Origin of the sequence: Candidatus Pantoea edessiphila (genome assembly GCF_002933355.1) — a bacterium.
GTDB lineage: Bacteria > Pseudomonadota > Gammaproteobacteria > Enterobacterales > Enterobacteriaceae > Pantoea_C > Pantoea_C edessiphila.
On the sequence record NZ_PDKU01000002.1, the window covers coordinates 1 to 57,671 of the forward strand.

46 protein-coding genes, 5 tRNA genes, 1 rRNA gene and 4 pseudogenes (1 of these 56 running past the window's edge) are annotated in these 57,671 nt (G+C 27.3%); 41 read left to right on the forward strand and 15 right to left on the reverse strand.

Features of this window, described 5'->3' with window-relative positions:
• From CRV10_RS01690 to CRV10_RS01700, 3 genes and pseudogenes are all read left to right on the forward strand, one after another.
• A 16S ribosomal RNA gene (locus CRV10_RS01690) occupies positions 1-69 on the forward strand; the annotation flags it as partial.
• A gap of 129 nt (positions 70-198) precedes the next feature.
• Positions 199-275 (forward strand) — tRNA-Asp (locus CRV10_RS01695).
• Between the two features lie 161 nt (positions 276-436).
• Positions 437-1,370: pseudogene (locus CRV10_RS01700) on the forward strand (homoserine O-succinyltransferase).
• Positions 1,371-1,436: 66 nt separating this feature from the next.
• On the opposite strand, the gene pgi reads toward CRV10_RS01700, so the two are convergent.
• Positions 1,437-3,089, reverse strand: coding sequence for a glucose-6-phosphate isomerase (gene pgi / locus CRV10_RS01705; RefSeq protein ID WP_136130099.1), 1,653 nt, complete (start codon positions 3,087-3,089; stop codon positions 1,437-1,439).
• Between the two features lie 350 nt (positions 3,090-3,439).
• Here pgi and lysC point away from each other — a divergent pair, with 350 nt between their 5' ends.
• The 5 genes from lysC to CRV10_RS01730 all read left to right on the forward strand — a co-directional run bounded on the left by lysC (position 3,440) and on the right by CRV10_RS01730 (position 10,653).
• Positions 3,440-4,789 (forward strand): lysine-sensitive aspartokinase 3, encoded by a 1,350-nt coding sequence (gene lysC, locus CRV10_RS01710; RefSeq protein ID WP_136130100.1) that lies wholly within the window; start codon positions 3,440-3,442, stop codon positions 4,787-4,789.
• Positions 4,790-5,947: 1,158 nt separating this feature from the next.
• Positions 5,948-6,166 (forward strand): CsbD family protein, encoded by a 219-nt coding sequence (locus CRV10_RS01715; RefSeq protein WP_136130101.1) that lies wholly within the window; start codon positions 5,948-5,950, stop codon positions 6,164-6,166.
• Positions 6,167-7,221: 1,055 nt separating this feature from the next.
• Positions 7,222-8,619 carry a replicative DNA helicase gene (dnaB, locus tag CRV10_RS01720; protein WP_136130102.1) on the forward strand — a complete coding sequence of 466 codons (1,398 nt, stop codon included), beginning with the start codon at positions 7,222-7,224 and terminating at the stop codon, positions 8,617-8,619.
• Positions 8,620-9,078: 459 nt separating this feature from the next.
• Positions 9,079-9,603, forward strand: coding sequence for a single-stranded DNA-binding protein (locus tag CRV10_RS01725; RefSeq protein WP_136130103.1), 525 nt, complete (start codon positions 9,079-9,081; stop codon positions 9,601-9,603).
• Between the two features lie 474 nt (positions 9,604-10,077).
• On the forward strand, positions 10,078-10,653 hold the full coding sequence (locus tag CRV10_RS01730; protein ID WP_158675175.1) for a YfaZ family outer membrane protein: 576 nt from the start codon (positions 10,078-10,080) through the stop codon (positions 10,651-10,653).
• Between the two features lie 185 nt (positions 10,654-10,838).
• On the opposite strand, the gene CRV10_RS01735 is transcribed toward CRV10_RS01730, so the two are convergent.
• Positions 10,839-10,911 (reverse strand) — tRNA-Phe (locus tag CRV10_RS01735).
• A 197-nt stretch (positions 10,912-11,108) separates the two neighbouring features.
• Entirely contained in the window at positions 11,109-11,435 is a 327-nt protein-coding gene (gene cutA, locus CRV10_RS01740; RefSeq protein WP_136130105.1) for a divalent cation tolerance protein CutA, read from the reverse strand.
• Positions 11,436-11,857: 422 nt separating this feature from the next.
• Here cutA and CRV10_RS01745 point away from each other — a divergent pair, with 422 nt between their 5' ends.
• The 3 genes from CRV10_RS01745 to groL all read left to right on the forward strand — a co-directional run bounded on the left by CRV10_RS01745 (position 11,858) and on the right by groL (position 14,561).
• Positions 11,858-12,277: an FxsA family protein gene (locus CRV10_RS01745; protein WP_136130106.1), complete on the forward strand. Its 420-nt coding sequence runs from the start codon at positions 11,858-11,860 to the stop codon at positions 12,275-12,277.
• Positions 12,278-12,542: 265 nt separating this feature from the next.
• Complete coding sequence (locus CRV10_RS01750) at positions 12,543-12,839, forward strand: co-chaperone GroES (RefSeq protein ID WP_136130107.1); 297 nt, start codon at positions 12,543-12,545, stop codon at positions 12,837-12,839.
• Positions 12,840-12,902: 63 nt separating this feature from the next.
• Positions 12,903-14,561: a chaperonin GroEL gene (gene groL / locus CRV10_RS01755; protein ID WP_136130108.1), complete on the forward strand. Its 1,659-nt coding sequence runs from the start codon at positions 12,903-12,905 to the stop codon at positions 14,559-14,561.
• Between the two features lie 126 nt (positions 14,562-14,687).
• Here groL and epmB read toward each other — a convergent pair whose 3' ends face one another.
• Complete coding sequence (gene epmB / locus CRV10_RS01760) at positions 14,688-15,668, reverse strand: EF-P beta-lysylation protein EpmB (RefSeq protein WP_136130109.1); 981 nt, start codon at positions 15,666-15,668, stop codon at positions 14,688-14,690.
• A 47-nt stretch (positions 15,669-15,715) separates the two neighbouring features.
• On the opposite strand from epmB, the gene efp reads away from it, so the two are divergent.
• Both efp and epmA read left to right on the forward strand, forming a co-directional pair.
• Entirely contained in the window at positions 15,716-16,282 is a 567-nt protein-coding gene (gene efp / locus CRV10_RS01765) for an elongation factor P (protein WP_136130110.1), read from the forward strand.
• Positions 16,283-16,470: 188 nt separating this feature from the next.
• On the forward strand, positions 16,471-17,445 hold the full coding sequence (gene epmA / locus CRV10_RS01770) for an elongation factor P--(R)-beta-lysine ligase (RefSeq protein ID WP_136130111.1): 975 nt from the start codon (positions 16,471-16,473) through the stop codon (positions 17,443-17,445).
• A 101-nt stretch (positions 17,446-17,546) separates the two neighbouring features.
• Here epmA and CRV10_RS01775 read toward each other — a convergent pair whose 3' ends face one another.
• Complete coding sequence (locus tag CRV10_RS01775; RefSeq protein WP_136130112.1) at positions 17,547-18,917, reverse strand: Do family serine endopeptidase; 1,371 nt, start codon at positions 18,915-18,917, stop codon at positions 17,547-17,549.
• A gap of 486 nt (positions 18,918-19,403) precedes the next feature.
• Between CRV10_RS01775 and zapE the strand changes: the two genes are divergently transcribed.
• The 5 genes from zapE (at position 19,404) to CRV10_RS01800 (ending at position 22,953) form a co-directional block, all read left to right on the forward strand.
• The gene (zapE, locus tag CRV10_RS01780) at positions 19,404-20,543 is read left to right on the forward strand and encodes a cell division protein ZapE (RefSeq protein WP_136130113.1); all 1,140 of its coding nucleotides are present in this window, start codon (positions 19,404-19,406) and stop codon (positions 20,541-20,543) included.
• Between the two features lie 181 nt (positions 20,544-20,724).
• Positions 20,725-21,153, forward strand: coding sequence for a 50S ribosomal protein L13 (gene rplM / locus CRV10_RS01785; RefSeq protein WP_136130114.1), 429 nt, complete (start codon positions 20,725-20,727; stop codon positions 21,151-21,153).
• Positions 21,154-21,175: 22 nt separating this feature from the next.
• Positions 21,176-21,574, forward strand: a complete 399-nt coding sequence (gene rpsI, locus CRV10_RS01790; RefSeq protein ID WP_136130115.1) for a 30S ribosomal protein S9 — start codon at positions 21,176-21,178, stop codon at positions 21,572-21,574.
• Positions 21,575-21,850: 276 nt separating this feature from the next.
• A complete protein-coding gene (gene sspA, locus CRV10_RS01795; RefSeq protein WP_136130116.1) occupies positions 21,851-22,486 on the forward strand; it encodes a stringent starvation protein SspA in 636 nt (211 codons plus the stop codon).
• 8 nt (positions 22,487-22,494) lie between these two features.
• Positions 22,495-22,953: a ClpXP protease specificity-enhancing factor gene (locus CRV10_RS01800; protein ID WP_136130117.1), complete on the forward strand. Its 459-nt coding sequence runs from the start codon at positions 22,495-22,497 to the stop codon at positions 22,951-22,953.
• Between the two features lie 85 nt (positions 22,954-23,038).
• Here CRV10_RS01800 and CRV10_RS01805 read toward each other — a convergent pair whose 3' ends face one another.
• Both CRV10_RS01805 and kdsC read right to left on the reverse strand, forming a co-directional pair.
• Positions 23,039-23,704, reverse strand: coding sequence for an ATP-binding cassette domain-containing protein (locus tag CRV10_RS01805; protein ID WP_136130118.1), 666 nt, complete (start codon positions 23,702-23,704; stop codon positions 23,039-23,041).
• Between the two features lie 64 nt (positions 23,705-23,768).
• The gene (kdsC, locus tag CRV10_RS01810) at positions 23,769-24,317 is read right to left on the reverse strand and encodes a 3-deoxy-manno-octulosonate-8-phosphatase KdsC (RefSeq protein WP_241971810.1); all 549 of its coding nucleotides are present in this window, start codon (positions 24,315-24,317) and stop codon (positions 23,769-23,771) included.
• Positions 24,318-24,844: 527 nt separating this feature from the next.
• Between kdsC and CRV10_RS01815 the strand changes: the two genes are divergently transcribed.
• Together CRV10_RS01815 and murA are read left to right on the forward strand one after the other, a co-directional pair.
• Complete coding sequence (locus CRV10_RS01815; protein ID WP_136130120.1) at positions 24,845-25,096, forward strand: BolA family protein; 252 nt, start codon at positions 24,845-24,847, stop codon at positions 25,094-25,096.
• A gap of 39 nt (positions 25,097-25,135) precedes the next feature.
• Positions 25,136-26,389: a UDP-N-acetylglucosamine 1-carboxyvinyltransferase gene (murA, locus tag CRV10_RS01820; protein ID WP_136130121.1), complete on the forward strand. Its 1,254-nt coding sequence runs from the start codon at positions 25,136-25,138 to the stop codon at positions 26,387-26,389.
• A gap of 57 nt (positions 26,390-26,446) precedes the next feature.
• Here the strand turns inward: murA and ispB are convergent, their stop codons facing one another.
• Positions 26,447-27,418, reverse strand: coding sequence for an octaprenyl diphosphate synthase (gene ispB, locus CRV10_RS01825; protein WP_136130212.1), 972 nt, complete (start codon positions 27,416-27,418; stop codon positions 26,447-26,449).
• A 225-nt stretch (positions 27,419-27,643) separates the two neighbouring features.
• On the opposite strand from ispB, the gene rplU reads away from it, so the two are divergent.
• The 18 genes and pseudogenes from rplU (at position 27,644) to CRV10_RS01915 (ending at position 47,832) form a co-directional block, all read left to right on the forward strand.
• Positions 27,644-27,955 carry a 50S ribosomal protein L21 gene (gene rplU / locus CRV10_RS01830; RefSeq protein ID WP_136130122.1) on the forward strand — a complete coding sequence of 104 codons (312 nt, stop codon included), beginning with the start codon at positions 27,644-27,646 and terminating at the stop codon, positions 27,953-27,955.
• Positions 27,956-27,967: 12 nt separating this feature from the next.
• Positions 27,968-28,225, forward strand: coding sequence for a 50S ribosomal protein L27 (gene rpmA, locus CRV10_RS01835; RefSeq protein ID WP_136130123.1), 258 nt, complete (start codon positions 27,968-27,970; stop codon positions 28,223-28,225).
• 87 nt (positions 28,226-28,312) lie between these two features.
• A pseudogene (gene cgtA / locus CRV10_RS01840) lies at positions 28,313-29,308 on the forward strand (Obg family GTPase CgtA); the annotation flags it as partial.
• A gap of 619 nt (positions 29,309-29,927) precedes the next feature.
• Positions 29,928-30,404 (forward strand): transcription elongation factor GreA, encoded by a 477-nt coding sequence (gene greA, locus CRV10_RS01845; RefSeq protein WP_136130125.1) that lies wholly within the window; start codon positions 29,928-29,930, stop codon positions 30,402-30,404.
• 902 nt (positions 30,405-31,306) lie between these two features.
• A pseudogene (gene ftsH, locus CRV10_RS01850) lies at positions 31,307-33,127 on the forward strand (ATP-dependent zinc metalloprotease FtsH); the annotation flags it as partial.
• A 127-nt stretch (positions 33,128-33,254) separates the two neighbouring features.
• Positions 33,255-34,079, forward strand: coding sequence for a dihydropteroate synthase (folP, locus tag CRV10_RS01855; RefSeq protein WP_136130126.1), 825 nt, complete (start codon positions 33,255-33,257; stop codon positions 34,077-34,079).
• Positions 34,072-35,415 (forward strand): phosphoglucosamine mutase, encoded by a 1,344-nt coding sequence (gene glmM, locus CRV10_RS01860; protein WP_136130127.1) that lies wholly within the window; start codon positions 34,072-34,074, stop codon positions 35,413-35,415. The genes folP and glmM overlap by 8 nt, the downstream gene beginning before the upstream one ends.
• A gap of 79 nt (positions 35,416-35,494) precedes the next feature.
• The gene (secG, locus tag CRV10_RS01865) at positions 35,495-35,818 is read left to right on the forward strand and encodes a preprotein translocase subunit SecG (protein WP_136130128.1); all 324 of its coding nucleotides are present in this window, start codon (positions 35,495-35,497) and stop codon (positions 35,816-35,818) included.
• A 25-nt stretch (positions 35,819-35,843) separates the two neighbouring features.
• Positions 35,844-35,930: transfer RNA gene (locus tag CRV10_RS01870), tRNA-Leu, on the forward strand.
• A 245-nt stretch (positions 35,931-36,175) separates the two neighbouring features.
• Complete coding sequence (gene rimP, locus CRV10_RS01875; RefSeq protein ID WP_136130129.1) at positions 36,176-36,652, forward strand: ribosome maturation factor RimP; 477 nt, start codon at positions 36,176-36,178, stop codon at positions 36,650-36,652.
• A gap of 11 nt (positions 36,653-36,663) precedes the next feature.
• Entirely contained in the window at positions 36,664-38,154 is a 1,491-nt protein-coding gene (nusA, locus tag CRV10_RS01880; RefSeq protein WP_136130130.1) for a transcription termination factor NusA, read from the forward strand.
• A gap of 14 nt (positions 38,155-38,168) precedes the next feature.
• A complete protein-coding gene (gene infB / locus CRV10_RS01885; protein ID WP_136130131.1) occupies positions 38,169-40,793 on the forward strand; it encodes a translation initiation factor IF-2 in 2,625 nt (874 codons plus the stop codon).
• Between the two features lie 71 nt (positions 40,794-40,864).
• Positions 40,865-41,224 carry a 30S ribosome-binding factor RbfA gene (rbfA, locus tag CRV10_RS01890; RefSeq protein WP_136130132.1) on the forward strand — a complete coding sequence of 120 codons (360 nt, stop codon included), beginning with the start codon at positions 40,865-40,867 and terminating at the stop codon, positions 41,222-41,224.
• Between the two features lie 48 nt (positions 41,225-41,272).
• A complete protein-coding gene (truB, locus tag CRV10_RS01895; RefSeq protein ID WP_136130133.1) occupies positions 41,273-42,202 on the forward strand; it encodes a tRNA pseudouridine(55) synthase TruB in 930 nt (309 codons plus the stop codon).
• 118 nt (positions 42,203-42,320) lie between these two features.
• Complete coding sequence (rpsO, locus tag CRV10_RS01900; RefSeq protein WP_136130134.1) at positions 42,321-42,590, forward strand: 30S ribosomal protein S15; 270 nt, start codon at positions 42,321-42,323, stop codon at positions 42,588-42,590.
• 255 nt (positions 42,591-42,845) lie between these two features.
• Positions 42,846-44,966: a polyribonucleotide nucleotidyltransferase gene (gene pnp, locus CRV10_RS01905; RefSeq protein ID WP_136130135.1), complete on the forward strand. Its 2,121-nt coding sequence runs from the start codon at positions 42,846-42,848 to the stop codon at positions 44,964-44,966.
• Positions 44,967-45,481: 515 nt separating this feature from the next.
• Positions 45,482-47,179 (forward strand): annotated as a pseudogene (locus tag CRV10_RS01910) (DEAD/DEAH family ATP-dependent RNA helicase); the annotation flags it as partial.
• A 344-nt stretch (positions 47,180-47,523) separates the two neighbouring features.
• On the forward strand, positions 47,524-47,832 hold the full coding sequence (locus CRV10_RS01915; protein ID WP_136130137.1) for a PNPOx family protein: 309 nt from the start codon (positions 47,524-47,526) through the stop codon (positions 47,830-47,832).
• A 54-nt stretch (positions 47,833-47,886) separates the two neighbouring features.
• Here CRV10_RS01915 and CRV10_RS01920 read toward each other — a convergent pair whose 3' ends face one another.
• From CRV10_RS01920 to pepA, 6 genes are all read right to left on the reverse strand, one after another.
• Positions 47,887-48,273, reverse strand: coding sequence for a Rid family detoxifying hydrolase (locus CRV10_RS01920; protein ID WP_136130138.1), 387 nt, complete (start codon positions 48,271-48,273; stop codon positions 47,887-47,889).
• Positions 48,274-48,638: 365 nt separating this feature from the next.
• Complete coding sequence (gene pyrB, locus CRV10_RS01925) at positions 48,639-49,574, reverse strand: aspartate carbamoyltransferase (RefSeq protein WP_136130139.1); 936 nt, start codon at positions 49,572-49,574, stop codon at positions 48,639-48,641.
• Positions 49,575-49,745: 171 nt separating this feature from the next.
• Positions 49,746-50,753, reverse strand: a complete 1,008-nt coding sequence (argF, locus tag CRV10_RS01930; protein ID WP_136130140.1) for an ornithine carbamoyltransferase — start codon at positions 50,751-50,753, stop codon at positions 49,746-49,748.
• 153 nt (positions 50,754-50,906) lie between these two features.
• Complete coding sequence (locus CRV10_RS01935; RefSeq protein WP_136130141.1) at positions 50,907-53,762, reverse strand: valine--tRNA ligase; 2,856 nt, start codon at positions 53,760-53,762, stop codon at positions 50,907-50,909.
• Positions 53,763-53,774: 12 nt separating this feature from the next.
• Positions 53,775-54,221, reverse strand: a complete 447-nt coding sequence (locus tag CRV10_RS01940) for a DNA polymerase III subunit chi (RefSeq protein ID WP_136130142.1) — start codon at positions 54,219-54,221, stop codon at positions 53,775-53,777.
• Positions 54,222-54,239: 18 nt separating this feature from the next.
• A complete protein-coding gene (gene pepA / locus CRV10_RS01945) occupies positions 54,240-55,745 on the reverse strand; it encodes a leucyl aminopeptidase (RefSeq protein ID WP_136130143.1) in 1,506 nt (501 codons plus the stop codon).
• A 740-nt stretch (positions 55,746-56,485) separates the two neighbouring features.
• Between pepA and CRV10_RS01950 the strand changes: the two genes are divergently transcribed.
• Positions 56,486-56,570, forward strand: a tRNA-Leu gene (locus CRV10_RS01950).
• 201 nt (positions 56,571-56,771) lie between these two features.
• Here the strand turns inward: CRV10_RS01950 and CRV10_RS01955 are convergent.
• Positions 56,772-56,856 (reverse strand) — tRNA-Leu (locus CRV10_RS01955).
• 166 nt (positions 56,857-57,022) lie between these two features.
• On the opposite strand from CRV10_RS01955, the gene CRV10_RS01960 reads away from it, so the two are divergent.
• The gene (locus CRV10_RS01960) at positions 57,023-57,448 is read left to right on the forward strand and encodes a DNA polymerase III subunit psi (protein ID WP_136130144.1); all 426 of its coding nucleotides are present in this window, start codon (positions 57,023-57,025) and stop codon (positions 57,446-57,448) included.
• Positions 57,449-57,508: 60 nt separating this feature from the next.
• Positions 57,509-57,671, forward strand: partial view of a phosphoserine phosphatase SerB gene (gene serB / locus CRV10_RS01965; protein WP_136130145.1) — the beginning only. Its footprint extends 794 nt past the window's final position; only the first 163 of its 957 coding nucleotides appear in the window; the start codon lies at positions 57,509-57,511; its stop codon lies off the right edge, out of view.

Sequence of the window (57,671 nt, forward strand, 5' to 3'; positions counted from 1 at the left end):
TGGTTCATGACTGGGGTGAAGTCGTAACAAGGTAACCGTAGGGGAACCTGCGGTTGGATCACCTCCTTATTTAATACGTAATAATTAAGATGCTTTTCTACGAAGTACCTACATAAATTGTTTGATAATTTTTTATAAAGAAGTTTATATAACTTGATAAGTTATTGATAATAAAAAAACAAATTTTTTTAAATATTTGGAGCGGTAGTTCAGTTGGTTAGAATACCTGCCTGTCACGCAGGGGGTCGCGGGTTCGAGTCCCGTCCGTTCCGCCATTTTGTTAATCTGCAAAAGAAATCTATCTTTCCTTTTTTTGTTTTATGATAATTCCATAATAATTCTTTTTTACTTACTATTATAAACAATTGAACAACATTTAATTATGTAGATCTAATTGTTTATATCTTCATACAATCTTAGTAATACGGAATATTTTATGCCTATTAAAGTTCCAGATCATTTACCTGCTGTAAAACTATTACGGGATGAAAATATTTTTGTGATGACTTCATCACGTGCTACTATTAAGGAAATTCGTCCATTAAAATTATTAATTTTGAATTTAATGCCAAAAAAAATTGATACTGAAAATCAACTTTTACGTATATTATCTAATTCTCCTTTACAACTTGACATTAAATTTTTACGTGTTGACGGTCATAAGTCTAAAAATACATCAAATGAACATCTTAAGAATTTTTATTGTGAATTAAATGACGTTTATAATGATAATTATGATGGTTTAATAGTAACTGGTGCACCTTTAGGTTTGATAGAATTCCGAAATGTTTCTTATTGGTCACAGATAAAAAAAATAATATTTTGGGCACAAGAACACGTTACATCAACATTATTTATATGTTGGGCTGCACAAGCCGCATTAAATATTTTATATGATGTTCCTAAAAAAATCAGAAATAACAAATTATTTGGTGTATTTAATCATACAGTTTTAAATTCCTATTCTTTATTAACACGAGGTTTTGATAATAATTTTTTTGTTCCACATTCTCGTTATGCTGATTTTTCTATTCAATCAATTACTAACTATACTGATCTAGAATTTCACGCTAAAGTAGAATTATCTTCTGATGCATACATTATGTCTACTATGGATAAACGTTTAGTTTTCGTTACTGGACATCCAGAGTATGATTTACTTACGCTTGCTCATGAATATCATAGAGATGTGGGCCTTAGCCTAACGACTAAAGTTCCTTGTAATTATTTCCCTAAGGATAATCCTGAACTATTACCTACCGTAAACTGGCGTAGTCACGGTAATTTATTATTTTTAAATTGGCTTAATTATTACGTTTATCAAATCACACCTTTTCATTTATCTTAATATGAATCCTACATCAGAATAATTCAATATTATTACCATTAAATGGTTAATAATCAAAAAACAATACGTATTTGTAAGTTTATGTAATTCAATTGTATTCTCGCCAATTTTTATAATAGTTAATTAATGAGTTAGTAGAGCTATCATATTTTTCAACATAATCTTTATTATTTAAATCTAATAAAATTCTGTCTGCTAATTGCTTTCCCAATTCAACTCCCCATTGATCAAAGCTAAAAATATTTAGTATAGAACCTTGAGTAAAAATTTTATGTTCATAAAGTGCAATTAAAGCACCAAGATTAAAAGGATTTATTTTACGAATTAATATAGAATTACTAGGACGGTTACCTTGTAAACTCTTAAATAAATTAATTTTTTGTAAAATTTTATTATCTTTTTTATTTTTAACAATGCTTGTTATTTTATTGATTTTTTCACCAAAAGCTAAAGATTTTGTTTGTGCAAAAAAATTTGATAATAGTATGAAATGATGATTATTTAATGAATGATGATGCATTACTGGTGCAATAAAATCACATGGAATTAACTTAGTTCCTTGATGAATAAGTTGATAAAATGAATGTTGTCCATTAGTACCTGATTCTCCCCAAATTATAGGACCAGTTTGATAATTGACATAATTTCCTTGTCTGTCTATATGTTTTCCATTAGATTCCATATTGACTTGTTGAAAATATGTGGCAAAAAAATGTAAATTTTGATCATATGGTAAAATAGCTTCAGTTTGAGCACCAAAAAAATTATTATACCAAATTCCAATCAAAGCTAATAATACTGGTATATTCTTTTCTATTGGCGTTTGAACAAAATGCTTATCCATAGCATGAGCACCATTCAGGAGTTGTTCGAAATTATCAAATCCGATAGAAAGGACAATTGACAATCCAATGGATGACCATAATGAATATCTTCCTCCAACCCAATCCCAGCATTCAAAGGTATTGTTAGTATTAATACCAAATTCTTTTACCGCTGTTATATTGTTAGATAACGCAATAAAATGTTTTGATATATTATTTACATTACCTGTTTTTTGTATAAACCAATTGCGTGCACTGTAAGCATTAGTTAATGTTTCTTGAGTTTTAAATGTCTTAGATGCTATTAAAAATAACGTTGTTTCAGGATTTAGATTTTCTATTACATTAGTAATATGTGAACCATCAATGTTAGAAATGAAATGTATATTCAAATGATTTTTATATGGTTTTAAGGCTTCTGTAACCATTAGAGGACCTAAATGTGAACCACCTATACCAATGTTTACTATATCTTTGATTGGTTTTCCTGTATAACCTAACCAAATACCATTAATAATTTTTTCAGAAAAACATTTCATTTTATTTAATACATTGTTAATTTTAGGCATTATATCTTCTTTATCTAAAATAACAGGTATATTACTGCGGTTTCTTAAAGCAACATGCAATACAGCTCTATTTTCTGTGAGATTAATTTTTTCTCCAGAAAACATGCAATTAATATTGTTTTTAAGGTCAGTTTCTTTTGCTAATGCATGTAGTTTATCTATGGTTTCTTGAGTAATATGATTTTTTGAAAAATCTATTAAAATTTGATCTCTAAAAACAATTGAGAATTTAGTAAATCTTTTAGGATCTTCATTAAATAAACTATTTATATGTATTGATTTAATTTTTTTAAAATGTTTTTTTAACTCATTCCATGCTGTAGTTTTTGTAGGATTAATATTTTTCATATACAAACTCTTTTTATTAAAAATCTTTATTGTGCTTATAAAAATCAAACGGCGGCATCTTAAATAAGATATTGTTATTAATGATAAATTAATGCTTAATTTTTTAATTAATTCATACTTTAGTGTTGAACACATACTAAAATACATTAAAATTTATTTAATTATTTGTTATATTTAATATGTTATTTAATATAACAAATAATTCTCTTTATTTGAGAACAAAAAATTTTTTAAATGTAAATATATTACTTATCTATTAACAACTATACACATTTTTTTATTTAAACAACTATTTTTATTTTTTAAAAAACTAAATTTATTATACTTTATCTTCTTACTGAGGATCTATAATGGTTCAAAAATTGGTTGTAGCAAAATTTGGAGGTACTAGTGTTGCAGATTTTAATGCAATGAACCGTAGTGCTAATGTAATTATTAATGATCCTAACACTCGTTTAGTAGTATTATCAGCGTCTGCAACTATAACTAATATTCTTATTTCTCTCTCTGAAGGAAAGAATAAATTACATAGATCGCTTTTAATAAAAAAAATTACTGATATTCAAGATTCAATCATTTATCAACTTAAAAAAAATAAACAATTACATAAATTAATAAATAAGATGATAACAACGATTGCTATTTTAGCTAAAAATGCTTCTGTAGCACCGTCTAAGGAATTAAAAGATGAAATTGTAAGTTATGGTGAATTAATATCAACTTTAATTTTTGTTGAGATTTTGCGTGAAAAAAAAATAGATACTGTGTGGTTTGACATACGTAAGGTGATGAAAACAAATAATAATTTTGGTTGTGCGCAACCAGATATTAATATTTTATCTTGTAAAGTCAAGAAATATCTTGAACCAATTGTTTATAAAAAAATTATAGTTACACAAGGCTTTATTGGTCTAGATGATCATGGTCGAACCACTACTTTAGGTAGAGGTGGAAGTGATTATACAGCGACTTTATTAGGCGAAGCTCTTAGGGCAACTCGAGTGGATATTTGGACTGATGTACCAGGTATTTATACAACTGATCCACGTTTGGTCTCAACAGCTAAAAGAATAGATGAAATAACTTTTAAAGAAGCTGCAGAAATGGCAATTTATGGAGCTAAAATACTGCATCCTTTTACTTTATTACCTGTAGTAAGAAGTGATATTCCTGTATTTGTAAGTTCTAGCCATAATCCAGAAGCAGGAGGAACCTATATTATTAATAAAAATAAACATTTACCATTATTTCGTGCTTTAACTTTACGCAATAAACAAATTATGCTAACTATGAGAAAGTTAGATCAATATAATCAAACTAATTTCTTAGCTAAAATATTTAATATTTTACTTAATCATGATATATCCGTAGATATTTTAACTAGTTCTGAAACTAGCTTAGCATTAATTATTAACAATAGTTTTGAAGTAAATGTAAATGACTTTATCACCAATGAATTTTTAGCTAAAGTTTCATCTTTTTGTCAAATTAGTATAGAAGAAAATTTATCTTTAATTTCCATTATTGGAAATAATCTATCTAAAGCTCTTGGTATAAGAAAGAAAATATTTGAAATATTAGAACCATTTAATTTACGTATGGTTTATTATGATGTTAATAATTGTAATATATGTTTTGTAGTATCAAGTATTGATTCAGAATATATTATACGTACTTTACATCATAATTTATTTGAATGATAATAAGTTATTTTATTAATGATTAATTGATTTATTAAGCGATTCATTTTTATATACTATGTCTAATTTATTATTTATGCTTATAAAAAAACATCTGTATACTTTGATTAGTAATATTAGATTGAAAATGTTTTTAATATTTATATTATAAATTACATCATTTTGATTACTTAATTATAAATTAATTCTTACTTCTAACACAAAAAACCATGTTAATATTAGTTGTTTCATTAATATTTTATGAATTACATAATATTTATTAGAAGTAATAAGAATCACAAAAATATAAACCCAAACTAATTATCAGAAGAGAATTAATTCATTAATATAGATTTACTAAAATTTTCAATGATTATACACTAATATCTATCTTTTGTCTTTCTTTTGTATTGATTCAATTATACCTTTAACCTATTAATAATTTTTTTCGAAATATAATTCGTATTATTTAAGATTAGAATTATAAATTACTACTAGATATTAAATAAAGTAATCAATATAAAAATATTTTATAGAAATTTGATGTTAAATATGTGTCATTTTAACATGATATTTATACAACTTTTTAAGTATTACTTAATTTTTATATCATTAGCAGAAATCTTTGTATAAAAAATTTTATATCAATAGTTTATATGATTTAAAATCATACTTAAAATATTATTATTGATTTAATGGATTTCGAACACTAAATATAAATTTCTATACTCATTTACAACAAAATAGAAACTATAAAACAATACTATCAAGTAGTAAAAATGAAGTGAAAACAGTTAAAAGGTAATGTATAACAACTTTTTGCCAATAAATTAAAATATAGGTAACTATCTTAGTTCTATATTACTAAATATTACTACTAATCAAAACAAAGTAAAAAGGATCTAAACTTTTTTGTTTAAAGAAATCACATCAAAATCACAATTATTGATTACTACCATAAATATCAGATTAATGTTAATAATTGATATATGATGTAGCATCAAAAAAATAATTTTAAAAATATAATCAATATTTTTAAAATTAATACATATATTACTAAGTAATATATGTATTATCTACTACAATTAACTGTAAGTATACGAATAACTGTTATTTTAATGCTGCTAGGACCTTTTAACATAAGGAACTATTAAACCTAAATTAATGTGGAGGTTTAAAATGAATAAAGATAAGATGAGCGGTAATTGGAAACAGTTTAAAGGAAAAATAAAAGAAAAATGGGGAAAGCTAACAGATAATGACTGTCAGTGTATTGAAGGTAAAAGAGATCAACTAGTAAATAAAATTCAAGAACGTTACGGTTATGCCAAGGATGAAGCAGAAAGAGAAGTAAAAGCGTGGGAAAATCATAATAAAGATTGTCATTGGTATCAATGATTGTCATTGGTTATGGTGCTATAATATTAGGCACAAGGAAGTGCCATAAGTCATTATTATTTTTTTACGATAATGAGATTTTTCTGACATTTAAAACAAACATGAACAAATATCAGCATTATTTTACAGTAGTATCTGAAAGAATTTAGAAATTGTATTTTTTTGTATAATAAAAGTTAAATATATTAAATACAATTCAATTGGGAATAATTTAGCTAAGTTGTACGATTTAATTTAATTTTATCTCTTTTCAAAAAAGGTTTTTTAGTGTTTTTAATATTAATGCTAAGATATTGTAGGTAGTAAAGTAAAATTAACAAATTAATATCTAATCGGTTGTAACGAAAAAATATTTATCATTTTTAATGATTTATAGGTATAATCCAGAAAATCAGCTTTTTTATTCAAGCGAAAAATCATTTTTTCAATTATACTGCTAGATAAAATCTTGAAATTCCCCTTTAATAAAAAATAATTACTTTGTTATGCGTTAATTATTCTGTAGAGGAACAGAAACATTATAGAGAACTTAAAATCAATTATAACATTTTATGTAAAATCTTAAGTTGATGAAAAATTTTTATTTAAAAACACTGATCCCAGTTTATTGGAATATAATATATGTTGCTTAATCAGTTTAGTAATAGTGAAATAAGAATATTCATAACAAAACTATGTTTATTATAAATTTAAATTATAAGGAACGTACTAAAACAGACAGGTGATTTCTAATATATGATCTTATTCTGTACTCTATTTTTTTAAATCATAAGATATATTAATTATTAAATTTTTTTAAAAAAATATAATAGCACTATCATGTTTTTTTATGTTATACCATTTTAAAATAATCTGTACTATTAATATTATAAAAAATACTGATTATTTAAGTTTCAATTAAAATCCAATCATCATGAAAGTTTTTATATTAAATATTCAAATATCTATTATGATTAGTTTTGTCTTTGATTATATTTCAACACAAAATATTTTAATTAACTAATTTAATATTAAAGATAATTGTCATATTTTTTACTATAGGTAACATACTTAATATGTTAGTAAAAAAAATTACTAATAATAAAAAACAAGATTATAAGTTGAAAGATATAAAAACTCTCCCTCATTCTATAGAGGCAGAGCAATCCATTCTAGGTGGATTGATGTTAGATAATGAAAGTTGGTTGAATATTTGTGATGATATTATTGCTGACGATTTTTTTAATTTTGCTCACAAAATAATTTTCTTAGAAATGCAGAATTTATTAGAGAATAAAAAACCAATTGACTTGATTACGCTATCAGAATCATTAGAAACTAATGGTAAACTTGAATTAGTAGGAGGATTTGCATATTTAGCTGAACTATCTAAAAATACTCCAAGTGTTGCTAATATTTCTGCATATGCAAATATAGTACGAGAACGTGCGATGTTACGAGAAATAATATTAGTAGCAAATAAGATTTCCGATGCTGGTTATAATCCAGAAGGTCGAAATATTGAAGAAATACTTGATTTCGTAGAATCTAACGTTTTTAAAATTGCAGAAGCAAGATTTAATAAGCATGATGGTCCAAAAAACATTAGTCAAATTCTCGAAAGTACTATCTCACGTATTGAATCTCTAATTAGGAAACCTCAAGATGGCATAACTGGTATTAATACCGGATACCAAGATCTTAATAAAAAAACATCTGGTTTACAACGTTCTGATCTTATAATAATTGCAGCTCGTCCTTCTATGGGTAAAACTACTTTTGCTATGAATCTATGTGAAAATATTGCTCTGTTATACGATAAACCGATACTGATTTTTAGTTTAGAGATGCCTAGCGAACAAATTATAATTAGGATGTTAGCATCATTATCACGTGTTGATCAAACACATATTCGTACAGGACAACTCAACAAGGAAGATTGGACAAGAATTTCTAGTACAATTAATATTTTATTACAAAAGAAAAATATTTATATAGATGATTCTTCTAGTTTAACACCTACTGAAATTAGATCAAGAGCTCGTAGAATTTATCGTGAAAATAATGGATTAAATATAATAATGATAGATTATCTGCAATTGATGCGCATACCTTCTTTTTCTAATAATCGGAATTTAGAAATAGCTGAAATTTCACGATCACTGAAATCACTTGCTAAAGAGCTTAATGTTCCAATTGTTGCACTATCTCAACTTAACCGTTCTCTTGAACAACGTGCAAATAAAAGACCGATGAATTCAGATTTACGTGAATCAGGTTCAATTGAGCAAGATGCAGATTTAATTATATTTATTTATCGTGATGAAATTTATTATGAAAATAGTGATTTAAAAGGTGTTGCAGAAATTATCTTAGGAAAACAAAGAAATGGTCCTATTGGTACAGTCTATTTAACTTTTAATGGTAAATGGTCACGTTTCGATAATTACTCAGGAACTTACTACGAAAACTAAATTTTATATTCTTTATTTTCAATTTATAATTTATGCTTCAACAATTTATTTATATAAATAAATTGTTTATATAACTATAATATAATATATAAAATTATCAATTAAAAATTGAAAATCGTATTGTGTGTTTTATCTTGTTTTTCTTTTTAATTAAGAAAAGATTTTCTGTTTTTTATTGGTGTATCGAAATTTTATTTATTTATTAATTAATACATGTATATAATTAATTCATATATAACGCAAGATAGATAATAATATTGGTGTAAATTAGCAACATGTACACGGTAATTTATTATTTAGTAATATCAAATTTATTAAAATGATTATGTTGTATTTACTTAATTTAGATCTTTTGCTTGATATTTAATTTTTTTATATTACAATAATTATCTTAATATATTAGAATCTTGAGTACTATTTTAACTTTATAATTCAATATTAGATATAGGATATAGAAATATGGCTAGAGGTATTAATAAGGTAATTTTGATAGGTAATTTGGGTCAAGATCCAGAAATACGTTATATGCCAAATGGTAATGCTGTAACTAATATTACGTTAGCTACTTCAGAAAGCTGGCGTGATAAAAACACAGGTGATAGCAAAGAACAAACTGAATGGCATCGTATAGTAATTTTTGGTAAATTAGCAGAAGTAGCTAATGAATATTTAAGAAAAGGTTCACAATTGTATATAGAAGGTCAGTTGCGTACTAGAAAATGGCAGGATCAAAGCGGTCAAGAACGCTACACTACAGAAATTATCGTAAATGCAACTGGAACTATGCAAATGTTAGGTAATCGTCAAAATAGTAACTCTTCTAACTTAGGTAATAATCAAAATAACAATTGGAATCAATCTCAAACAATTAATCCTACCAGTAATAAATTTAACACAGATAATGAATCTTACATACAAAAAAATACTACAGAAAATAAAATTAATGAACCATCTATTAATTTCGATGATGATATTCCATTTTAATTTTCCTTATATTTAATTTTAATTTTGAATTTTGAATATGTATTTTTTAAAGAAATCCTTTCTGTAAAATTTTAATAAAAATTTATTAATTTACGTTTATATCTATTATTTGTTATTCATGATTACTCAGTATTCAGAAAGAATTTAAACCTAATATAAATAATAAGTATGCATTTTTGATTGTTTACACTTTTGTTTTATAATCATTAATATCAGTATATTTTTATAATATTAAAAACCAATTCATCAATTAATATAAAAAATTTAAAAAAATTATATTTTAAACTATTATTAGTTTATTGATATAACTTTTTAAGTTATTGATATAACTTTGATGAAAGTTTTTATAATATGTCTAATATAGATTCTCAAACATTTATGTAAATTCTAATACAAATGTGTATAACTTTTTTATTTATACTCTAACATACTAATTTTATCACTAAATCAAATATAATGTTAAGGAGTAAAATTATGTTAAAGAGGTTTATTACTGGAAGTACCCTGAGTTTGATTGTTTTATTTAGTTTAACGCAAATTTTACATGCAGCTGAAGGTAGTGTTGCTTTAGGTAGATATCATACTATGTTATCTCTTGGCGCAGGAACTAACTCTACAGGTGCTTTCTTAAAAACTAATTTGTTGTATAATACCGATAAAGGTAATACCTTTGATACCGGTTTTGGTTACAATATAGATACAAATTCACTACGTATATATCCGTCAGTAAAAGTTATTCTTACTAGATATGAAGAAAGACTAGATGGCACTTCAATATCTTTAGGATTCGGTGGGGGTGCTCTTTATCACTTAGATAGATATTGGAGCTTATACGGAAAATACCACTACGGAATAGAATGTTTCTCTCCTAAACGTGCTAACAGCTATCACGATATTAACGGGGGTATAAGATTTACTCCTATTTCTATGTTAAGCTTAGAATTAGGCTACAGGTGTACAATGTTACACAATAAAACCCCTTCAAATACTTATATACCAGTTGAATATATTGCTAAAAGCCCTTATTTAGGTGTATCAGTATTATTTTAAATATTTCTGTTGATAAATAGAGAAGAAAAAAATTTAGAAAAATGTATTTTATCAGATAAGTTAAACGTTTCTTATAATTTAATTCAAAAGCTCAAATACGATTTACTTTTCAGTATTTTCGGTATTTGAGCTTTCTTATATTAATTTTATATTGCATCATTCAAAGTTATTCGTTCTTATTAATGTGCCCAGAGGCGGAATTGAACCACCGACACAGGGATTTTCAGTCCCCTGCTCTACCTACTGAGCTATCTGGGCAATAGATATAAACCATTAAAACTTAAAGAATAGAATTAGTCAACTTCTATTTTAAACAAAATGAAAATTAAACTTAATTACATAATAAATTATACTTTATTAAATATGAGACATTGTATAGACTGATTTCTTTTATTTCAAGCAATAAAATAAATTTGTTCATTTCAAAATTATAACAATCTAATACTTGATTTTTATTATAATTTAGTTTTCTTAAGTAAAGATTCTTTAATCCATGACAAATAAATTGGATCTACATATTTAATAGGAATTACTAATATTTCCGGTATTTCATAAGGATGGATTAGCTTGAGGAAATTTAAGAGCGGTTCTTGGTGTATTTCATCACATTTTATCAACATTTGAACTTCATTAGCACATTCTAGTTTATTCTGCCAAAAATAATATGAAATAGCTCCCGGAATAAGAGTAATACAAGCTGCTAATTTTTCTTTTAATAATTTTTTTGCAATTATTGCTGATTGTTCTTCTGGTACAGTGCAAATAACAACAATTATACTCATTTTTATCTTCCAAACTATAAAAAAACAAGAAGTAATATTCATATTAACTTTTATTTACTTATCATATAATAATTACATATCCTATAATTCAATTATTATACTGATTCATCTATATTGAGAAAATTATTGCATCTTATGTATTTTACATTATTATTTTATTAAAAATAATAATGTAAAAATAAATTCATATACAAAATAGTTATATAATACAATTTGCAATTTTTAGATATACATTAATATAATTATGAAATAAATATAGGATATATTTTTAATGTATATAGAATTTATTTTTCTCACAAAAATTTTTATACTGTTAATTAGTTAATACACATACAATTTAATAATAAATACTTTTATATGACTTAAGAAAAATTTTATGTTTCTATAATATATATTATAAAATATTAGTTTAGGAGAATTTAGTGCGTTGGATATTATTAATTATATTGTTTATACTATCATGGATTGAAATTTCTTTGTTTATCCATGTATCTAATATATTTGGTATTCCATGTACTATATTATTGGCACTATTTACTTCTTCTATTGGTATACTAATTGTTAAACAACAAAGTATAAAAAATTTCATATTAATTAAAAAAAAATTAATATATAATGAATTGCCGACAAAAGAAATAGTAAAAATTATTTCTTTAATTATTAGTGGTTTTTTATTGTTATTACCAGGATTTTTTACTGACTTATTTGGCTTGCTATTATTAGTAACGCCAATACAAAATTTTATTATTTTAAAAATAATGAAACGTTTTGGTGTGTGGAAGACTTATAGTGATAATCACTGTACTATTGATGGGGAATTTGAAAAGAAAAATAATGAGTAGTCAATTAAAAAAATACAAATTATGAAAAAATTGATTAATATATAATTCGAATTTAATTTTAATTATCAAAAATTTGTATAATTTTTGATTTTAAAATTATTTATAAGGACAATATTTTATTATTTTTATAAAAATTTTATTGATATTCCCCCTTGAAAGGATTAGTTCATGTCCCTATTTATTTCACCAGCGAGGCTTTAAGCCATTTAGTCGGTATTCAACCAACAAAATAAAATGATTGGATTTCTTAAAGGAGAGCTATCAAATGAAAATTCGTCCATTGCACGATCGAGTTATCGTCAAGCGGGAAGAAGTAGAAGCTAAATCGGCAGGTGGTATTATGCTAACTGGTTCCGCAGCATCTAAATCCACTCGTGGTAAAGTGATGGCTGTTGGTAAGGGTCGTATTCTTGAAAACGGTCAAGTGAAACCTTTGGACGTAAAGATTGGTGATATAGTAATATTCAATGAAAGTTATGGTGCTAAAACTGAAAAAATTAATGAAGAAGAAATATTAATTATCAATGAAAGTGATATTTTAGCGATTGTTGAAAATTGTTAAAATTTAGACTTTAATTTTTATGCATAGTTCACTGAATATAATGAAGTTTGAGGAATATTTGAAATGGCAGCTAAAGACGTAAAATTCAGTAATGACGCGCGTGTAAAAATGCTGCGTGGCGTAAATGTATTAGCAGATGCAGTAAAAGTAACTTTAGGACCGAAAGGTCGTAATGTGATTTTAGATAAATCTTTTGGTGCTCCAGCAATTACTAAAGATGGAGTATCTGTTGCCCGTGAAATTGAATTAGAAGACAAATTTGAAAATATGGGCGCTCAGATGGTAAAAGAAGTAGCTTCTAAAGCAAATGATGCTGCAGGAGATGGTACTACGACTGCTACTGTTTTAGCTCAATCTATCGTAAATGAAGGATTGAAAGCTGTAGCAGCAGGGATGAATCCGATGGATTTGAAACGTGGAATTGATAGAGCAGTAATAGCAGCAGTTGAAAAATTAAAGGAACTTTCTGTACCATGTTCAGATCCTAAAGCTATAGCTCAAGTAGGCACTATATCTGCTAACTCCGATGAAAGTGTAGGTACTTTAATAGCACAAGCAATGGAAAAAGTTGGTAAAGAAGGTGTAATTACTGTAGAAGAAGGTAATGGGCTACAAGATGAATTAGATGTAGTTGAAGGTATGCAGTTTGATCGTGGTTATTTATCTCCTTATTTTATTAACAAAGCAGAAACTGGAGCTGTTGAACTAGAAACTCCATTTATTTTATTAGCTGATAAGAAAATTTCTAATATACGTGAGATGTTACCTATACTAGAAGCTGTTGCAAAATCTGGTAAATCTTTGTTGATTGTTGCAGAAGACGTAGAAGGTGAAGCACTAGCTACTCTAGTAGTAAATACTATGCGTGGTATTGTGAAAGTAGCTGCAGTTAAAGCTCCTGGATTTGGTGATCGTCGTAAAGCTATGTTACAGGACATTGCTATTTTAACAGGTGGAACAGTAATATCTGAAGAAATTGGTTTAGAACTTGAAAAAACTGTTTTAGAAGATCTAGGTCAAGCTAAACGTGTTGTTATTAGTAAAGATACTACTACCATAATTGATGGTATGGGAAAAGAAAAAGAAATTCAAGGACGTGTAGCTCAAATCCGTCAACAAATTGAAGAAGCTACATCCGATTATGATAAAGAAAAATTACAAGAACGTGTAGCAAAATTAGCAGGTGGAGTTGCTGTTCTAAAAGTAGGTGCAGCGACAGAAGTTGAAATGAAAGAGAAAAAAGCTCGCGTAGAAGACGCATTACACGCAACTCGTGCAGCAGTTGAAGAAGGTGTTGTTTCTGGCGGGGGTGTAGCTTTAGTTCGTGTTGCAGTTCAATTGATTAATTTGACAGGTCAAAACGAAGATCAAAATGTTGGGATTAAAGTTGCATTGCGAGCAATGGAAGCGCCATTACGACAAATAGTTGCTAATGCTGGTGAAGAACCATCTGTTGTTACTAATAATGTGAAAGCTGGTGACGGTAACTATGGTTATAATGCTCAAACTGAAGAATATGGAAATATGATTGATTTTGGTATATTAGATCCAACTAAAGTCACTCGTTCTGCACTTCAATATGCAGCATCTGTTGCTGGTTTGATGATAACTACTGAATGCATGGTTACTGATATGCCGAAAAGTAATACTCCCGATTTAAGTAATAGCGCTGGTGGTGCTCCTGGCATGGGTGGTATGGGTGGTATGGGTGGTATGATGTAGTTATTTGTATTCTGTTGCTATTTAATTTAACAATTTTCTATCCCCCTTATAATCAAATTATTTGATTAGGGGGAATTGTCTTGTTATATAGAAACCATCATTTGTTATAACTTGTTTATTGCTATTTTAATTGTATTTAACTAATTTAGGTATCATATAACCTGATACGTGTAATGATAATTCATGAATCAATTTTATTGCTACATTTTCTTTTACGAAAAAATGGGCAGTACCCTGAACTTTATCTAACAAATGTAGATAATAGGGTAATATTCCTAGGTCAAAAAGGCAATCACTAAGCTTAATTAACACATCTAAATTATCATTTATTCCTTTTAGTAAAACGCTTTGGTTAAGTAAAGTAACTCCTACTTTTTTTAACTTAGACATAGCTTCAAATACTTCATCATTTACTTCTTGAAAATGATTAATATGAGTTACTAGCAATATGTTTAATTTAGTTTTTCCTAATAATTGACATAATTGGTTAGTGATACGATCTGGAATAACTACTGGAAAACGAGTATGAATTCTCAATTTTTTTATGTGTGGAATATTTTCTATTTTTTTTATAATCCATGCTAATTCATGATCTTTTGCCATTAAAGGATCTCCACCTGAAAAAATTATTTCGTTTATTTCAGAATGAGAGTAAATATATTGTAGAGCTATTTTCCAATTATCTTTATTACCTGGGTTTTTTTGATAAGGGAAATAACGGCGAAAACAATATCTGCAATTTATAGCACAACTATTTTTTAATAATAATAACGCCCGATTTTTATATTTATGTAATACATTAGGTATTTTATTATTTTGCTCTTTTAAAGGGTCTTTACTATAACCAGGTGTATTAATTAATTCTTTCTTGTTTATTAAAACTTGTAAAAGTAATGGATCTGTTATTGTATTTTTTTTCATTCGATTAACAAATGATAGAGGTACTCTACAAGGAAAAAGATTTTTTTGTTTAATATATTTGTTAATTGCATGATTGTTATCTAATTCTAAAATCTTTAACAGTTTTTTAGGTTCAGTAATGACATTAGCAAGTTGTTGTAACCAATTTTCTTTTTTATAATGTTTTAAGGTTATAATATCTACCATTTTTCGATGTGCTCCATTATTTATTTTATTTTTAAAAGAGGACTGAAATGTTTAGTTATTCTAGTAATGACTTGCGTTCTGGTTTAAAAATTATTTTTGATAATGAACCTTGTGCTATAGAATCTAGTGAATTTATTAAACCTGGTAAAGGACAATCATTTGTACGTGTTAAAATGCGCCGTTTATTAACAGGTACTAGAATTGAAAAAACTTTTAAATCTACAGATTCTTTTAAGTGTGCAGATGTAACAGAAACTGATTTAATATATCTATATCATGATCATTACTTTTATTATTTCATGCATCCTGAAAATTTTGAGCATTTTCAAGTGAATCAAAAAACTATTGGTGAATCTAGTAAATGGATGCAAACAAATTTGATATGCAATGTAACATTATGGAATGGATTGCCTATTATTGTTCAACCACCTAAATTTATAGAACTAAAAATTATAAAAACTGATCTAGGATTAAAGGGTGATACGGTTAATAATAGTAGTAAAGTAGCTACTTTATCTAATGGCGCAGTTATTAAAGTACCTTTCTTTTTGAAAATTGGTGAAATAATTAAAGTTGATACACGTTCTGGAGAATACGTCTCTCGTGTAAAATAATAACATACAAAATAATTTTATTATTTTATAAAAATGATTTTAGTAGTAAGATAATTATATTTTTTATTGAAAATATTGGTAATATTATATCTAATTAAAATATTCAATAAATTTGATTTTTATGCAATGAAATTATTTATCAAAGATAATATAAAAAATTGATTTCTTTCTATCACGAGAGAATAAACATGATTGAAAATCTAAATTGGCAACCCAAAATATCAATAAATAATTTAATAAAAAGAGCACAGATTCTATCTAAAATAAGAATTTTTTTTTCTAATAATGGTGTATTAGAAGTTGAAACACCTATTATGAGTAGAAGAACAACCACTGATGTTCATCTTGTTCCATTTGTTACTAAATTGAAGAGTAATTTAATAAATGAGCATAATTTTTGGTTGATAACTAGTCCTGAGTATCATATGAAAAGATTATTAGCTGCAGGCAGTGGAGCTATTTATCAAATAACGCATAGCTTTCGTAACGGAGAAAATGGGCGTTATCATAATCCAGAATTTACAATGTTGGAATGGTATCGTCCTGAATATGATATATTTCGTTTAATGCATGAAATAGAAAATTTTTTACAATTTGTGTTTAATTTTGATGCTGCAGATTTTATTTCATATCAACAAGCTTTTCTCGATCATCTTCATATAGATCCATTGTCTGAGGATAGGGATGCATTTTATGCAATAGCAGATAAATTAGGTAATGGCGAATTAATACGTGCTGAAAAAGATATTAATACAATACTAATGTTATTATTTATGATAGGTATAGAACCTAATATTGGGCAAAAAAAACCCTGTTTTGTCTATCATTTTCCAGCTGGTCAAGCAATATTAGCAGAAGTTAATAATAAAGATCCTCGGATAGCAGAACGTTTTGAATTGTACTATCATGGTATTGAATTAGCAAATGGTAGTTTTGAACTGACTAATCTTAAAGAACATATTAAACGTTTTAATAAAGATAATAATATTCGTGTTCATAATAAATTACCAAAAATACAAATAGATAATATGTTACTTGATGCTTTGCAACATGGTATGCCTACTTGTTCTGGAGTAGCAATGGGACTAGACAGATTGATAATGTTATCTTTAAATACAAATTCAATACATGATGTTATGACGTTTCCTATTGATCGTTGTTAAAAATTTTTTAAAATTAAAAAAATGACTTTTTATAATAAAAAAATTATAGTAAGAGATAAGCGGACACTGAAGATTAAGAAGTATCCGCTAATTAACACTACTTATTTCAATACTAAATAGAGACTTTCATTTCCCCTGATGACATTTATTGCTAATGCTGGGGGTTTATCATTTATGATTTTGATCATATCTTTGACTGTACGTGTGCGCTTAAGATTAATGTTTATAATTACATCATCTTTTTCTAAACCTAATTGATCTGCTAATGTTCCTGGATTTACATTTTCAATTTGTATGCCTTTATTGCCACTTTGTGTCATACCATTTATAAAAAAAGCACCTGGTAAGATTGAAAATATACTTCTACTAGTTGATTGTAATCTATTTTCCTTAACATTAATATCAATTGTTAAAGGCTTACCTTTACGGATTACAGTTACCTTTATCTTCTCTCTTGGTATTAATAGTCCAATTTTAATACGTAATTCAGAAAAATTATGTATAGGTTTATTATTTACTAATGTAATTACATCACCGGATTGTATACCTGCTTTTTGTGCAGCAGAATCGTCTAAAACTTCTGAAATAAATACACCATAGTGAGATTTAAGATTAAAAGTTTTTTGCATATCTATAGAGATTTCACTTCCTTTAATACCTAATTGACCTCTTCTTACTTCACCATATTTTAATATTTGTTTTGAAAGATCTATTGCTATATCACTAGGTATAGCAAAACCAATACCAATACTACCACCATTTGATGCTAATATAGCTGTGCTAATACCAATTAATTCTCCATTTAAATTTATTAATGCACCTCCTGAACTACCATGATTAATTGCAGCATCTGTTTGAATAAAATTTTCTAATCCTTCTATATTTAGACCACTTCTACATAATGCTGAAACAATACCAGAAGTAACAGTCTGTCCTAAACCGAAAGGATTACCAACAGCTATAACAAAATCTCCTACATGAATGTTTTCAGTTTTTGCTATTTTTACTTGAGTGAGATTTTGTGCACCACTAATTTTAATTAATGCAATATCGGTTTGTTCATCAGATCCTATTAATTTAGCGCTGTATTCTCTATTATCTCCTAGTTTAATAAAAATTTTATTTGCTCCATTAATAACATGATTGTTAGTCAACACATATCCTTTATTTGCGTTTATAATTACCCCAGATCCTAATCCTTCAAATGGCTGTACTCGATTATTATTATCTGGAATTGACTGAACAAAACGTTTTAACGATTCAGGATTTTCTTGTCCTTGTAAAGAATAGGTAATTCCAATTCCTTCAACACGAATACTAACTATAGCAGGTAATACTTTTTCTAACATGGGAGCTAAACTAGGAATACTTTGATTTTGTATTGGCAAAGTTGCCATTAAATTTGAAACAATAATGAAATTCAGACATAAAGTTAAAAATAATAAATTAAACATTTTTACTTTTTTTTTCATTGCTACAACGCTCCCTCGCTGTAATATACATTGGGAAAATAAAATTTTAATATTTTTTGAAATAATATTTCTATATATTAAAGTTTATACAACTGTCTTTAATATTCAAAGGATTAGTAATATTTTATCTTATAACTAATTTAATTAATAACTTTTTGAATTATAATGTATTCATTATGTCTGATTTCTTTCATATCAGTTTATTTAGAATATCATAAAATTTTTTTATTTATTTGATACGATAACTATTTTATTATTTATTGTTAATTTCTATAGTAGCTGTTATTTTCTATAATAACTTATAATCTCATTTGATAAATATTTTTTGATATCAAAACAATGTTAGATATTAATACTGTAATGTAATTTAAATGATAAAATAAAAAATCAATAATGTTAATTTGTTTATATTATTATAGTTTTATTGATAAATTTATTTTTATATTTTTTAACAAAAGTGCTTTATTACTTAATATTTAAATAACAATGCAAAACTCGTCTTTTACTATGATATATAAAAATAAAATATTACAAAATAATTTAATATTTGATAAAACACAATATAAAGCTGTAACTATATTGAATGTAGTATATAAAAACTTATTAACTAACCAGAACATGCAATTTCTAAGTTTTAAAAATTTAGCAAGAATTTTATTAAAATTCATTCAAAATTATATAAATAAAGAAAAATCTGTAACAAAAGGAGTATATTTATGGGGAGATCCTGGTTGCGGAAAAACTTGGTTAATAAATTTATTTTTTACAACTATTGCTGGAAATCGCAAACTTAGGTTTCATTTTTATGAGTTTATATTATATATACAAGAAAATATGCAGAGATTACAAGGTAATAATGATCCATTGTTGATAATTGCCTATCAATTAAAATTAAAAACAGATATTCTTTTTCTTGATGAATTTTATATATCAGATATTACTAATGCTATATTAATTAGTACTTTATTTATAGAAATATTTAAACATAATATCATTTTAATCATTACATCTAATATTAACCCAGATGCATTATTTCAAAAATTTCTAAATAATGATTTATTTTCAAATACAATAAAAAAAATTAGAAGTAATTGTCACATAGTAAATATTAATTCTGGAATTGACTATAGAACTCAAAATTATCAATCTATTTGTTTATGGAAATATCCACTTAATAAAGAAACTAATAACTATATGAACACAATGTTTCACACCCTATCAGGTACTATATTTAAACAAAAATCAATTTTAAGAATTAATCATCGTAATATAATAGTATTAGGTAGTAATAATGGTGTATTATCAATTGATTTTGATTCAATATGTGGTGAGGGACGTGATCAGCATGATTATGTTAAATTGTCAAGTTGTTTTCATAGTATATTAGTACATAATATTCCAATTATGATGAATAATAATGAAAATAAAGCTAAAAGATTTTTATTGTTAGTTGATGAATTATATGAACATAATATAAAATTAATAGTATCAGCGGAAACAGATAAATTCAGTATTTATCAAGGCACTGAATTAAAATTTGAATACAAGCGTTGTTTATCTCGTTTACAGGAAATGAATAGTGAAAAATATTTTAAATTACCAAATGTTTTATTTTGTAAAAAATAACAAATAAAATTCGATTTTTTCTTTTTAATTATTTATAATTGTATTTTTATAATTTTAGTAATAATTTATTTAAATTTTAGAACGATTTAATTATTTTCACAATAACGCATAGTCTAATATTGTTCCATTTGAATTATTAGAGTTTTGTTAATATTAAATATGTATTTAGGTAATGTTTTTAATGAAAACTTTTATGGCTACAAAAGAAACTATTAAGCATAATAGTTTCTTTGTTGATGCAGCTGGAAAAATTTTAGGTCGCTTAGCAACTAAAATAGCACATCGTTTAAGAGGCAAACATAAAGCGGATTATACTCCACATATTGACACTGGTGATTATATCATTGTTCTAAATGCTGATAAAATCTTACTAACTGGTAATAAAGGTTGTAGTAAGGTTTATTATCACCATAGTGGTTATGTAGGTGGTATTAAAAAATCTACTTTTGAAGAAATGATTATTCGTTGTCCTGAGCGTGTAATTAAAATAGCAGTTAAGGGTATGCTTCCAAAAAATAAATTAGGTAATGCTATGTATCGCAAACTAAAAGTTTACGTAAGTAATAAGCAAAACCATATAACACAAAAGCTGCAATTCCTTGACATTTAACGTATATAATAGAGAAAAAACAATGGCTGAAGTTCAGTACTATAATTATGGAACTGGTCGCCGAAAAAGTTCATCTGCGCGTGTATTTATTAAACCAGGTAGTGGTAATGTATTAATCAATAAGCGTTCTTTAGAAGAATATTTTGGTAGAAAAAATGCTTGTATGATAGTATTACAACCTTTAGATTTAGTTAAATTAACTAGTAAATTAGACTTATATATAACTGTTAAAGGCGGGGGGGTTTCTGGTCAAGCTGGAGCGATTCGTCATGGTATTGCTCGTGCTTTAATAGAATATAATAATGTTTTACATGGTGATCTTCGTAAAGCTGGTTTCATTACTCGTGATGCTCGTCAAGTTGAACGTAAGAAAGTAGGTTTACGTAAAGCAAGGCGTAGTCCACAGTTTTCAAAACGTTAGTTAAATTTTGTAAGAGAGGAGCATCAGAAACAAAAAACCTATACAATAGGTTTTTTGTTTCTGTATAATTTGCACATCTCATCTAAGAATTAAATTTATTGAAATTTATTAATGCAATTTGTACTATTATTGAGAATAAAAATACAATTTTTATATTTTTATTGAAAAATCGCTTAGATCAGTTTTATTAATGAATATTATTGTTAAAATTAGTTTAATATCTAATTTTATTTTTCAATAAATTATAATAATTTATTAATAATCATGGAGGTTTTAATGGCACTAGCTGCTAATAAACGTTCAACAATGACTTTATTCTCTGGACCTGCTGACATTTTCAGTCATCAAGTTCGCATTGTTTTAGCTGAAAAAGGTGTAAATGTAGAAATTGAACAAGTTAATATAAATGATCAGGATCTTATTAAGATTAATCCTTATGGTACTGTTCCTACACTTGTAGATCGAGACTTAACATTATATGAATCACGCATTATAATGGAATATTTAGATGAACGTTTTCCACACCCACCATTAATGCCAGTATATCCAATAGCACGTGGAGAAAGTCGTTTAATGATGTATCGTATTGAGCGTGATTGGTATAGTATCATGAATACTATAGAAAATACTATTGGTGATGAATCTCAAATAGCATGCAACAAATTACGTACAGAAATATTAGAAGTAGCTCCTTTATTTAATCGGACAACATTTTTTATGAGTGAAGAATTTAGTCTAGTTGATTGCTATTTAGCACCATTACTGTGGCGTTTACCATTGATAGGTATAGATATTAATGACCTTACTTTTAGATATTTACAGGAATACATGAACCGAATTTTTAATCGTGAATCCTTTATTTCCTCGTTAACTGAAGTTGAACGTGAGATGTGTTCATATATTAGGAGGTAAAATATAATATGGCAAATATAAATATTACTACTATCCGTCCTTATTTAATTCGTGCTTTTTATGAATGGTTGTTAGATAATAAACTTACTCCTTATTTATTAATTGATAGTAATATGCCTGGAATTCAAGTTCCTAGCGTATATGTTTCTAATGGACAAATTATATTAAATATTGAACCAAGTGCAGTAGATAACTTAAATTTAGGTAATAATCGTTTAGTATTTAATACACGTTTTGATGGTGTCTTATATCCTATTTCTATACCTATAGAAGCAGTTTTAGCAATCTACGCTAGTGAAAATGGAATAGGTACTATATTTGATTCTGATCATATGTTGTTCTCCAAAAAGAAAGTAAATATTCAAAAAAATATTGATCTGTCATTAAAAGACAATAAATATGAAAATAATAAAAATGCAGAAAAAATTAGAACTATAAAAAATCCTAATCTACGTCTCATAAAATAACTTATTTAAATAACTTCTTTTATTACTATTTAATAATTAATATATATAATATTATTAATATTAAGTAGTAATAATATATTAGATATTAATTAACAACTGTTATAATTTTTCCTTTATTTAAGATATATGAGCGGTTATAAAAATTTAACTTCGTAATAAAATTTTTATTATCAGTAATCATAATCCCTATTCCTATACTACTTAAATATTTAATAGCTTTTATTATCTTGTTATCTGAAACTATATCTATATTTGTAAACGGCTCATCCATTATGATAAATTTAGGATTTGCTGCTAACGCACGGATAATTTCTACAATTCTTCTATTACTTCCATATAATTCAGATCCCATAATATTACTTAAGTGACCTATATTAAATTTATTTATTAAATCATTAGCATAGTTTTGATGCATTCCTCCTTTCAAATCTTTACGTATTTGAAGTACAGATATTATGTTATCATAAACACTTAGTCGACGAAAAATTGAAGATTGTTTAGGGATAAATCCTATTCCTAATTGTGTACGTTCATGTAAAGATAGGTTACTAATATCATTATTATTAATGATAATACTACCTGTATCATGAATAACTATTCCCATTAACATAAAACATATTATAGTCTTACCAGAATTCTTATGACCTATAAGTCCAATAATTTCACCTGATTGTACCTGTAAATTTATATTATTAACTGAATTACAATATTTATATGTTTTAGTTAATTGTTTTGCAAATAATGTAAACATAATGGTTCGTATTCTATTATGAATTAATAAAATTTTTAATTACAATACATTTTTATTGAATAAATTAAATACTAATTTTATTTTGTGACATTAAAATTAAATCACATAACTCTCGTATCGCACCACGTCCGCCAAAATTTTTCGTAATATAATGTGCATGAGACATTAACAATGGATGAGCATCTGGAACTGCTACACTTAATCCTACATGAGTCATAACTGGCAAATCAATTACATCATCTCCAATATAGGAGACTTGATAATCAGAGATTGATAACTTATTTAATAAGTCACGATAAGCAATCAATTTATTAGATTGACCTTGATAAACATGATTAATCCCTAGTTTTTTACAACGTTCTTCTACTAAATGACAATGACGTCCACTAATAACAGCAACTATCAAACCAAAAGCTAAAAGACAACAAATTCCATAACCATCACGTACATTAAATTTTTTTAATTCTTCTCCAGAATTTCCTAAATATATTATACCATCTGACATAACACCATCAACATCACAGATAAGTAACTTGATTTTGCTAGCACTATTCATAACAAAAACATCTACTGGACCGTAACATGTTTCAATGTTAATATTTTTTAATTGCATCATTTTCACATTTAATAAAATCAAAACAAAAAATCATTCAAAAACTGAAAAAAATTATAAATAATTTAATCGATTATTAAAATAACATCTGATTAATCTGAAAACATTATTTTTTACGGTATAATTATAATAAAATCTTTATGCAGTAACTGAATCATTATAATCAAAATTTATTATTACCACATATCTATATGTATATAAAATTATTTTTTATTTTTTAATATATAATATAGGCAAATAATAAAATGATATTTAATCAAAGTCAATATAATATTAATTTTAAAATTTGAGAAATGGAATTTAAATTTTTTGTCATAAAATTGCTGTATAAACAATTAATTTCTAAATGATAATTAATTTTTTATTATATTATTAATAAATAAAATTAAATTTTAATATATTGCTAGAAATAAATGTCTTAATATTAACTATTAATTTATTGTAATTATTAAATTATATATAAGATATTATAAACATTTAATAATTAATCATAATGAGTTTTTAAAAATTAATAAGTGAAATTTAAAATGAAAAACAGTGAAATTCAAAAATTATTAATGACATCTTTACCTTTAGATAAAGTTTACGTAGATAGCGATGATAATCATCATTTTAAAATAGTTGCTATTGGTGAAATATTTAATAAACTTAATTATGTGCAAAAACAACAGTTGATTTATCAACCTTTAGCAAAATATATCTCAGACCAAACAATTCACGCTGTTTCTATAAAAACTTATACTCCTAAAGAATGGTCTTACAATAAAAAATTAATGTAATATTTATTATAGTGTCATTTTTATTGAGGTATATTTTTAATGGAAAAATTTCGTGTTCAAGGTCCAACAAAATTAAGTGGTAAAGTATCAATTTCTGGTGCTAAAAATTCAGCATTACCTATCTTATTTTCAACTTTACTAACTAAAGAACCAATTGAAATTCAAAATGTGCCAAATTTGCGTGATATTGATACTGCCATAACAATTCTTAACAAATTAGGTGCAAAAATTAAACGCAATAATTCCATATATATAGATACTAGTAAAGTCCATACTTACAAAGTACTTTGGAACATAGTAAGTAATATGCGTGCTTCAATTTGGGCATTAGGTCCATTGTTAGCTAGATTTGGCTGTAGTCAAATTTTACTCCCTGGTGGTTGTGCTATTGGTGATCGTCCTATTGATTTACATATTAGTGGTCTTAAAAAATTAGGAGCTATAATTAAACTTAAAGATGGTTATATCACAGCTAAAATTCATGATAAGCTAAAAGGTGCTTGCATTGCTATGGATAAAATAAGTGTTGGAGCTACCATTAGTATTATGATGACTGCTACATTAGCTATTGGTATAACAATTATTAAAAATGCAGCTAGAGAGCCAGAAGTAATTGATACAGCTAATTTTCTTAATATGATAGGTGCGAAAATCAATGGTGCAGGTAGTAATGAAATTACTATTGAAGGTGTTAAATGTTTAGGTGGTTGTGTATATCGTATTTTACCTGATCGTATTGAAACTGGTACCTTTCTTGTAGCTGCTGCAATTTCAGGTGGTAGTATTCTTTGTATTAATACATTACCTAAATTGTTAAATAAGGTTTTATTAAAACTTACTGATGCAGGTGCGGATATTAAATTGGGTACAAATTGGATTAGTCTTAATATGCATGGTAAACGTCCAAAAGCAGTCAATATTAATACTGAACCCTATCCTGGATTTCCTACCGATATGCAGGCACAATTTAGTTTATTAAATGTAGTCGCGGAAGGTATGAGTATTATCAGAGAAAATATATTTGAAAATAGATTTATGCATATTCCAGAGCTTATACGCATGGGTGCTAAGGCTAAAATAAATAATAATATTATTACTTTTCAAGGAGTAAAAAGTTTATCAGGCACTAAAGTTGTAGCAACTGATTTAAGATCTTCAGCAAGCTTAGTGTTAGCAGGTTGTATAGCGAAAGGGACGACAATAATTGATCAAATTTTTCATATCGATCGTGGTTACGAACATATAGAAGTCAAGTTAGCTTCTATAGGAGCTATTATAGAACGTATTGACTAGTGATACAATTTACAATATTGTTTTAAAACAATAATTTCTTATTCATTATCCTAATGACTAGTAATTTCTTTGGACTACAATATCCGCAATTGATTCTAAAGCAATTAACCATGAATTTTTAGGTAAATATCTTAATGAATATATGGCTTTTTTTGATTCTTCTTCTGCTTTTTTACGAGTCCATTCTAATGAACCATATTGGTTCATTATTGTTAATATTTCTTGCATTAAATGACTTCTTTCGCCCTGTCTTATTGCCTTGTATATAATTTTTTTTTGTTTCAATGAACTATTTTGAATTGCATGTAATAGAGGTAAAGTAATTTTGCCTTCTTTAAAATCATTACCTGTATTTTTACCTAACTTTATATTACCTAAACTATAATCTAAAACATCATCTATTAATTGAAAAGCAATACCTAAATGCAATCCATACTTTTTAAGTGCTTCTTCTTCTAATGGATTAGCATTAGCAATAATAGCAGAAGATTGTGCTGTAACTTCAAATAAACAAGCTGTCTTATTATAAATTACGTTCATATAATTTTCTTCAGAAATATTGATATTATTGCAATTAATTAATTGCAATACTTCACCTTCAATTATTAAATTTATTGCTTTAGACAGTAAAGATAGAACTTTTAACGATCCTATGGTAGCTATCATTTGAAAAGCTTTAGTATAAATAAAATCTCCTACTAATACACTATACGAATTACCAAATTCTACATTAGCTGTAACTTTACCGCGACGCATATGGGATTCATCTACTACGTCATCATGTAATAATGTAGCTGTATGAATAAATTCTATTAATGCAGCATTAGTTATATGCAATTCACCTTGATAACCTATTGAACGTGCAGATAGGATTGCTATTTTAGGACGTATACGCTTACCTCCACTATTAATAATATGAAATCCTACTTGATTTATAAGGGAAATATTTGAATTTAAATTATTGATAATAGTATTGTTAACAGCATTTATATCTATCTCAATCAATTCATTAATTTGTTCTAAGTTCATATGTTTATTAAATGTCATTAATTAATCAACAATATAGTATTTATGTTATGTCAAAATTATATTTAATACATTAGCGCAATAAATAAATTATACTTCAATTTTATTTTTCAAGATTATTATAATTATAATATTGTTTTAATTTGATGGTTTGTGTAAAATTTAATTTTTATTGATTAATATATAATCTGGTTGCATAACTATACAATAGTTAAAGGTGAAATTGATATGTACACGGTTTTTCAAAGTGGTGGTAAACAGTATAAAGCAATTGAAGGTCAAGTCATTCGGTTAGAAAAATTAGATGCTAAAATTGGAGATTGTATCCAATTCAAAGAGGTTCTAATGATTTCTAAAGGTGAATATTTGAAAATCGGTACACCGTTTGTTGTTAATAGCAGTGTTAATGGAAAAATAATTTTTCATGGACGCAATAAGAAAATTAAAATTATTAAATTTCGTCGTCGTAAACATTATCGCAAGCAACAAGGGCATCGTCAATGGTTTACAGACGTAAAAATTATTAATATCAACATTTAAAGGATTTTAAAATTGGCACATAAAAAAGCTGGCGGATCATCTAGAAATGGACGAGATTCTCATTCGAAACGCTTAGGTATCAAGTGTTTTGGTAGTGAGTTTGTTATAGCAGGTAATATAATTGTTAGACAAAGAGGAACAAAGTTTCATGCTGGTCATAATGTAGGATGTGGTAGAGATCATACTTTATTTGCTCTTAAGAATGGAATAATAAAATTTGAACAAAAAGGAGTGAAAAATCGTAAGTATGTTAGTGTTATTCATAAATAAACAATAGCTATTAAGCTAATAATTGATTTAATATAATTATCTAAAAATATTAATTTTTTAGATTTAATTGACTATATGGTAGCAATAATGAAATTTATTGATGAGGTGACCATTTCGGTTATTGCGGGTAATGGAGGTAATGGGTGTCTTAGTTTTCGTCGTGAAAAATATATGCCAAGAGGAGGACCAGATGGTGGCGATGGTGGTGATGGTGGTGATGTTTATCTTTTAGCTGATGAAAATTTAAATACTTTAATTGACTTTCACTTTAAAAAAACTTTTAATGCTGAAAATGGCAAAAATGGGAGAGGGAGTAATTGTAGCGGGAAACGTGGTAAAGATATTATCATCAGGGTGCCAATAGGAACTACCATAATTGATAATGATACAAAAAAAATATTGCAAGATATGACTTATAATAATCAAAAATTTAAAGTTAGTCAAGGTGGTCAGCATGGTTTGGGTAATGCTCGTTTTAAATCCTCTGTTAATCGTCGTCCATGTCAAACAACTAAAGGTAATAAAGGGGAAATACGCCATTTATATCTCAAATTAACGCTATTAGCTGATGTTGGAATATTGGGTTTACCTAATGCCGGAAAATCTACACTTGTTCGTAATATTTCTGCTGCTAGGCCAAAAGTAGCAAATTATCCTTTTACTACTCTGATACCAACTTTGGGAGTAGTGAATGTAGATGGTGATCAAAAGTTTATCGTAGCTGATATTCCAGGATTAATAAAAGGTGCTGCAAGGGGAGTTGGCTTAGGAATACAATTTTTAAAACATCTAGAACGTTGTAGGTTATTACTACATTTAATTGATATTACAGATATAAATAATACACTTGATATAATCAATGATATAAATATTGTAATAAATGAACTGAAAAATTATAATGATGATCTTTATAAAAAACCACGTTGGTTAGTTTTTAATAAAATTGATTTACATGAAAACAATATTAAAGATAATATCCAAAATATTATTACATCTTTAAATTGGCATGATAAATATTATTTGATTTCTGGTCTTAATAAAAAAGGTACCAACGAATTATGTGATGATCTAATGAGGTTTATATTGGAATAACAGATTATTAAACCAATTATTATAAGGTATTTAGCTTAATTAGTAGACTTTATATTCATCTTATTTTTACAATAACACTAAAAATGTAAACATTAATTCTTGTTAAAATTATATGTAAATTAACTATATAATCCTTAAAGTTTTTACCAATTTTTAAACAACATACCAATATTAGCTGATGTATGTTTGTTTTGTTATTTGTTATTCAATAAAAACATTTTGATTAAAAATAGTTACTAATCAAAGACAACTTCAGAAAGTAGTACTGTTGTAAAGTTACATCTAGAGTTAAATACCAGGATATCAAGTCTTAAATATTTATTTTTATTTGTAGTATTATAACAATATTGCATATTGTAATATTATAATTATATAAATTATATAATATAATAATTATAAGATTTATTATCTTGTCTTATCTTAAATAACCTAAGAATACTAATAAAAAACTATTTATTTAAAATATTTTGAATTTGTATATTCTAAAATTAATAAAAAATACTATATTTGTTTATGTGAGAAGAGTCAAGTAGAGATAGTATGCTTTTAAAAAATAATTTAATAATCACTGATTAGGAGAAATAGTTAAGATAAATGAGGAAATTATTAAATGAATCAAATCCCAATGACTTTAAAAGGTGTTGAAAAATTAAGAGAAGAATTAAATGAGTTAAAAACAGTGAAACGTCCTCGTATAATCGCATCTATAGCTGAAGCACGTGAATACGGAGATTTAAAAGAAAATGCAGAATATCATGCTGCTCGTGAAGAACAAGATTTTTGTGAAAGTCGTATAAAAGAAATTCAGATAAAACTTTCTAACGCTCAAATAATTGATATTACTCAATTACCAAAAACTGGACGTGTTATTTTTGGTTCGACAGTAACTATACTAAACCTCAGTACTGGAGAAAAATTTACCTATAAAATAGTAGGTGATGATGAAGCTGATTTTAAAAAGAATTTGATATCTATTAATTCACCTATGTCTCGTGGTCTAATTGGTAAAATATCTAACGATATTGCAGTGATTATAACACCAGGTGGTGATGTAAAATATAAGATTTTAAATGTTGAGTACCTTTAATAATTAATATAAAAATCAATTCATATAAAAATGTATATTTAATATAAAAACCTTAAAAAAGGCTGTGATTACACAGCCTTTTTGAACAAATTTAATTTTTTTAATATTTAAATTAATATCATTAAAATCTATACCTGATATTAATCTATTTTATAATTTATGTTAAAATATTAGTTTTTTTATTAATGCAATTTAATATCATCTAATGAATAATTAATATTAATCTAAATCTTTTTAAGATTTAGATTAGTATTAATTTTTTCTGTGTTAGGGATTGAAAACACATGTTTTTATCGCCATTTCGACTTTATAACTGCAGTAAATTTAACATCGCAGTAATTTGAAAAAAGTAAAATAAATTAATTATTTCGAAATTTTAGATAACTTAATTCTTAGCAAATTAATGAAATAAGATCACAAAATATGATAATTATGTATCGAATATTAAAATAATATGATTATTTAGTTAAAATAATAATTTTTACTTATCCATTTTTTAGAGTATTTTAGTTAAGTTAAATTATTGTAATCATTGTAAAATAATTATGACAGCAATTTGCTAATGCAATTAATATTTGTTAAAAATTTAAAATTTTGTACATAAAAAATAAAACATATTAACATACGGATGATTATTAAAATTCAATATTAAAAATTTTTATATTAAATTACTGTTAGTAATGAATATTAATAAATTAAGTTTGTTTATTTAATTACCAAATTTGAAAACATCGAAATTAGTAAATAAAAATGTTAGAATTTATATTGGTTAGGTATTAAGCAAAATATCTTAGTTAAAATTTATGCATAAGTAGGTAATATAAACTACAATTCTAAGGATATATGATAACCTACTGTATCTATTAACATTGTTGTAATATGAGGTTAATCCTTTGAGTGATATGGTGAAAAACCTAGTTCTTTGGTTAGTCATCGCGATCGTATTGATGTCTGTATTTCAAAGTTTTGGGCCAAATGAGTTAAATAGTCGTAAAATCGATTATTCAACTTTTTTGTCGGAAGTTAATCAAGATAGAATCCGTGAAGTTCGCATCAATGGGCGTGAAATTACTATTGTCAAGAAAGATAATCACAAGTGTATAACTTATATCCCTATTAACGATTCTAAATTACTTGATAATTTAATTACTAAAAATGTTAAAGTATCTGGTTCACCTCCAGAAGAACCAAGTTTGTTAGCTTCGATATTTATATCTTGGTTTCCAATGTTATTGCTAATAGGTGTATGGATTTTTTTTATGCGTCAAATACAAAGTGGTGGTAAAGGCGCAATGTCTTTTGGTAAGAGCAAAGCACGTATGTTAACGGAAGATCAAGTAAAAACCACTTTTGCAGATGTGGCTGGTTGTGATGAAGCAAAAGAAGAAGTTAGTGAACTGGTTGAATATTTACGTGAACCTAGTCGTTTCCAAAGATTAGGTGGAAAAATTCCAAAAGGTATATTAATGGTTGGTCCGCCTGGTACTGGTAAAACATTATTAGCTAAGGCAATAGCTGGTGAAGCTAAAGTGCCTTTTTTTACTATTTCAGGTTCAGATTTTGTAGAAATGTTTGTAGGAGTTGGTGCTTCTCGTGTTCGTGATATGTTCGAACAAGCAAAAAAAACAGCACCTTGTATCATTTTCATTGATGAAATTGATGCAGTAGGTCGTCAGAGAGGTGCTGGTTTAGGTGGAGGGCATGATGAAAGAGAACAAACATTAAACCAAATGTTAGTAGAGATGGATGGTTTTGAAGGAAATGAAGGAATCATAGTTATTGCAGCAACAAATCGTCCCGATGTTCTTGATCCTGCTTTACTTCGTCCTGGTAGATTTGATCGGCAAGTTGTGGTAGGTTTGCCTGATGTTAGAGGTAGAGAGCAAATTTTAAAAGTTCATATGCGTCGTATACCACTTGCATCAGATGTTGAGCCTATGATCATAGCAAGAGGTACCCCGGGATTTTCTGGTGCTGATTTAGCAAATCTTGTTAATGAAGCTGCTCTTTTTGCTGCAAGGTTAAATAAAAGAGTTGTTTCTATGTTTGAATTTGAGAAAGCAAAAGATAAAATAATGATAGGCACCGAAAGACGTTCATTAGTGATGACTCCATCACAAAAGGAATCAACAGCTTATCACGAAGCAGGTCATGCTATTATTGGTCGTTTAGTGCCAGACCATGATCCAGTTCATAAGGTTACTATAATTCCTCGTGGTCGTGCGTTAGGAGTAACTTTTTTCCTGCCAAAGGATGATGAAATTAGTATAAGTAGGAAAAAATTGGAGAGTCAAATCTCTACACTTTATGGTGGTCGTTTAGCAGAAGAAGTAATATATGGAATAGATTATGTTTCTACCGGTTCATCAAATGATATTAAAATTGCTACTAATTTAGCTAGAAATATGGTAACTCAATGGGGTTTTTCTGAAAAACTAGGTCCTTTATTATATGCAGAAGAAGATGGTGAAGTATTTTTAGGTCGTTCTGTTGCTAAAGCTAAACATATGTCAGATGAAACTGCACGTATTATAGATCAAGAAATAAAATATTTAATAGACAGTAACTATCAACGTGCTAAACATATACTTTATGAAAATATAGACATACTACATGCCATGAAAGAAGCTTTGATGAAATATGAAACTATTGATTCTTATCAAATAGATGATTTAATGGCAAGACGTCAAGTACGTCCTCCGGCCAGTTGGGATCAATCTAATGATATGCAAAAAATGTAATTTATTAATGTGTATGATATTACAATAAAAAAATAAAAGATTAATATTTATTCATTTCTTCGAAGATGCAAACTAATATTTATTGAATTTATTGATTTAGGTTTATAATGTGAAATTATTATCTAAAAATTCACGTCTTATTTTATCTCATAATGATACCATTGTTATGGGCATTTTAAATATTACTCCTGATTCTTTTTCAGATGGTGGTAAGTATAATATATTATCAAATGCATTGTTTCATGTTAATCACATGATCAATGCAGGTGCTAGTATTATTGATGTAGGTGGAGAATCAACTCGCCCAGGTGCTAAAAACATCAGTATTGGAGAAGAATTAGAACGTGTAATTCCTATAATTGAAGCTATTAAAAAGAATTTTAATACGTGGATATCAATTGACACTTCTAAACCTGAAGTAATGCAAGAAGCTTTAAAAGCAGGTGTTCACATGATTAATGATACTCATTCTTTATCTAAAGATGGAGCTCTTGAAGTTGCAGTGAAAGCTAATGTACCTGTTTGTATTATGCACTATCCAATTAAGCTTTCTAAATATCAAAATATTGTACACTTAGTTGATAGTTATTTTTCTAGTAAAATTGATGATTATGAAAAAGCTGGAATTAATAGAAATAATATAATTCTTGATCCTGGATTTGGATTTGGTAAAAGTCTTATGAATAATTATCATTTATTAGCTAACATAACTAAATTTCATCATTTTGGTTTGCCTTTATTAGTAGGTATCTCACGTAAATCAATGATTGGTAAGCTATTAAAAGTTAGTGTATCAGATTGCCTGACAGGAAGTATTGCTTGCGCAGTTATTGCTTTAATGCAGGGTGTTCAAATTATTCGTGTGCACGATGTTAAAGAAACTATAGGAGCTATAAATATAGTCAAAACTGTAAAGGAATGTAGTTATGGGTAATCTCAAATATTTCGGTACAGATGGTATTCGCGGGAAAGTAGGAGAGTTGCCAATCACGCCAGATTTTGTTTTAAAACTAGGTTGGGCAGCAGGAAAAGTCTTAACAAGACACGGATCAAAAAAAGTAATTATAGGTAAGGATACACGTATTTCTGGTTACATGCTAGAATCAGCATTAGAATCAGGATTATCCGCAGCTGGTTTATCAGCTGCTTTTACTGGACCAATGCCCACACCAGCTATTGCATATTTAACACGTACCTTTAGAGCAGAAGCCGGTATAGTTATTTCTGCATCACATAACCCCTATGATGATAATGGTATTAAATTTTTTTCTTCAAACGGAACTAAATTACCTGACTATGTAGAAGAATCTATTGAATTAGAAATGCAAAAACCAATAACTTGTGTTGAATCTTCACTATTAGGACGTGCTAGTCGAATTGTTGATGCATCAGGTCGTTATATTGAGTTTTGTAAAGGAACATTTCCAAATAATCTTAATCTTAATGGATTAAAAATTGTTGTTGATTGTGCTAATGGATCTACTTATCATATTGCACCTAATGTTTTAAGCGAATTAGGAGCTGAAGTAATCTCTATTGCTGTACAGCCAAATGGTGTAAATATTAATAAAGAATGTGGTACATCTCATATTTACATGTTACAACGTGTTCTTTCAGAAAAAGCTGATTTAGGTTTATCTTATGATGGTGATGGTGATCGTATTACCATGATTGATCATTTAGGTCAGAAAGTAGATGGTGATCAAATTCTTTATATTATTGCAAGAGAAGGTTTAAAACAAGGTAACTTAAGTGGTGGAGTAGTAGGGACTTTGATGAGTAATATGGGATTAGAAATTGCTTTAAAGCAATTAGGTATTCCATTTGAACGTGCCAAAGTAGGAGATCGTTATGTAATCGAAAAAATGAATGAAAAGGGTTGGAGGTTGGGAGCTGAAAATTCAGGTCATGTAATTTTATTAGATAAGACTACTACTTGTGACGGCATTATTGCTAGTTTACAAGTTCTAACAGCTATGGTTCGTAATCAGATGAGTTTACATGATTTATGTAGTGGAATAAATATGTTTCCACAAATTTTAATAAATATTCATACACCGAGTAATATAAATCCTTTAGAAAACAATAATGTAAAAAAATTGACTAAAGAAATAGAAGAAGAACTTTCTGAATATGGTCGTGTGTTACTTAGAAAATCTGGGACTGAACCTCTTATCAGAGTCATGGTAGAAGGTAAAGATAAAAAACAAGTAAAAGAACTAGCTGATCGTCTTGTGAAGCAAATTAAATTAACTATTGATATAATATAATATGTTTGTTAATATTCTTACATATGGTTTATGCATAGGATTCTAAATTTTAAAATGATTTTACAGGTGTAAGCTAATTATGTATTTAGCTATTTTGATAACATTTTTTACCGTGTCTATTACTTTTATAGTTTTAGTCATGTTTCAACAAAGTAAAGGTGCTGGTATAGAAAATTCTTTTAATTCAAATACATCAGGTGTGTTATTTAACACAATCAGTTCTGATTGTATCTTAAATAGAACTATTGTTATTTTAGCTATTTTATTTTTTTTGATTAATTTGATTTTAAGTAACTGGAATAATAATAATATTTCTAATAGAACTGCATGGGAAAATCTTTCTGTACCTACAAAGACACAGAAAGTAAATTTTTCTTCTAAAAAGCTTAATAAGCATAATTAATATATGTAAAATTAGTTGATAAAATACCGAGGTGGTGGAACTGGTAGACACGCTACTTTGAGGTGGTAGTGCCTTTTTTGGTTTACGGGTTCAAATCCCGTCCTCGGTACCATTTGTCTATTGTCTATAGTGTATTGACATGATTAGTAACAAATGCTAGAAATGCATGCTCTAAGATATTTTTATAAAATATTTTCCTTAGATTTAATCTATTGTTTTAATTATCTAGGGAGGGGTTATTTGGGAATATTAATTATTTGCTTAACTGATAACAAAAATCCCCGATTTTGACGGGGTTTTTTGTTATCAGTTAAGCAAAAGTTTTTTATTGTTTATGTTCTAAACGGAGAATAGTTTTTGTCCAAATTACAAAGAAATTTAATAAAATTAATATCAACAAAAATAGAGAAGCTTGGATACCAATTAATAGGCATTTATTTTATTAAAAATCGTGTATCAACTCTCCGTATTTATATTGATAGTAAAAATTATATCAATAAGGGCATTACTATAGATGACTGTGCAAATGTTAGTTACCAAATAAGTAAAATGATGGACATAGAAGACTTGATTATCACACCATATAATCTTGAAGTTTCATCACCAGGATTAGATCGTCCTCTATTTACTTCAAAACATTATCTGAAATCTTTAGGCAAAGAAGTACGTTTATTATTATATGTAGCCACTCAAAACCGCCGCAAGTGGAAGGGAATTATTAAATCTGTTAAAGGAGATATGATTACGGTAAATGTTGAGGGATACGATAAAGTATTTGCTTTAAATAATATTAAAAAAGCAAAATTAGTTCCCTGCTTCCAGAATCCGGATTGAGAAAAATCAAAATGAACAAAGAGATATTAGCTGTTGTAGAAGCCGTTTCTAACGAAAAAGCTTTGCCACGTGAAAAGATCTTTGAGGCGTTAGAACGAGCCTTAGCTACTGCAACTAAAAAAAAGTACGAACAAGAAATAGATGTACGCGTAAGTATTAATCGTAAAAGTGGTGATTTTGATACCTTTCGTAGATGGGAAATAGTAGAAGAGGTGATACAACCAACACGTGAAATTACACTTGAAGCAGCTAGATTTGAAAATAAAGAGTTTAATGTAGGTGAATATATTGAAGATCAAATAGAATCAGTAACTTTTGACCGAATAACTACTCAAACTGCTAAACAAGTTATTGTACAAAAAGTACGTGAAGCTGAACGTGCTATGTTAATTGATAAATTTCGTAAACAAAAAGGTGAAATGGTTAAATGTGTAGTAAAAAAAATTAATCGTGATAGCATTTCCTTAGATTTAGGTAATAATGCAGAAGCTATAATATTACGCGAAGATATTTTACCTCGTGAAAACTTTAGACCAGGAGATAGAATTCGTGGAGTGTTGTATTCTATACGTCCTGAAGCAAGAGGTGCACAATTTTTTATTACTCGTTCTAAACCTGAGATGCTAATTGAATTATTTCGTATTGAAGTACCAGAAATAAATGAAGACATTATTGAAATCAAAGCAGCTACTCGTGATCCTGGTTCTCGTGCTAAGATTGCAGTTAAAACCAACGATAAACGCATCGATCCCATAGGTGCCTGTGTAGGTATGCGTGGTTCACGTGTTCAAGCTGTCTCTAATGAATTAGGTGGAGAACGAATTGACATAGTACTGTGGGATGATAATCCAGCACAATTTGTTATTAACGCAATGGCACCAGCTGATGTGACATCAATTATAGTTGACGAAGATAATCATACTATGGATATTGCTGTTGAAGCAAGTAATCTTGCTCAAGCAATCGGTCGTAACGGACAGAATGTAAGATTAGCTTCACAACTTAGTGGTTGGGAATTAAATGTAATGACTATTGAAGATTTACAAGCAAAACATCAGGCTGAAGCTCATATAGCAATCAATATGTTTACTAAACATCTTAATGTAAGTCAAGATTTTGCTACAATTTTAGTTGAGAAAGGCTTTTCTTCTTTAGAAGAACTAGCATACGTACCAATCAGTGAATTATTAGAAATTGGTGGTTTAAACGAAGATGTTATTAAAAAATTACGCAAACAAGCTAAAAATGTATTAACTACTTTAGCATTAGCTAAAGAAGAGACTATAGGTACTAATAGACCTGATAAAGATTTATTGAATTTAAAAGGGTTAAGTCGTGCTTTGGCTTTTCGATTAGCATTAAAAGGTATTTCAACATTAGAAAAATTAGCTGAGCAAAGTATTGAAGATCTAGTTGACATTGAAGAGCTTACTAAAACACAGGCTGGTACGTTGATTATGGCTGCACGTAATATATGTTGGTTTGGTAATAAAGCGGAATAACGGGAAGGAATATAATGATAGATGTAACCGTACAATCGCTGGCCTCAGAAATTCAGATTTCAGTAGATCGGTTAATTCAACAATTTGCTAATGCAGGAATCTTTAAATCTGAACATGATAAAGTAACTCAGAATGAAAAAGAAATTTTATTATCTTATTTAAATCATGAACATGGGACTAAGAATCATTCTGATAAATTGATTTTACAACGTAAGATAAGAAGTACTCTAAATATTTCAAGTGTTGGAGGAAAACATAAATCAGTAAAAATTGAGGTTCGTAAAAGACGTACTTATACTAAAGATATTACAGAAATAGCAAAATTTAATGTAGAAAAAAACCAAAAAGTACAAGACAAACTATTATCAGAAAATGTAACTACATCAAAAAAATCAGAAAGAAATAAGAGCTTAACAGATAATAAAAATAAAGTAAAAAATCATAAAGCTACTGAATCAATGATTAAAACTCTACAAAACAACAAAAAACTTCTAGAAGTTGAAAAAGCTGAGCTAAAACGTAAAACTGAAGAAACAACACACCGTAGAATCGCAAGAGAAACACGTATTGCAATAGAAAAAGTTCATCTTTCGGCTGAAAAAAAAGCTGAAGATTGGAAGAATAAGGAAGAAAATGATCATAATCTAAATGATAATAAATATACCCATCGCTCTGAAGATGAAAACGATCGTCAAATTGAATCTAGCCGTAAGTATATGCGTAATAATAAAATATTGCGTTCAATAAAAAAAAGCAATAAACGTACTGAACCAAAAAGTGATCTTGAAGAATTACGAGGTTTTATTAGAATCAATAAAAGTAATAAAAATCGTAATAAACAAAATATACTACAACAAAGTTTTAATAAACCAAGTCAAGCAGTAAGCCGTAATGTAGTCATTGGAGAAACTATTACTGTTTCTGAATTAGCTAATAAAATGGCTGTTAAAGGTTCATCAGTAATTAAAGCAATGATAAAAATGGGAGCTATGGCAACAATTAATCAGGTTCTTGATCAAGAAACAGCTCAACTTGTTGCTGAAGAAATGGGACATAAAGTGATATTACGTAATGAAAATGAATTGGAAGAATCATTAATAAAAGATCGTAATATTAACGCTGTACAGGAAAATCGTGCACCAATCGTCACTATTATGGGTCATGTAGATCATGGTAAAACTTCTTTGCTTGATTATATTCGTTCTACTAAAATAGCTCCTTGTGAAGCTGGCGGTATTACCCAACATATTGGTGCTTATCATGTTGAAACGAAAAATGGGATGATAACTTTTCTAGACACTCCAGGACATGCAGCATTTACATCAATGCGTGCACGTGGAGCACAAATAACCGATATCGTAGTTTTAGTTGTTGCTGTAGATGATGGAGTAATGCCACAAACTGTTGAGGCTATACAACATGCAAAAGCAGCTAATGTACCTGTTATAGTAGCTATCAATAAAATTGATAAACAAGAAAATGATCCAGAACGCATTAAAAATGAATTAACTAAATACAACATTATTCCAGAAGAATGGGGTGGAGACAATATATTTGTTAATGTTTCTGCAAAAAATGGAATTGGTATTAATGATTTACTAAATGCAATTTCACTGCAAGCAGAATTACTAGAATTAAAAGCTGTTTATCAAGGTATGGCAAGAGGAGTAGTCATAGAATCATTTTTAGATAAAGGTAGAGGTCCAGTAGCTACTATCTTAGTAAGAGAAGGACAACTTAACATTAATGATATTATTCTTTGTGGTTTTGAGTACGGTCGTGTTCGTGCAATGCGTGATGAACATGGTTGTAAAATAATAAGAGTAAAACCATCAATTCCTGTTGAAATTCTAGGCTTATCTGGCGTACCAGCTGCAGGTGATGAAATGACTGTTGTGCGAGATGAAAGAAAGGCTCGTGAAGTTGCTCTTTATCGTCAAGGTAAGTTTAGAGAAATAAAATTGGCACGTCAACAGAAATTTAAATTAGAAAATGTGTTTTCTAGTATAGAAAAAAACGAAATATCTGAATTAAATATTGTTTTAAAAGCAGATGTGCAAGGTTCTGTAGAAGCGATTTGTGATGCAATAATTAAACTATCTACTAAAGAAATAAAAGTAAATATTATATATTCTGGTGTAGGTGGTATAACCGAAACTGATGCTACTTTAGCATCTGCATCTAATGCAATTATAATAGGATTTAACGTTCGAGCAGATGCATCAGCTAGATATATCATTGATAATGCAGCTTTAAATGTTCGTTATTACTCTGTAATATATAATTTAATTGATGAAGTCAAAGCAGCAATGAGTGGCATGTTAACACCTGAGTATAAACAACAGATCATCGGATTAGCTATTGTTCGTAATTTATTTAAATCAATAAGATTTGGTTCTATTGCAGGTTGTATGGTATTAGAAGGTAATATAAAGCGCAATAATCCTATTAGAATTTTACGTGATAATGTAGTAATTTACGAAGGTGAACTTGAATCTTTAAGACGTTTTAAAGAAGATGTTAATGAAGTACGTAATGGTACGGAATGTGGTATAGGAGTAAAAAATTACAAAGATATACACGTTGGTGATATAATTGAAGTGTTTGAAACTATAAAAATAAAACGTACAGTTAATTAATATACTTCATAAAATTCGATAGGTAAATACAGTAAGAGCCTATCGAATTAGCAGTAAGTGGGTGAAAAACAATGGGAAGAGAATTTGATCGTTCACTTCGTGTCTCGCAAGAGATTCAAAAAGAAATTACAATGATATTACAATATAAAATTAATGATCCTCGTTTAAAAATGATGATTACCGTATCTGGTGTTGAAGTATCTCGTGATTTATCATATGCAAAAATATTTGTTACTTTTTTCAAAGAACAAAATGAAGATAAACATATCATAAAAAACGGACTACAAGCACTAAAAGAATCTTGTAATTATATACGAATTTTATTGAGTAAAAATATGAAATTACGTGTTATACCTAATTTGTCTTTTTTTTATGATAATTCTCTTGAAAAAGGTAAATATATTTGCAATCTTATCAAGATAAATAAATAATAAAATAATCATCAAAAATTTAATGGATTACCTGAATAAGGAATTTTAATGTATTTTAGTTCTTTCATTACAAATGGTATTTTATTATTGGATAAACCAAGTGGTATTACATCTAATAATGCATTGAAAGAGGTAAAGCATATTTTTGGCATTAATAAAGCAGGATATACTGGTACTTTAGATCCTCTAGCAACGGGAATGTTACCTATTTGTTTTGGAGAAGCTACTAAATTTTCGCAATATTTATCAAATGCCAACAAACGTTATTTGGTATTAGCTAGATTGGGTAAAAAAACTGATACATTAGATAAATGTGGTAATATATTAAAAGAAAGTCCTATTGATTTTAATATAAAAGATTTACATAATGTATTGAAAAGTTTTGAAGGTATTATTTCGCAATTGCCACCTATGTTTTCAGCATTAAAATATAAAGGTATTCCTCTATACAAATATGCTCGCAAGGGTATAATAATTAAAAGAAAAGAGCGTTTAATTACTATTTATGAATTAAATTTTATTAAATGGATCGACGATGAATTAGAATTAGAGGTTAATTGTTCTAAAGGTACCTATATTCGTACTCTTATTGATGATATAGGAGAAAAATTAGGTTGTAGTGCTCACGTAATAAAATTACGTCGTTTACAAGTTGCAAACTGTAATTTAAATAAAATGTTCACTTTTGAACAATTAAATAAATTGTTTTCTGTTTTTGTTAAAACTGGTATGTCTCTAAAAGATCTGGTTGATCGTTTAATTTTACCAATTGATAGTCAGTTATCCCATTTACCTACGTTAAATTTGCTTCCTTGTAACGTTAATAAATTGAAACAGGGAAAATTAATATCTGTTGATGAAGTTTTACCAAAAGGATTTTTACGAATAACAGAAGGTGATTTTTGTAAATTTGTTGGTATCGCAAAAATTATTAATAACGGTTTTATAGCTCCACATCGTTTATTAAATATTTGTTGAGATCAATCAACTAAATTTTAATAATCACTTATACATATTTACTGAATGAGTAACAATAATAAAATATATATCTAAATAAATATCGGTTATAATAAATTGATATTCAATGGAGTCAATTATGTTCGTTAATCTAGAGCTTAAAAAAGAAATTATTGCCAATTATGGCAAAAATACTAATGATAATGGTAGATCTGAAGTACAAATAGCTTTATTAACTTTTCGTATAAATCATCTTCAAGAACATTTTTCTCAACATAAAAAAGATTATCATAGTCGTATGGGGTTATTACGTATAGTTTCTCAACGTCGTAAACTATTAGACTATTTGAAACATAAAGATATTATAAGATATACTAATTTAATTGATAATCTTAATATACGTCGTTAAATTATAAGCAATAATTTTTACCGGTAATTATATGAATAAGTTTTGAATAATTCTATATAATTAAATAGTAATATTTTATATTACTAAACTAATTAGTAACAATTTAATACAAATTATTTTTTGTTACTTAATATGGTCTTTATTTATATAACAATGTTTTATATTGTTTGTTTTTATTTCAATATATAATTAAAGATCCGTAATCAATGGCAGGCTGAAAAAATAGCGTTGCCCTCAAAGCTGAGGAATTTGATTTTGTTTAATCCGATCTCACGAAAATTCCAATACGGTCAACATACCATCACTTTAGAAACTGGTATGATAGCAAGACAAGCTACTTCAGCCGTCATGGTAAATATGGATGACACTACAGTATTTGTAACAGTTGTAGGTCAAAAAAAAATTAAATCTGAACAAGATTTTTTCTCCCTTAATATAACCTATCAAGAGCGTAGCTATGCAGCTGGTCGTATTCCAGGAGGTTTCTTTCGTCGTGAAGGAAGACCGAGTGAAAGCGAGATTTTAACAGCTCGTTTAATTGATCGTCCTATTAGACCTCTTTTCCCAGAAAATTTTAATGACGAAGTTCAATTAATAGCTACTGTACTTTCCGTAAATCCTCAAATACATCCAGATGTGGTTGCTATGATTGGAGCTTCAACAGCTCTATCTTTGTCAGGTTTACCATTTAATGGTCCTATAGGTGCTGCTCGTGTTGGTTATATTAATGATCAATATGTATTGAATCCTACTGTCAACGAGCTTAAAGAATCTCGTTTAGATTTAATAGTAGCTAGTAGTAAAAATGCTGTTCTTATGGTTGAATCTGAAGCGAAAATTTTAACTGAAGAACAAATGTTGAGTGGTATAATTTTTGGTCATAATCAACAACAAGTTATAATAGATAATATCAATGAATTAGTAAAAGAGACAGGTAAGTCTTCTTGGGATTGGGAGCCAGAGATAACTGATGATACATTGACATCACGTATTGAAAAATTATCTAAAAACAGATTAAGTAATGCTTATTATATAACTGAAAAACAAAAACGTCATGAAGAAATTAATTTGATAAAAAATAACGTTATCACTACAATACAAACTGAAGATGAAAATATATCAGATATTCAAATTCATAAAGTACTACATTCTATAGAAAAAAATATAGTAAGAAATCGTATAATAAAAGGTGAACTACGAATTGACGGCCGTAAAAAAGATATGATTCGTAGTTTGGATATTCGAACTGGTATATTGCCTCGTACTCATGGTTCAGCTTTGTTTACTCGTGGAGAAACGCAAGCTTTAGTTACTACAACTTTAGGTACTACAAGAGATGCTCAAAACTTAGATGAATTAATGGGAGAACGTACTGATAATTTTTTATTTCATTATAATTTTCCTCCATATTCTGTAGGAGAAATAGGACTTGTTGGTTCACCTAAACGTCGTGAAATAGGCCATGGAAGATTAGCAAAACGTGGAATATTAGCTGTTATGCCTAGTGAAGAAGATTTCCCCTATACTATTCGTTTAGTGGCTGAAATTACTGAATCTAACGGTTCATCTTCTATGGCTTCTGTATGTGGAGCATCTTTAGCGCTTATGGACGCTGGAGTACCAATTAAGTCTGCTGTTGCAGGTATTGCAATGGGTTTAGTAAAAGATAACAAAAGTTTTGTTATTCTGTCTGATATTTTAGGTGATGAAGATCATCTCGGAGATATGGATTTTAAAGTAGCAGGTAGTTGTGAAGGTATTACTGCATTACAAATGGATATTAAGATAGAAGGGATTACTCGTGAAATAATGCAAATTGCTTTAAATCAAGCTAAAGAAGCTAGATTACATATTTTAAAAGCAATGGAGCAAGCTATAAGTACACCTAGGAATGAAATTTCTGAGTTTGCACCACGTATTTACACTATTTACGTAAGTCCAGCAAAAATTAAGGACATAATTGGTAAAGGAGGTTCAGTAATTCGTACCCTTACAGAGGAAACATGTACTAATATTGAACTAAAAGATGACGGTACTATAAAAATTGCAGCTACTGATAACTCAAAAGCTGAGGCAGCAATTCAAAGAATTAAAGAAATTACTTCAGATGTAGAAGTAGGCCGTACTTATGTTGGTAGAATAACTCGTATTGTTGATTTTGGTGCTTTTGTTAATATTAATAGCAATAAGGAAGGTTTAGTGCATATATCTCAAATAGTTCACAAACGTATTGATAAAGTATCTGACTATTTAAAAAATGGTCAGGAAGTATTAGTTAAGGTTATAGAAATTGATCGTCATGGACGTATTAGATTAAGCATTAAAGATGCTATAAAATCTGATTTAAATATAGAAAAAATTGTATCAAATAAATAATTATTGCATTAAATATATTTAATATCATTATTTTAAATAATATTAAGTAAAAAAATGAAATATTTTATATACAATATAACTTTTCAGATATTATAATATAGATCTATTGGTTTAATAAAATTAGTTGAGTATTAAATTAAACCATAAATATTTAAGATTATTAAATTATAGAAATATAAAATGAAAATTATCTTTATTAATTATAATAACATATAGATATAAAACAATTTTTTAGATTTTAGTTAGTATTAGTATATTTTAGTTTAATAAATATTAAAATCTTATTTTTTAAAACTACAATTGTCTTGCAAATATTTATTAATATAATACAATTTAATGTATTTAATTAATGTATTTAAAAACCATGATCATAAAATGATATGATGATGTATTTTTCTTTGTGTTAGTACTTTTCTTTTAATCCAATCTATATCGTTAATAAAAATATTACATATTACAAAAAAATCATTTTAATTTAAACTAGCTTCTTAATTACTTAGAGGAAAATACATTGCATGACCGATATTAAAATAACTTTTAATGATTTTGGTTTAAAATCTGAAATACTTAAATCGTTAAAAAACATGGGCTATAAAAAGCCTTCTCCAATTCAAATTGGTTGCATTCCCTATTTACTATCTGGTCATGACGTATTGGGAATGGCTCAAACAGGGAGTGGTAAGACTGCAGCTTTTGCTTTGCCTTTATTAAACAACATTAATCATAATATAAAAATGCCACAAATTTTAGTTTTAGCTATAACCAGAGAACTAGCAATTCAAGTTGCCGAGGCTATTACAAAATTCTCTCAATACATTCGAGGAATAAATATAGTTGCTATTTATGGTGGTCAACGTTACGATATACAGTTACGTGCATTGCGTCAAGGACCACAAGTAATTGTTGGAACTCCTGGACGCCTTTTAGATCATTTAAAACGTGGTACGTTAAATTTGTCAAAATTAAAAGGATTAGTTATAGATGAAGCAGACGAGATGTTACGTATGGGTTTTATTGAAGATGTAGAAAATATTATAGAACGTATTCCTGGAAATCGTCAAACTGCTCTATTTTCTGCAACTATGCCAGATGAAATTCGTCGTATAACTAAACGTTTTATGAAAAATCCTCAAGAAGTACGTATAAAATCAAGTATAAAAACACAACCAGATATTAGTCAAAGCTATTGGACAGCATGTGGTCGTAAAATTGATGCACTGATTCGTTTTTTAGAAACTGAAGATTTTGATGCTGCAATTATTTTTGTACGTACTAAAAATGCTACTGTAGAAGTAGCTAATATTTTAGAAAAACACGGATATAATAGTGCTGCATTGAATAGTGATATAAACCAGTCATTACGTGAACAAACATTAGAGCGTCTTAAAGATTCTAGAATTGATATATTAATTGCAACTGACGTTGCTGCACGTGGTTTAGATGTTGAACGTGTTAGTTTAGTTATTAATTATGATATCCCATTAGATGTGGAATCTTATGTACATCGTATTGGTAGAACTGGTCGTGCAGGTCGCGCAGGTCGTGCACTTTTGTTTGTTGAGAATCGTGAACGTCGTTTATTACGTAATATCGAAAAAAGTATAAATAAAACCATAACAGAAGTTAAATTACCTAATGCTGAAGTACTAGGTCAACGTCGTTTAGCTAAATTTACAGAAAAAATAAAAAAACAGCTTCAAAATAACGATCTGGATCAATACCGTAGATTACTCTCTAAAATGAATCCAGAAGAAAATTTAGATATGGAAACTTTAGCAGCAGTATTGCTAAAAATAGCTCAAGGAGAACGTCCTTTAGTGCTACCTAAGGATATACCATGTACTGTGAATCGTAATAAATTACATAACCGTAATGATAATCGTCATGCAAGAGAATTAAAAAATATACGTAATACTAAAACAGAAAAAAATCATTATAATAATTTAAGTATTAATATGAATGAAATGCTACTATACCGTATTGAAGTAGGACGTAATGATGGAGTTGAAGTTCGTCATATCGTAGGAGCTATTGCAAATGAGGGTTCCATTAGTAGTCGCTGTATTGGAAATGTTAAATTATTTAATACTCATTCAACTATAGAATTATCAAAAAGTATTACATGTAATGTCATGCAATGCTTTAATAGAACACGTATTTTGAATAAACCAATAAATATGCAATTAATAGGTGATTCACAATTAAGTAAAGGAAGTATAAATCGTAATTCTAATCGAAATCATAGGCATTTTACTGTAGAACGCAGAAGCATTTTTAATAAATCATAAATAAATTCGATATTTTAGCTTTTTATAAAAAATAATTTTCAATATGATTAAAAAGGAACTTCATCTGTTAGTTCCTTTTTCCTAATTATAAAATAAAAATACTTACTTAAGTACTAATTGATTTTAAAAATTTCATGGACTAAAAGAATGTGTATAATTACTCTTGTATCTTAAATTTTTTAAAACAACAACACATATTGTCATTATGTTGTTTTTATGAAAATAATTTATGGTGTGCTAACTGTTTTTACGTATTCAAAGAAAACAATATGTCTCTTTTATTTATGACAAATTTGGATACAAAACACGGTTTATATTTGTCAAATAATCCTCACATAGTTGGAACAATTAATAATTGTACAAAAAATATATCTTTAATAAAGGGAATACAATATACAGGCTTCGTTTCAATATTAACAGGATATAAAGAAAAAAAAGCATTATGTCATTATTATAAACGTTTTCCAATGTTACATACGCTTGATTCGTCTATTTGGTCAATAAATTTAAATGAAATAAAAATGACCGATAATACAGTTAAATTCGGAAATAAAATTATTTGGTACAGAAAAAAATAAAATAACCAGTAAAATCAAGATGATCAGGTTATTAGAAGGATTCTTATTGATTTTTTAAAATCGCATAGCAATTGCTTCAATCTCAATTAAAGCTCCTTTTGGAAGTTTAGAAACTTCAACACAAGAACGTGCTGGAAATTTAGATTGATTTTCTATAAAAAACAATTCATAAATTGAATTTACTGTATCAATATCATTGATATTTTTTAAGAAAATTGTAGTTTTAACAATATTTTTTACTTGTAATCCTGCTGTTTCAATAATTGCTTTTACATTATCTAGTGTTTGGCGTGTTTGCTTAGATATTTGATTATGAATCATACCTGTAATTGGATCTATCGGTATTTGGCCAGAAGTAATAATTATATTACCTAAATCTATACCTTGAACATAAGGTCCAATAGGAATGGGTGCTTTTTTTGTTTTTATTTCGTAAAACATTTTTATTCCTAAATATATTTAATTATTGACTTTATTTAATATTATCTCTTGACATATAAATTCACTTTCATAATAAAGAAAGATAAATATTTAGCTTTATACATTGTTAATCACATTGTAATACTATGTATATACAAAGTTAATTTTATTAAATTTTTATTACCTATTAAAATCAGATGGTAAATTTAAACCAACAGTAACATGTTGTTTTATATTCTTTAATTAAAGAAATGAAAATAATTTTATACCCATCTGTTATATAATATGATCTATAATAGTACTTCTTTTGCTTTTGATTGCTGATAATTGAATATGAACCAGTAGTAGTTGATTAATTGTATTCATATCTTTATATTATTCATAATTTAAATTATAGGTTGATCATGTAAAATTAATGCTAATAAAGCTTGTCGAGTATACATTCCATTTTTAGCTTGATGAAAATATCCGGCGTGAGGGGTTTTATCTACTTCAACCCCAATTTCTCCAACACGTGGTAAAGGATGAAGAATTTTCATGTTCATACGAGCATTTTCTAAATCACTAAATTGCAAAACTAAGTTTGAGTCAGTATTGAATAATTCTGGATTTATAATACGCTCTTTTTGTATTCTAGTCATATAAATGATATCTATGTGAGCAATTATTTCATTAATATTAGTATAATACGACCAAGAAATATTTTGTTTATCAAGCATGTTAATAATTTCATTAGGCATGGATAGATCAGGATGAGATATAAAAAAGAAACGATTACCCTTAAATTTAGCTAGAGCTTGAGTAAGTGAATGTACGGCTCGTCCATATTTTAAATCACCTATTATAGCTACATTCAAATTGGTCACACGATTTTGTGTTTCATAAATAGTGTATAAATCAAGTATAGTTTGTGTTGGATGCTGATTAGATCCATCACCTGCATTTAACACTGGAATACCATTAGAAAATTTTGCTGCTAAACTTGTAGCACCCTCTTGTGGATGTCTCATTATAATAGCATCTACATATTTACTAATTACTGAAATAGTATCAATAAGAGATTCGCCTTTCTTTCCTAAAGAAGTAGTATTGACATCAGTAAAACCAACTACTGAAGCACCTAAGCGATGGATAGCTGTTTCAAATGACAGACGAGTACGGGTAGATGCTTCAAAAAAACAACTAGCTATTACTCTATGTTTTAATAATTCTGGTCTTGGTTTAGCTTTTATTATTTCTGTAGTACGCAGCATAAGCATTAATTCAGTAGAACTAAAATCATTTATTGAAATAATATGTTTATGGTACAATGTATTGGACATATATTTCTTTTCTTCCTTTTATTTTTCATTAGGATATAATACAACGTTAGATCAGAAATAAACAATATAATAAAAATTTTTATTTATCATTTATATTAATTAAATCAATTAATAAATTATTATTGTTTATTTTCAAAATATCTTACATACAATTAAAAAATAATAAAGATGTTAAGTTTGATTAAGAGTTGCTACCATAATAGCTTTGATAGTATGAAGTCTGTTTTCTGCTTGATCAAACACAATACTACTTTTTGATTCAAATACATCATTACTGACTTCAATACCATTTTGAAAATGATATTTTATTGATAATTCAGCACCAAGTACAGTATTTCTGTCGTGTAAAGATGGCAAGCAATGTAAAAATTTAATATTAGGGTTGTTGGTTAATTCTAACATTTGATTATTAACTTGATATTGTCTTAATAAATGAATGCGTTCATCCCAAATTTCTTGTGATTCTCCCATAGATACCCAGACATCAGTATATATAAAATCTACGTTTTTTACACCTTCTTTAAGATTGTCAGTGAAAATTATTGTGCCTCCGTTTTGTTGAGATATTTTAATACAATCTTTAACAAATTGATTTTGTGGCCAAAATTTTTTATGTGTTAATATTTTTAAGTTAAACCCATACAAAGCTGCCGCTTCTATTATACTGTTACATATGTTGTTTTTTGCATCACCTACATATACTAATTTTATTTCGTTCAATGCTGTTTCTGGTAGATGCTCTTGCATAGTTAGAAGATCAGCAACTAATTGAGTAGGATGAAATTCGGTTGTTAAACCATTCCAAACTGGAACACTAGCATATTTTGCTATTTCTTCTATTAATTCTTGATTAAATCCTCGATATTGAATTCCATCATATATCCTACCTAGTATTCTTGCTGTATCTTTGATTGATTCTTTATAACCAAGTTGAGTAGTTTTTTGATTTAGATAAGTCACATGGGCACCTTGATCATAAGCAGCTACTTCAAACGAACATCTAGTACGAGTAGAATTTTTTTCGAAGATTAATACAATGTTTTTTCCTTGTAAATATTTTATTTCATTTTTATTTTTTTTATGTTCTTTTAATTTAGAAGACATTTTAATCAAATAATTTATCTCATTTGAAGAAAAATCCAGTAATCTTAAAAAATGACGTTTATATAATTGACACATACAATTCTCCATTGCATTATAAAATGATATCAATAGTGGCAACAATTGTATTAATTTGAAAATTAAATAAAATAATATTATCGCTTCTTAATATAAATTCTTTTATAATTATTATAAAAATTGTTTTAATAGTTATATTTACAATAATATAAATTATAGGTTTTGTATTTTAGTTTTTTGATTTATTAATTTTTCTTTTTTTTGTTCCATTTCTTTTATTTTATTTTGTTCTTGTATTACAATCGTTTTCGGAGCAAGAGAAATAAAATTACTATTAATAAATTTGGATTTTATTTTCTTAATTGCTAAATCAACTTTTAGTATTTCCCTGTTTAAACGACTTAATTCTGTATTTTTATCTATTACTTCAGTTAATGGAATTACAATTTCAGCTTCTTTTATGATTTTAGTTGCCAAAACTGGACCTTTTTCTTTTGTGAATAAAATAGTTAATGTTTTTAAATTTGCTAATTTTGTTAAAATAATATTGTTAGATGTTACAAGATTAATAACTGATTGAGAACAATTAACTAAAGATAAATCTATTAATTCATTTGCTTGTAAATGTATTTCTTTCCGAAGATTACGTATCGCAATGATAAATTGCTTAATCCAGCTAAAATATTTTTTAGATTCTTGATCATCTCTTTTATCCTTGTAACAAGGAAATGATTGATACATTATTGTATCTTCATTAAGATTTTTAAATATTTTTATTTTTTGCCATATAGCTTCAGTAATAAAAGGAATGATAGGATGAGCTAATCTAAGTAAAGATTCTAATACAAATAATAAAGTGTATCTTACAGAATTAATATTACATTCTGTTCCATTCTTTAATACTATCTTAGCTATTTCTATATACCAATCACAAAATTCATTCCAAGTAAAATCATATAATGTATTAGCTGCAATATCAAAACGATAAGAATCAAGTGCATTCCTATAAAATTTTGTTACGTCATTAAACTTAGTTAAAATCCAGCGATCTGAAACTGATAATTTAATATCTTTATGATTTTGACTAATATTAAAATCATCTAAGTTAATTAGTACAAAACGACTAGCATTCCATATCTTATTACAAAAATTACGATAGCCTTCTAAACGATTCATGTCCCAATTAATATCACGACCAGTTGACGTTAAAGCAGCTAAGGTAAACCTCAAAGCATCAGCACCTGATGGTTTTATTCCATATGGAAACTGTTTTTTTGTGCTTTCCTGAATTTTTTTAGCTAATTGAGGTAATAACATATTACTAGTGCGTTTTTTTAATAGTTCTTTTAATGAAATACCATCTATTATATCAATTGGGTCAATCACATTACCCTTAGATTTTGACATCTTTTGACCTTTTTCATCTCTAATTAAACCAGTCATATAGATAATTTTAAAAGGTATTTGAGGATTACCATTTGAATCTTTGATGATATACATTGTCAACATAATCATACGAGCTATCCAGAAAAAAATGATATCAAAACCACTTACTATAATATTAGTAGGATGAAACATATTAAGCAGTTTATTATTTTCTGGCCAGCCTAAAGTAGAAAAAGTCCACAAAGCAGATGAAAACCAGGTATCTAGTACATCATTATCTTGCCATAATATGGTATTAGGATCTAAATTGTTTTTCTCTCGTACTTCTTTTTCTGTTAAAGCAGCATACACTTTACCATGATTTGAATACCAAATAGGAATACGATGTCCCCACCATAATTGCCTTGAAATACACCAGTCTTGAATATTATACATCCAAGAGAAATACATATTTTCGTACTGCTTTGGTATAAATTTTATATCTCCTTTTTTTACTGCTTTAATTGCCATATATGCCAATGGTTTAGTTTTAATATACCATTGATTAGTTAACATAGGTTCAATAATTACTTCGCTTCGATCACCATAGGGAACACTTACAATATGAGATTCGATTTTTTCTATTAAACCCAGTTGCTTAATGTCCTTTATAATAGCTTCTCTTGCTACAAAACGATCCATTTTTCTAAATTTAATAGGAATTTCAATATTGTAGTTACTAATTTTTAAACCTTTTGTATCATAAATTTGAACATATTCACAAATACAACCAGTTAGAGTAAAAATGTTAATCATATGTAATTTATGACGACAGGCTACTTCATAATCAATAAAATCATGCGCAGGAGTAATTTTTACACAGCCAGTTCCTTTATTTATATCTACAAATTCATCACCAATAATGGGAATCTCTCGTTTTAATATTGGTAATATAACTGATTTTCCAATAAGATTGTTATAACGAAAATCATTAGGATTGACTGCAACTGCAGTATCACCCAGTAACGTTTCGGGACGAGTAGTAGCAACTACTAAATAATTTTCACCATTAACAGTTTTAACACCACTGGAAAGAGGATATCGAATATACCAAAATTTACCTTCAACGTTTTTGTTTTCTATTTCTAGATCGGAAATTGCAGTGCACAATTTAGGATCCCAATTTACTAATCTTTTACCACGATAAATCAATTTGTCAGTATAGAGACGAATAAATACTTCTTTTACTGCTTTAGAAAAGCCATCATCCATAGTAAATCTTTCACGTTCCCAATCCACTGAATTACCAAGACGACGCATTTGGTTATTAATAGTACTACCTAGTTCTTTTTTCCAATTCCAGATTTTTTTAATAAATTCATCACGTTCATAGTCTTGTCTTAGCTTGCCTTCTTCTGTTTTAATCTTATTTTCAACAATGATTTGAGTTGCAATACCAGCATGATCGGTACCAGTTTGCCATAATGTATTTTTACCTTGCATCCTATTATAACGAACAATAATATCAATTATTGTTTGTTGAAAGGCATGACCCATATGTAAACTACCAGTTACATTTGGTGGCGGTAACATTACACAGAAACTTTCTTTATTAACATCCTCACTTGGTTTAAAATAGCCGCTGTTTTCCCAATGTTCATAAATAGTTTGTTCAAATGTTTTTGGATCGAATTGTTTTTCCATATTTTTATTTTATTAAATTACTGTAATTTTAAATTTAAAACCTAATTTACGATATTCTCTGTAACGAATACGAGCTAGTTTTTTAAGATGATCTTCCTGGGGGACAAAATCTATTATTTCATTAACATCACCAATACAATTGGTAAAATTGATAAATAAATTAATTAAAATATCGTAAGAAAAAAAATTAATTTTATTTTGTGAACATATTATTTCTATTGGTCCTCGACCAATTATTCCTTCTTTAAATAAATTATGAGGGATAAAAGCATTTAATGGATCTTTCCATAAATTTTTATCAATTCGTATAGCTTGCTTAATGTTCTCACAGTAAATTAATACTCGTTTTCCTTGATACCAATATTTTCTAGCTATATAAGATGTCAGTGTTTCAAAGTAATTTAAACTGCTGCAACTTAATATATGGGATTTTATAACATAAAATATTACTTTTTTCATAATATTTATAATAAGATGTTAATCTTCTACATTTAGTCCTACTCGATTCAATAAGTACTGTGATATCATTGCTACTGGTCTTCCAGTAGAACCTTTATATTTTCCTGATCTCCAAGCAGTACCAGCAATATCTATATGTGCCCAATTATATTTACGTGTAAAACGGGAGAGAAAACAAGCTGCGGTTATCACTCCTGCAGAACGACCACCGACATTTACCATATCTGCAAAACTAGAATCTAATTGATCATTATATTCATCAAACATAGGTAAACGCCATGCGCGATCTCCTGACTGTTCAGATGCACTAATAAGATCATGTGCTAATGGATTATGATTTGATATTAGACCACTTGTATGATCACCTAAGGCAATTACACAAGCTCCCGTTAAAGTTGCAATATCAATTACCGAATCTGGTTCAAAACGCTCAACATAAGTTAATGCATCACATAATATTAATCGACCTTCAGCATCTGTATTTAATACTTCAACTGTTTGACCTGACATTGTCGTTAGTACATCACCTGGACGAATAGCATTACCGTCTGGCATATTTTCACAATTTGCCATAATACCAATTACACTAATTGGCAAATTTAATTGTGCAACTACATGCATAATACCATATACTGCTGCAGCACCACACATGTCATATTTCATTTCTTCTAATCCACTAGATGGTTTTATAGAAATTCCTCCTGAATCAAATGTTACTCCTTTACCAATTAATACAATAGGTTTAGATATTGAATTATTAGGTTTATACTCAATAATTGACATTAATGGTTGATTGTTTGAACCTTTACTTACTGCTAAATAGGCATTCATTCCTAATTTTTTCATTTGATCTTCTTCAAGGATAGTTGTATGAATATTATCAAATGTTTCTGCAAGTTTATGTGATTGTAGTGCAAGATATTCAGTATTGCATATATTTGGTGGCATATTTCCAAGATCTTTGGCAATTTTTATACCAGTTGCAATCGCAAGGCCGTGTTGGATAGCTTTTTCTCCAATGGTAAGTTCACGTCTAGTGGTTACATTAAACACTAATTTACGCAATGGTCGTCTTATTTCTGTTTTATTAGTCTTTAATTGATCAAAATTATATAGCTCTTCTATAGAAGCTTCTACGGCTTGTCGTACCTTCCAATAAGTATTTCTTCCTTTAACATGTAGTTCAGTTAAAAAACATACTGATTCCATAGATCCTGTATGATTTAAAGTATTAATAATTTTTTGAATTATATGTTTATATTGACGTTCATTAAGTTCGCGCTCTTTTCCACACCCGATAAGCAGAATACGTTCTGATAGTATATTTGGTACATGATGTAATAGTAGAACTTGGCCTACTTTACCTTCAAGTTCACCTCGTCTTAATAAAGCACTAATATATCCGTCAGTAATTTTATCTAATTGTTCTGCAATAACGGATAAACGACGTGGTTCAAAAATACCAACTATAATACAAGCACTACGTTGTTTTTCTGGGCTTCCACTTTTTACACTGAAATCCATGTATACTCCTGATTTTTTTGACAGTAAATTTTATCAAAGATAACAGTTACAGATATTATTCTATTTGTAATATTTAATTATTATATTGGTTTCTACAAATAAATTTATAATAGGATTGTTATTTAAGTATATTGAAAATATTTTATAAAAAAATAATATGTTAATTATTACAAAATTATTAGTTGATAAAAACAATAACTATTACATAGTTTATTTTAATAAATTTATATTAATATAAATTTTTCAAAAACATAATAGAATAAATAATCAAATTTTTATTTTGAAAAATATTAATGATTTAATCAATCTATCTTTTTGCTATTTCATAATAAAGTAATTTTTTCAATATGATGACATTTTAATATATATTACTTAATAGAATTATGATTCTAAATCATATAGTTAAATTAACTTCAAATTATAACATCATAATGTTAGTATTTCATAATTTTATAAATTAATTTAATTTGAATGATTAATTAATATGATCTATTTGTTGAAATTATAACATAATGCATTTAATTTAGCTTTAAAACTAGTTAGTAACAGATCAATAAAAAGCTTAATTTTCATTAAAAATATATTAATTTTTTTAAATTTAGAACTTTACTTTAAGACATGATCATTGATCAAAACAATTGTTGTTATTTTATTGTAAAAAAATTTCATATGTGTCATTATTAACTGAATAAAAATTAAAAATGATAATATTCTATCACATTGATTTTTTGATTTTAAAAGCCGAAGTGGCGAAAACAGGTAAACGCAGTTGATTCAAAATCAACCGTACGTGAGTACATGTCGGTTCAATTCCGACCTTCGGCATACATACGTTAATATTTAATATACATTTTATCAATTGCATTTTAATTATATTTTCATGTGTTTATTTAAATACATAATTTTTTGTCTAATATTATTGAATTAATTCTTTTAAAAAGATAATTATACTACAAACTCATAGTTATATTAATTTCATTTTAATACATTATGTTTATAGTTAATCATTAAAAAAACAAACTTTTATGCGAAGAGAGGGATTTGAACCCTCATATCTTATTAAGACACTAGCATCTGAAACTAGCGCGGCTACCAATTTCGCCATCTTCGCATTTCATTTATGAAGGATTAATATTCTTAATACAATATTTTAATTTATTCTATTATAATATTAATTGATTTCTTGAACTTAGTAAACTAAGAAGATACACTTCCTGTTTTTTTCATTAAATAAATCTAAATTGGACATATATTAACTAACTAGCGAGATCGTTTTGATGGTTATTGAAAATTACAGTATGTTATTTAAGCATAATAAAATATTACAAACAATAGGAATTGTTAAATATAAACTATATAGATTCAGTTTACTTAAAGGATTATCGGATTTTAACTTTTTATCTAATATCAAGTTAATAATAGTAACTAGTGAAATAAATAATTTAAATAAATTATTTATACAAGATGTAATGTATTCCTTACATTTAAAACCTATTCAAGTGATAATAATTGAACCAAAGCAATTATCATTAATTTTAAATAAATTAAATTGTCTTTATTGGTTCATAGGAAAAGAAATTAAAGAACCGATTAATGGTATTGTATTACGCAGTGAATCTATGACTAGGTTAATTAATAGTAGTGATGAAAAGCGTTCTTTATGGAATCAGATATGTAAATATGGTATATATCAATTATATTAAAAATTATGTAAATTTAAATAAAATATTTATTCTTAAATAACAATTAATAAAGGAACTAAAATGACAATTGATTTATGTGATTTACCTGAAAATATATCACATTGGTCAAATTTTCCTATTCTTTTAACGAATGATGAAATAATAAAATTATATTCTTATAACAAGGAAAGTTGGATATTATATGGTAAAAAATTAAATAAAGAAATTTTAATGAATTATAGAA

Excerpts from the sequence above, each read along its gene's own strand:
- CRV10_RS01725 (WP_136130103.1), top strand. The coding sequence starts at position 9,079 with ATGGCTAGAGGTATTAATAAGGTAATTTTGATAGGTAATTTGGGTCAA.
- pepA (WP_136130143.1), bottom strand. The coding sequence starts at position 55,745 with ATGGATTTCAGTGTAAAAAGTGGAAGCCCAGAAAAACAACGTAGTGCT.
- CRV10_RS01915 (WP_136130137.1), top strand. The coding sequence starts at position 47,524 with ATGTCTCTTTTATTTATGACAAATTTGGATACAAAACACGGTTTATAT.
- infB (WP_136130131.1), top strand. The coding sequence starts at position 38,169 with ATGATAGATGTAACCGTACAATCGCTGGCCTCAGAAATTCAGATTTCA.
- CRV10_RS01935 (WP_136130141.1), bottom strand. The coding sequence starts at position 53,762 with ATGGAAAAACAATTCGATCCAAAAACATTTGAACAAACTATTTATGAA.
- CRV10_RS01960 (WP_136130144.1), top strand. The coding sequence starts at position 57,023 with ATGGTTATTGAAAATTACAGTATGTTATTTAAGCATAATAAAATATTA.
- rpsI (WP_136130115.1), top strand. The coding sequence starts at position 21,176 with ATGGCTGAAGTTCAGTACTATAATTATGGAACTGGTCGCCGAAAAAGT.
- efp (WP_136130110.1), top strand. The coding sequence starts at position 15,716 with ATGTTTAGTTATTCTAGTAATGACTTGCGTTCTGGTTTAAAAATTATT.
- greA (WP_136130125.1), top strand. The coding sequence starts at position 29,928 with ATGAATCAAATCCCAATGACTTTAAAAGGTGTTGAAAAATTAAGAGAA.
- truB (WP_136130133.1), top strand. The coding sequence starts at position 41,273 with ATGTATTTTAGTTCTTTCATTACAAATGGTATTTTATTATTGGATAAA.
- CRV10_RS01775 (WP_136130112.1), bottom strand. The coding sequence starts at position 18,917 with ATGAAAAAAAAAGTAAAAATGTTTAATTTATTATTTTTAACTTTATGT.
- CRV10_RS01750 (WP_136130107.1), top strand. The coding sequence starts at position 12,543 with ATGAAAATTCGTCCATTGCACGATCGAGTTATCGTCAAGCGGGAAGAA.
- cutA (WP_136130105.1), bottom strand. The coding sequence starts at position 11,435 with ATGAGTATAATTGTTGTTATTTGCACTGTACCAGAAGAACAATCAGCA.
- kdsC (WP_241971810.1), bottom strand. The coding sequence starts at position 24,317 with ATGCAATTAAAAAATATTAACATTGAAACATGTTACGGTCCAGTAGAT.
- zapE (WP_136130113.1), top strand. The coding sequence starts at position 19,404 with ATGCAAAACTCGTCTTTTACTATGATATATAAAAATAAAATATTACAA.
- rpsO (WP_136130134.1), top strand. The coding sequence starts at position 42,321 with ATGTTCGTTAATCTAGAGCTTAAAAAAGAAATTATTGCCAATTATGGC.
- rbfA (WP_136130132.1), top strand. The coding sequence starts at position 40,865 with ATGGGAAGAGAATTTGATCGTTCACTTCGTGTCTCGCAAGAGATTCAA.
- CRV10_RS01815 (WP_136130120.1), top strand. The coding sequence starts at position 24,845 with ATGAAAAACAGTGAAATTCAAAAATTATTAATGACATCTTTACCTTTA.
- epmA (WP_136130111.1), top strand. The coding sequence starts at position 16,471 with ATGATTGAAAATCTAAATTGGCAACCCAAAATATCAATAAATAATTTA.
- argF (WP_136130140.1), bottom strand. The coding sequence starts at position 50,753 with ATGTGTCAATTATATAAACGTCATTTTTTAAGATTACTGGATTTTTCT.
- CRV10_RS01920 (WP_136130138.1), bottom strand. The coding sequence starts at position 48,273 with ATGTTTTACGAAATAAAAACAAAAAAAGCACCCATTCCTATTGGACCT.
- CRV10_RS01800 (WP_136130117.1), top strand. The coding sequence starts at position 22,495 with ATGGCAAATATAAATATTACTACTATCCGTCCTTATTTAATTCGTGCT.
- sspA (WP_136130116.1), top strand. The coding sequence starts at position 21,851 with ATGGCACTAGCTGCTAATAAACGTTCAACAATGACTTTATTCTCTGGA.
- CRV10_RS01805 (WP_136130118.1), bottom strand. The coding sequence starts at position 23,704 with ATGTTTACATTATTTGCAAAACAATTAACTAAAACATATAAATATTGT.
- pgi (WP_136130099.1), bottom strand. The coding sequence starts at position 3,089 with ATGAAAAATATTAATCCTACAAAAACTACAGCATGGAATGAGTTAAAA.
- epmB (WP_136130109.1), bottom strand. The coding sequence starts at position 15,668 with ATGGTAGATATTATAACCTTAAAACATTATAAAAAAGAAAATTGGTTA.
- pyrB (WP_136130139.1), bottom strand. The coding sequence starts at position 49,574 with ATGTCCAATACATTGTACCATAAACATATTATTTCAATAAATGATTTT.
- rplM (WP_136130114.1), top strand. The coding sequence starts at position 20,725 with ATGAAAACTTTTATGGCTACAAAAGAAACTATTAAGCATAATAGTTTC.
- ispB (WP_136130212.1), bottom strand. The coding sequence starts at position 27,418 with ATGAACTTAGAACAAATTAATGAATTGATTGAGATAGATATAAATGCT.
- CRV10_RS01730 (WP_158675175.1), top strand. The coding sequence starts at position 10,078 with ATGTTAAAGAGGTTTATTACTGGAAGTACCCTGAGTTTGATTGTTTTA.
- lysC (WP_136130100.1), top strand. The coding sequence starts at position 3,440 with ATGGTTCAAAAATTGGTTGTAGCAAAATTTGGAGGTACTAGTGTTGCA.
- CRV10_RS01940 (WP_136130142.1), bottom strand. The coding sequence starts at position 54,221 with ATGAAAAAAGTAATATTTTATGTTATAAAATCCCATATATTAAGTTGC.
- groL (WP_136130108.1), top strand. The coding sequence starts at position 12,903 with ATGGCAGCTAAAGACGTAAAATTCAGTAATGACGCGCGTGTAAAAATG.
- nusA (WP_136130130.1), top strand. The coding sequence starts at position 36,664 with ATGAACAAAGAGATATTAGCTGTTGTAGAAGCCGTTTCTAACGAAAAA.
- secG (WP_136130128.1), top strand. The coding sequence starts at position 35,495 with ATGTATTTAGCTATTTTGATAACATTTTTTACCGTGTCTATTACTTTT.
- dnaB (WP_136130102.1), top strand. The coding sequence starts at position 7,222 with ATGTTAGTAAAAAAAATTACTAATAATAAAAAACAAGATTATAAGTTG.
- CRV10_RS01715 (WP_136130101.1), top strand. The coding sequence starts at position 5,948 with ATGAATAAAGATAAGATGAGCGGTAATTGGAAACAGTTTAAAGGAAAA.
- glmM (WP_136130127.1), top strand. The coding sequence starts at position 34,072 with ATGGGTAATCTCAAATATTTCGGTACAGATGGTATTCGCGGGAAAGTA.
- murA (WP_136130121.1), top strand. The coding sequence starts at position 25,136 with ATGGAAAAATTTCGTGTTCAAGGTCCAACAAAATTAAGTGGTAAAGTA.
- rplU (WP_136130122.1), top strand. The coding sequence starts at position 27,644 with ATGTACACGGTTTTTCAAAGTGGTGGTAAACAGTATAAAGCAATTGAA.